Here is a 57,671-nt window from a genome sequence, read left to right as displayed (position 1 = left end):
AGAACACGTCTACGGATGCATCGCGCATGCAAACATCATTGATTGCTCAAGATGAATGGTTAAATTATGCGGGTACCTTACAACTAACCGGTAAGATTGGTCTTCGTTATTTGCAAGACGATCAAGATATTCCAAAATCAGTTAGTAATACTGAATCTTATTACGCTGCTTACAGCGGCCTGCGCTACACGTTTTTTCCATCCCTCGCACTCACCGCAAGCCTCTCTCACGAAGTCCGTCCGCCCAAACTTAGCGAATTGTTTGGTGACACCGGTTCGTTGTTAGGCAATGACGAGCTGGTCGAAGAGTATGCAACCAACGCGGAACTTGGGTTGCAGTTTTTGCAGGGGAATTCCAACCTTAACTCCTCCTTGTTTTACAGATCACTAAAAGATGCGATTGTCGTTATTTTCGATTCGCGCGGAATAGGTCGCGCTGAAAACGCTGCAAGTGCGCAGATATATGGTCTTGAAGTAGACGGGAGCATTCTATTGACTGAATTTTGGAAAGCTGGGTTAAGGGCGACTTTGCAAAGTAGTGAAGACACGTCTGATATCCCAGCTTTTAAGGGGAACTCTCTCGCTGGCGTGTATGAATCTGCCGCGACTATTTCAAATGAATTGTCGGTGTTCGACTACAAGCTAAATTTGGAGTATCAACGCCAAGATGGTGGTTATTATGATCGAAGTGCGTCTGCAGAGATGCCAACAAATGAACAGATTAACGTTAGTATCGAGCGCCGTTTGGGTCAGCACAACGCAAGGCTTTCCTTAGTAAATATTACAGACGAAAGAATCGAAGATTTTAATCGTTACCCGGGTCCGGGACGACGAGCTTTCCTAACCTATAGCTATACCTTCAATTAAAGGAACTGAAAAAATGAATGCTAGACAATTAATAAAAGCGACCGCATTAGTATCTATTTCGGCATTTCTTGGCGCATGTTCAAGTAGTGATTCAACTGACAACTCTGTCGACTGTTTTGACTGCGCGGTAATTTCCACGGTATCAGCAGACTTTACATCAAGCGCTGTTCAGTTTACTGATACAATCCCAGCTTACGAAATATCTTCGGATTATGCTGCTCAAGATTTATCTGATGTACGCTTTCTAACATTTGGCGATCATTTCTATCGCATGGGGCGTTTCGGGATTAACAACTTAGCGAAATTCTCATTTGATGATGCCGAGAACCCAATTTGGGAATACTCTGTGGCTAAGGATGATAGCGATAATCCAAACCCATATACGGTGGTGTTTGTATCTGAAACACAGGCTTATGTTTTACCTTTTGGTACTGATGAGATTATTGAGATTAATCCAAGCGTTACTGATAGTAATCAACAAAGTGATTTTATCGTAGATCGCTTAGACTATTCGAAATATAGCTTTGGAAATGGAATCGGAGCATCGGATGGTTTTGTGAAAGATGGATTGCTGTACGTTCTATTAAATGGCCAAGATTCATCTTTTGTTCCGCAGACCTCTCGAATTCTTGTGATTGATCCGTCGACAAATCTTGAAGTCGACGTGAATGGTTCAGGTGAAGCGTACGACTTAACCGTCAAGAATGCCCAAGATATGGATGTAGTGGGTGGTTATATATATGTCGCTGGGGTAGGTCGTTATGCTTCATTAGATGGATCTCGCCCTGCTGAACTTACAGGTGGTATAGAGAAAGTTGATATCCGTGGCATGACTTACTTGAGTACCTTATTAGTTGACGATAATGATGCAAGCGTAAATGCACAAATTGCGGGAGTTGAAGTGTCATCATCTGATAACAAAGCATATTTAATTCGTTATAACGCTTTCCAGGATAACGACCTTATTCAGTTTAACCCAACATCTGGAGCTGTAAGTGCTTCGCCGAACGATGGATTTTCAGGTTTAGACATTAAAACAATCGAGATTGATTCAAGTAACCAACTTTGGGTTGCACTTGGCGATACAGTTAATCCTCGTATAGAAGTGATTAGCATAGCGGATGATTCATCGGTGGCGACCATCAACACTATTCGTAATCCTGTTAGAATTGAATTCGCCGATACAACTAACTAAAACACGAATTTTATGTCCACATTAATGATACAAGGCACGACCTCGGATGCAGGTAAAAGCATTCTCGTCGCCGCCTTGTGTCGTTGCCTGTATCACCGAGGAATTTCGGTGGTACCGTTCAAACCTCAGAACATGGCGCTGAACAGCGCTGTGACCGCCGATGGTGGAGAGATAGGTCGTGCGCAAGCCCTACAAGCGCAGGCCTGTCATCTTGAACCTCATACCGATATGAATCCGATCTTGCTGAAGCCCAATACAGATATTGGTGCACAAGTCATTGTGCACGGTAAGGCTAAAGGTGATATGGATGCAGTCAGCTATCACCGTTACAAAACCCGGGCGATGGACGCGGTCCTCGAATCTCATCAGCGGCTCGAAGAGCAATATCAGTGTGTCATTGTGGAAGGTGCAGGCTCCCCGGCCGAGATAAATCTTCGCGATCGAGATATCGCTAACATGGGCTTTGCTGAAGCGGCTGATTGCCCTGTCATTATTGTCGCTGACATCGATAAAGGAGGTGTGTTCGCGCAATTAGTGGGGACTTTAGATCTTCTTAGCGAAAGTGAGCAAAATCGCGTTGTGGGTTTTGTGATTAATCGATTTCGGGGCGATATAAAACTCTTAGAGAATGGACTCGAATGGTTAGAACAGCGCACTGGCAAACCTGTATTGGGTGTTTTGCCTTATCTTCATGGTTTGAATATTGATGCAGAAGATGCGTTGCCAGATGACAACTTGAAGCAAGACGGTGAGTTTCGTGTTGTAGTGCCAGTGCTTCCGCGCATTAGTAATCACACAGATTTCGAGGCTTTGCGTTTACATCCAGAAATAAACTTTACTTATGTTCCTCCGAATGGAGACATCCCTCCTGCAGATTTAATTATCCTTCCTGGTTCTAAGTCGGTTCGCGCTGATCTAGCCTTTTTGCGTGAGCAAGGATGGGAAGATGCAATAAATAAACATCTTCGATACGGTGGGAAAGTACTCGGCATCTGCGGCGGTTATCAAATGCTGGGCCAAAGCATTGATGATCCTGATGGTATTGAAGGCGATCCAGGTTTATCTCAGGGCTTTGGGTTCTTGGAACATCATACAATGCTTACAAAAGAAAAAGCGCTTGTTCGGGTAAGAGGGCAGTTTGCCTCAGATGGTGTTGCCGTCCAAGGTTATGAGATACATGCTGGTCGTACGCATGGTGAATCATTAGATAGGCCGTTTATTCACTATGAGAATGGTAATTCAGACGGCGCTGTGAGCCTTGATTCAAATATTGCGGGGACATACTGGCATGGTCTTTTAGATACACCTGATGCGCTTACTTCTGTGCTTAATTGGGCGGGCTTTAAAGTTAAAGAACAACTTGACTATCAAGCTGTTCGTGAAGCTTCAATTGAGCGTTTGGCTGTTGCATTTGATGAAAGCATCGATATGGAGAATGTGCTCAGTTTCTTGGAGTTAGATGAATGAAGCATCTAGTCCTTGGGGGTGTTAAGTCTGGAAAAAGTCGATATGCAGAGACTCTTGCTGCAGATGTAGCTAGCAAAACTAAATTTAACGTTGCATTAGTCGCAACCGCACAAGCTCTTGACGAAGAAATGACTCAGCGTATTAGCAAGCATCAAATCCAGAGACCGGATAATTGGGTGGTGATCGAAGAGCCTGTCGATCTTGCTAAAGCTTTAAGAGATTTAGATGCAGACCCGAGCGTAGGTGTTATCGTGATTGATTGCCTAACACTATGGTTGACCAATTTGCTTGTAAAACCTGAGGTTGTTGACCATAAAGATTCGTTTATTTCTGTGTTTAAGGGGCAACTAGAGACGACAGATACACCTTGTATTTTGGTGTCTAATGAAACCAATATGGGACTCATTGGTATGGATAAACTTACCCGTGATTTTTGTGATGAAGCTGGACGCTTGCATCAATCCCTAGCGACTATCTGTGATCATGTGAGTTTAGTCGTCGCCGGTTTACCCCTTTCAGTGAAGTGAGCTGGTTATGTATCTTTTATCACCAGATCTGCTTTCGCCAACCTTGAGCGCATTCGCTGAGCTTTCGTTTTTCCCGATTTTTACTAATCCGGTTTACGCTTCAATGTGTGTCTTGTTGGCTTTTGTATTCGATTCGATACTTGGTGAGCCAAAAAAATATCATCCGATCGTTGGCCTTGGAAATCTTATCGCGGTCGTTGAACGAGCTTTTTATCCTGAGAATAACAATAGACCTCGATTGCTAATTAGGGGTGTGAGTGCGGCGTTTATTGTGCATAGCTCACTGTTTATTTGTATTTTGCTAGTGGTGTTGGCGCCGTCAGCGATCATAGAGAGTGATAACGTACATGTATGGTTTGGTATGCTGTCGGTCATTATCTTGTATATATGTATTGCTCCTCGCTCTTTGATTCAGCACATTTCTTCAGTCGAAACGACTCTCGCGAGTGGAAATGTTGAAAATGCTAGAGTTGCTCTTTCAAGGGTGGTCAGTCGCGATACGTGTTCGCTTGAAGAACCAGAGATTGCCAAAGCGGCGATTGAAACACTTACCGAGAACGAAAATGATGGAGTGATTGCGCCTTTGTTTTGGTTCCTTATTGGAGGCCCGATTGGTGCCGTATTTTTTAAAGTATCTAATACCTTAGATTCAATGTGGGGCTATCGTAACACTCGGTATAATTATTTTGGACGTTTCTCCGCGCGCGTCGACGACGTCCTTGGTTATATTCCTGCACGCCTTTGCGCTTTGATTTTTTCGATTTCAATTCGCCGTTTTGTACAAGCATTAAGAAATGGGCGAAATTGGTATAGCCCAAACGCTGGTCCAGTGATGGCCGCTGGTGCACTAGCATTGGGTGTCTCCTTAGGAGGGCGGGCTGTCTACGATGGTTCAGTTAAAATACGTCCAGTTTTGGGAGCCGGCCCCGAGCCAACACCTCTCGATTTAACGCGATCAATCACAATGATTCGCTGGATACACAGGTGCCTAATGTTAGGCTTTTCTGTGCTGTTTCTAGTGTCGCTAGTATTGGGCTGGTGAACGGTATGTCTTCGCAAATTAAAAATGCAACGATGTTGCGGGTAGAACATTTAAGTTGGACAGCACCAAGCAGAGGATTAGCATCCCCAGTAAAAATTCTTGATGATGTTTCATTTAAAATCGAGACGGGCAAGTTTGTTGGCCTTATTGGCCCAAACGGCGCAGGGAAGTCCTCTTTGATGCGATGTGTCTATCGAGTAACTAAACCCACTGAGGGCGAAGTGTTTGTGGATGAACAGAATGTTTGGGAATTGAGTGCGAAACAATCTGCCCTAAAAACCGCTGTTATTCTTCAAGAACAAAATGACTATATGGGCTTAACTGTTCATGATGTTATCGCACAAGGGCTGACGCCCCATAAGGGCTTGTTTGAATGGAATACTCGAGATGATGATGCCTTGATCGCGCAGCTCCTCAAAGAGATGGAGCTTAGTGAACTTGCAGAGAAGCCCTTTTCAGTTCTGTCAGGCGGCGAAAAGCAAAGGGCTTATTTAGCACGAGCCTTGCTCCAAAAGCCGCAGCTACTCATCATGGATGAACCGACTAACCATTTAGATATTCATTTTCAGTTAGAGGTGCTTCGTAAAGTTAAGGCCCTTCCGGTGACGGTCTTTGCTTCATTTCATGATTTGAATTTAGCGGCTGCGTTTTGTGATGAAATTATTGTCTTAAATCACGGAAAATTATGCGCCCAAGGTTCTCCGGAAGATGTACTGAACGAGGATCTTATTAGTGAAGTATATCGGACATGCTGTGTCGTCGATCGCCATCCTTTATATGACCATCCGCGCGTTAGTTTCGCCTTTCAAGACGGAGTTCACCGTCAGTGATAGGCATAACGCGAACAACTGTTTTTATAAGCCTTTGCGTGGCTGTGGCCATGTTCAGTCTGTTTGTTTCTGTCGTCTTCGGTGCGGCGAGCATTACTTTTAATGACGTGCTTTCGAGTACTTTCAGCCTTCTGACAGGCCAAGAATCTGAAATCAGTGCGATACGTGAACGTATTATATGGGAGTTACGTGCCCCAAGAGCGGTATTGGCGTTTCTTGCGGGAGCAGGTTTGTCCCTTGCTGGTGCGGTACTTCAGACCGTCACGAGAAATCCCCTGTCAGATCCATATTTGTTTGGTATTTCCTCCGGTGCATCCTTTGGGGCTGTGCTGGTGATTGCGGCGTTGTCAGGCACTAGCGTATCGGCAATTTCTGGATTTTCAGAATATAGTATTGCGGTTGGTGCGTTTGCTGGCAGCCTTTTTTCGGTAGTAATCGTCATCGCACTCGCAGGGCGAAGCGGAAACGTTGAACGTATGTTGCTTGCGGGTGTCGCGACGTCCTTCATGTTTAGTGCGGCGACAAGTTTAGTTTTGTATTTGTCTGATCCCTTGGCAGCTGCATCACTTATCTTTTGGACCTTAGGAAGCTTTGCTCGCGCGGAGTGGGCTTCAATAGGACCGGTGATTGTCGTTTTACTGATTAGCTTGCTTTGCTTCTTCGCCTTTTCTCGGCCTCTAAAAACCATGTTGGCTGGAGATGAAAATGCAAAGGCGCTTGGTGTTAATGTCGTACGCTTACGCCTTGGGATGCTGGTGATGAGTTCGCTAATGACCGCAGTGTTGGTCGCAAATTGCGGTGGCATCGGTTTTGTTGGCTTGATGATTCCTCATATTGTTCGAAGATTAGTCATTGGATTACGTGTTAACTTGTTTGTTGCTGTGGCCATGGTGGGTGGTATTTTCATGATTTGGGTGGATGTGCTTGCTCGGGTCTTGCACGAGGGAACAGAGCTGCCAATTGGCGTAATTACAGCAGCGCTGGGGAGTGCTTTTTTCTTACTAGTGCTAGTGCGAAGAGATGCACGTTCATGACTGATATTTCGAAACCTAGGCCAAAACATGGTGGAGACCTTTCGTGCTTGAGATATGAGCGGGATTTGCAAGGTAGCATTTTAGATTTATCGAGTGCGGTCAATCCTTTTGCCTATGACAAACTAGATAACGAGCCAGAACAATGGAAATCTCTCCCGAATATCTCGCCCTCTTTGAAAGAGAGGGTTGCGCAATACTATGACAATGAGAACTTCCTCCTGACACCAGGTTCTCAGTGGGCTATTGAGTATCTGCCTAAGCTATTCAAGCAACAGCTCGATAAGTCTTTGTCAGTTGCGGTGCCGAGTGAGGGTTATGCTGAACATCGCTATCATTGGCAAAAAGTGGATGCACGACTGTATGAGTATGACGTCTTGGCTTCTAATGAACTAATCGAAGCTGTTGATATTTGTGTTGTGATCAATCCAAATAATCCAAGTGGAGACTTTCTTACCGCAAAAGAAATTATTACGTTAGCCGAGCGAATGACCGCGGCTGGAAAATGGATGATCATTGATGAGGCTTTTGTCGATTTTCATCATGAGTTTTCCGTGTCGAGTTACGTTGGTAAGCCCGGGCTAGAGAACTTAATTGTTCTACGCTCGTTCGGTAAATTTTCAGGTCTTCCTGGCGCGCGTATCGGAGCGGTGGGTGTTTCTACTCAGTTACGCCATGTCGTAAAGAGTGACATCCCATTGTGGGGCATTAGCGGGCCATCTTTAACGCTGTTTGAACGTGTTGTAGCAGATCAGGCATGGTTGCGTTCTGCTTGTGAAGAAGTGACAGTTTGGTCTCGCAAATTAGATGTTGTGTTACGGCGATACTTTAGTGATGTAAACAGCGCAGTAAAGCTATTTTCAATAATCAGAACACCTGACGCACTCATTATATTCGAACGGCTACTGAGTGATGGCGTGTATGTCCGTTTGTTAGATAACGGTTTAGGCCTTCGTGTTTCTGTTCCGAAAAACGAAGCAGAATTAAATTACCTAGAAACTGCGCTCGCGCGCGCCTTTAATAGAGAAGATATTAGTGCTTAAGTTTAGTGTTTCTGTGTTTTTGCTTTTGTTCGTATCCATGGTTGCGAATGCTAAACAGGTAGAACGTATTATTGCGTTGTCGCCGCATTCGGTTGAGATACTTTTTTTGTTAGGCGTAGGTGACAAGATTGTCGGAACGGTCGATTTTGCGGACTATCCAGAAGAGGCTAAATCGATTCCGAGGATCGGCGGGCATACTGCTATCCAGATTGACCGGGTACTTGAACTTGAGCCAGATATAGTGATTGCCTGGGAGAGTGGTAATCCAACACGAGACATCGAACGAATCAAAGAGTTAGGTATCGTCGTGTATGAAAGTACAACGAAAGAACTCGAGGATATTCCGCAAGAGATATTGAGAATAGGCGATAAGGTTGGACGTTCAGCTGAAGCTCAGGTGCAGGCGCAAAACTATCGGGAGCGTCTAGATTCTTTACGTGACAATTATCAGTCTAGAAAACCTGTCAGTTTCTTCTATCAATTGTGGTCTAAGCCATTACGTACAATGGCTGCAGGGAGTTGGATTAATCAAATGTTCGCAGGTTGCGGTGCTGTAAATGTCTTCGACGACCCTTCAATGGATTACCCGCAAGTAAGTTTAGAATCCGTGATTGATTTGCGTCCAGAGGTCATCGTTGTGCCAACGCATCACGGTACAGAAATGGACTTGAATATGTGGAATGACTGGCCTGAGATTCCTGCGGTTAAAAACGATCATATCGTATTTTTTAATGGTGACTTATTGCACCGGTTTTCATATCGAACACTCTACGGCATGCAGCAAATTTGCGAAGTGTTTGATGATATTAGACAAAGCAAAAAGTAGCGCATTGATAAGCGTAGCTTTAAACAAAGTAAGAGAAGGTTTATGACAGACGAGAATGCTAAAAACGAATCGCACAAGAAAGCGATGCAAAAGCAAAAAGAAAAAGTAGACGCGCATATTGCAGCGGCTGATGAAGAACGCGGTATTTCTTTGCTACTTACCGGTAACGGCAAGGGCAAAAGCAGTTCTGGGTTTGGAATGGTATTACGTGCCTTAGGGTATGGGCATAAAGTTGGCGTTGTTCAATTTATTAAAGGTGCTCAGCTTTCAGGAGAAGAGATCTTTCTAAAAGAGAAGATGCCAGAAGTTGATTTTTACCAGATGGGTACTGGGTTTACTTGGAATACGCAAGATCGAACGGCTGATATTGAAGCTGCTCAAGCGACCTGGGTTGAAGCCGAACGTATGTTGAAAGACGAAAGTATTGATCTCGTTTTACTTGATGAATTGACCTATATGATTGCCTATAAGTATCTCGATGAGCAGATGATTTTGGATGCAATCGCGAACCGACCACCCGAGCAGAGTGTGATTGTTACGGGTCGTGGCGGTGGTAGCGCTTTAAGAGATTTGTGCGATACCGTTTCTGAGGTGAAGGAAGTGAAGCACGCGTATAAAGCAGGTGTGAAAGCACGTAAGGGTGTTGATTACTAGAATGAGCTTTGCCGATAGCGTTCAGCGAAAAATAGATACCAAGACCAAGCCTATTGGTGCGCTTGGAGATATTGAGGCGTTAGCGAAACAAGTGTGTTTAATTCAGCAATCGCTGGAACCTCAACTCACCAAACCGACCATGCTGGTTTTCGCAGGCGATCATGGTATCGCCGGAGAAGGCGTGAGCGCATATCCGCAGGAAGTGACTTGGCAAATGGTCATGAACTTTGTTGCTGGAGGTGCTGCGATCAATGTATTTACGATCCAGAATGGTATGGATCTTCAGGTCGTTGATGCAGGTGTTAACTATGAATTTCCTGATGATTTGCCGATCGTTTATCGCAAGACAGCAAAAGGAACACGTAACTTTTTAGTTGATCAGGCGATGACCGAGTGGCAACTGAATCAATCCTTACAATCAGGCGCGGATGTTCTTGGTGAGTTGCATGATAAAGGCTGCAATGTTGTTGGGTTTGGTGAAATGGGTATTGCAAATACGGCATCTGCAGCTGCTCTTATTTCCCAGTTAACTGGGATTCCGGTATCAGAAATAGCTGGTCGCGGTACGGGGCTTAATGACCGTCAACTGAGTCATAAAATTCAGGTACTTGAAAAGTCTTTTACCTATCATGGTGAGTTAGATGGTGTTCACGCAGTACTCCAAACGTTTGGTGGTTTTGAAATAGTACAAATGGTTGGTGCGATGCTCGAAGCAAGCAAACGTAATGTGCTGATATTGGTTGACGGCTTTATTGCGAGTGCCGCATATTTATGTGCATACAAGCTGGACCCTTCGATTAAGGACAATGCCGTGTTTTGTCACTGCTCTCAGGAGCAAGGGCATAGAAAGCTGTTAGATTATTTAGGCGTCAATGCGCTACTAGATTTGAATCTTCGCTTGGGTGAGGGCTCAGGATGTGCTTTGTCTTATCCGCTTGTAAAGGCGGCTGTATCGTTTATTAATGAGATGGCTAGCTTTGAAGATGCGGGCGTCTCAGACGCTTAAGCCAAACGAGCCTCGATCATGATTAAACGACAGCTTCAACTAATCCATTATGCTTTGATGTTTTATACGCGCATCCCTTTGCCATCTTTGAGCAATGTAGATCAGAGCACGCAAGACCATGCCAGCCGCTATTTTCCCCTTGTCGGCTGGCTGGTTGGTTCAACGACAGCTCTCGCATTCATCCTTTTAAGTCATATATTTTCTCAAGAGCTAAGTATTCTTCTCGTCATATTACTTGGCATATACATGACGGGCGCCTTTCATGAGGATGGTTTGGCTGATACCTGTGATGGTCTTGGTGGTGGTTGGTCACAAGAGCACATCCTGAATATTATGAAGGATAGCCGTTTAGGTACCTATGGTGCTGTTGGGCTATTCTTCGCACTGGCGTTAAAGTTCATCGCACTGATGCAATTACCTGCTGATTATGTACCGGTTGTTATATTAGTTGCTCATGTTTTTTCGCGTTGGTATAGCGTTCTGGTAATGCGAATGATGCAGTATGTTCGTTTGGATGAAACTAGCAAGGCTAAGCCGATTACAAAGCGTTTTGGTAATAAAGATTTTTCGATAGCAACGGTTTTATCATTTCCTGCATTAATCTTACTTCCTCCTAATACTATAATAGCTGTCGTACTTATGGGATTGCCGGTTTACTATCTGGCGATCAAACTTAAACGGTGGTTAGGCGGCTACACTGGAGATGCGCTGGGCGCAATCCAACAGATCTCCGAGATTGGGTTCTTGTTGGCTGTTCTAGCATTATTACGCCTAGCTTAATGTTCTCAAACCTCACGCGCATATTGCCATGAATGATTCTTCTGACCCTACGTTTTCCTATACTCGCGCAGAAAAAACAGCCATTTATAAAGTCATGGCGGAACGCCGAGATATGCGGCATTTTAATAACGAGAAGGTTTCCGAAGACCTTATTAGCAAGCTGCTATATGCGGCTCATATGGCTCCGAGTGTTGGTTTAATGCAGCCGTGGCGTTTTATCCGAATTCGCAATACTGAAAAGCGTGAAGCGATTCAAACGCTAGTAGAGAATGAGCGCGATCTTACCGCTGCTGCATTAGCCTCTCGCAAAGCTGAGTTTCTTAAACTCAAAGTAGAGGGTTTAAAAGAATGTTCAGATGTCATTGTTGCGGCACTGCCCGATAAGCGTGATGAACATGTATTTGGGCGACGAACATTACCAGAAATGGATTTGGCTTCGTTGTCTTGCGCTATTCAAAATATGTGGCTTGCCGCGCGTGCTGAGGGAATTGGTATGGGATGGGTCTCCATTTTTGACCCTGAGGCGCTAAAAACGGTTTTAAACATGCCGCCCGATAGCCATCCTGTCGCGATTCTATGCATTGGTCATGTAGATGCTTTCTATGAGAAGCCCATGCTCGTTATGGAGGAGTGGGCGACAGAGCGTAGCTTAGATGAGTTCGTGTTTGAGGACGAATGGCAATACTAAGCTTAGCCTACAATCAAAGGATAGATTTTAACGATATTGCCACGACGATTCCTAAATAATTACCGAGAACATAGCCAGTAATTGCCGCGCAAAAACCGGGCACCAATAAGGCTTGATTGCGAAGTGCTCCAACAATCACTGGGATAAAAGGTACAGACATTATTGCTGCGGAAGATGTGACCAAGAAAGTGTCTACATCAATCTTGAAAACGCGACAGAGTCCCGCATGAATTGTCATAGCGCCAATTAGCATTAAGCCAATGTAGCTAAACAGAGCCCAATTTAAATCTGCTAGAACACTTAAGTTCGTCATACTTCCCATCGTAAAGCAGAACACAAGTACTAGGTACATTCCAACGCGAAAGCTCACTGTTAAACGACGAATTTGAGGAATGAACGAAGCAAGCATTCCGAGCGTTGTAATGAGAATGATTGTTCCTGATGATTTCATTGAACTGGGCAAGAGACTCGCCAAGCCAAGTGCTAAACCAATGATTAGTAGCGAGAGCACTGCCGTAATTATACCTTCTTTTAAACCTCTGAGCGTTCCAAGTACTTGGTAACTTGCTGAGGTTTCTTCGCCCAAATGTGCAAACTTGTTTTCCGACTTGTTAAGTACGTCCTGAGCTGCTGGTAATAAGACTTTGGTGAATAGCGGTTTGGCGAAACTTAAGACAAATAGCAAATATATCGCAGATAATAGAATGTCATAGCTAGTCATCATCACGAATATATCTTTATCACCTTCTATGGCTGCGTTGATTGCGGCCATGTTTGGCCCTCCGCCCGTATAAGCACCAACAGATAAGCCTGCTACCTGCCATAAGCCTTCGATGTGTCCTTGAAAAATAAAACTGAGGATAAACGTACAAATAATGATTGAAGCAAAAGCCATCAACATAGATTTACTAGATGAACCTGCTTGGGTAAAAGCACTTTTTAAATCTATAGAAAATACGAGTAAGGGTAGCGCAAGAGCGATTGTGAGTTCTGTAATTTGGGTTTGAATATTGATAAGCGAATTGGACACAAAAGGCGAGACATCGGTAATAGAACCGGTTAGTGTGTTCAAGAGAATCCCGCTCGCAAAACAAACCAATACCAGTCCTGCTCGATCAATTAGAGCATGACGCAGTCCTAGCGTAATTGCGATTGCAGGAAAAACTATGCATAAAAGGGCGATACAAACTTCAATCATTACGACTCTCGAGATTTACCTTTTTTATTAGCATCAAGTCTGACTTGAGTCGCTTGATAAACCGGCCAGTAGTCGATTTCGTTATTTGGTTTGATTAACAGAAGTTCTCCAAACTGGAGCATGACCGCCTCGCTTTGGGTCGGACGAAATAAAACGCAGTCACCAGGCTTTAGAGTGTCGTTAGTGTGCGATATAAATTCTTGATTGCTCGATCGACCAAACAAGGAGTTAGTCTTGAAACCCTCTGGATAAAATGGACTCGCCATCCAGTTACCTCCGTAAATATATGCACCTTTATTAGGGACTTTACCGATAAAGCGAAATAGTGAATTCAATGGGGTATTGAAGGGCTGAGGTAAGGGGAGTTGTGGTTTTTCGACTGCCTTTAGTATTGGTGTTGCAATGAACAATGCTGGCTTGAACTCGTTCAAATGAGGAAGCTCAAAGTCTTCAGGTTTTACAAAGATAGATCCAATCGAAATATCATTAATGACATCGTTGCCCTGATACTCAGTGAAAGTTGTACTGCCAGCGCTATTAAATGTTAGCTCTTCTTGATTGCCAAAACGCTCTGCAATCGCTTTGAAGCGGCGATATTTCTCTGTGACCTGTTTAAGTGCTAATTTCATACCCCCGAATACATCAGGGATTTTAGACGCATGAGCTTCATAGCCCATGAGACCTGAGAAACTTAGATTCTCTGAATCTGCGATGGTAAGTAACGCGATTTTTAGTTGATCTTCGTGAGCGAAACCCCCGCGGTTCAGACCTATATTGATCTCTAAGTTAATACGAATGTTTATGTTCAGCCGCTCAGCAATTTCCAAATATGCGTCTAAGTGTTCGTGAGTATCGATTAGCCACTGAACATTATCTAGCACTAAACCTTCTTGAAGAAATTCAGTCGCAAGGTGCTCAAAACTTGCCGGGGGCATGGGCTTGCCTAACAGAATATCTGCCTTGGGAAAGATTTTTGCGGTCTGCTTGATAAAAGGTCCGTGAAAACACATGAACCGTGAGCAATTTAGTTGATCACTAATGTATTTAATTAACTCAGCACACGGTAAAGATTTGACGACTAAGCGTATGCTTTTATCGCCATCAATGCGACGACGAACGCTTGCAATATTTTCATTCAAAACTGACTGTTCAAGCACGAGTGTGGGCTGAAGAATATAAGGTGAAATTGATTCGCAGAGTTGATTAGGGCTCATTACGCTTTTTCTTTGTGACTGCAGATCAAAGTGTAAATTAAGCTAATCAACCGGAACAATATTAAAGAAGGTCAAAATCAAACGTTGTTTATTAAATGAAATAACTCAAGCGTTTTCGCGCTCATTCACGACGATGCTCGATTTATTGAATGTGCATTTGAATACCGCGCCTTTTAACGTTGAAGGCGTGTGCTCAGTGAGCTCTATGCTTCCGTTGTTTCGCTCAATAACTCGTCTAACAAGTGCAAGTCCAATCCCAGATCCTTCAGATTTATCACGTGACTGCCCGACTTCAAACGGCATAAATATCGAATTTAACTGATCTTCGTTAATTCCCTTTCCACTGTCACTAAACGTCATTTCTAAGGACGTGTTTAATTGTTTGAATTCCAACTTGATATATAAATCGCTATCTGCGCCACTATGAAGAATACTGTTTTTTATCAGGTTGCTTAACACCAATTCAAACAAGGTTCTGGATACATGTAGCTTGGCATTTGGTGCGATAATAATGTTTACATTTAGTGGTGAGTCGAAATTATTTACTAATTCCCTTGCGCACAGATTCGGATCTATTAATTTATTGTCATCAGCACTGTGCTTGTCAGCACGAAAGAAAATTAATAGGTCTGAGAGTAGGTTTGATAGTCGCGTTGATCGGCTCTTAAGAAGCGAAAGATGTTCTCTAACGTTATTATGATTATCGGTGGCTAAGTCTTCTTCGGCCCATTGAATGAGATTTTTCATTCCATTTAGAGGAGCGCGCATGTCGTGACTTGCTAATGAAACGAATGTCTCTAAATTCTGATTTGCGTCGGCTAGTGCTTCGTTTTTATCTTGAAGCTCGGTATATGCTCCCTTCAGAGCCCTGTTTAAGTCTTTGTTTTTATCTAGCTCGGAAGAGATTGTCATTCTACTTTTCACGAATGCTATCAAGCAGAGCAAGGTGAGTAATGAGAGAATAATCAGACCGATATTTTGAGTTTTGACGCGTTCTTGCTCGTGCCAAAGTTGTTCTACCATTTGGATGCTCGGCGTCATCCAATTTTTGATCGATCGGTCTATCGTTCCATCGGCATAAAGTATTGCAAGGCCCTTATTAATTTGATCCAAAATTAAGTCATTGCCTTTTTTAACAGCGATGCGTGAATAGCTTTTTGGTAATGGACTAGAAATGCTTTTTAAGTTTGCAATTCTAGAATTGAAGATCGTATTCATTCCGACGAGATGATCAACGAGGACGGCATCAATGTCTCCGTTTATGACGCCGCGCATTCCTTCTTCCCACGAGCTTACCAACGCCAATGGGATATCGTTACGTTTGAGGTAACTGTAGGGGTAACCCTTGGCCTCAACACCGATAATCATGTTATTTAGATCAATATTATTTTCGTCGAAGTTAGAATCCCGATGCACGAATAAGTGGAATTCTGAAACAACGAGTTCTGTTGAAAAATCTAATATCTTTTCTCGTTCAGGATTGGTGTTGATATGCAACAAAGCATCAACACCACCTTTTAATATTTGTTCTTGCGCTTGCGCCCAGTTCATTCCGATAACACAAGTCGGTTCACTAATATAGCTTTCGAGCTGTTTTGCTATATCAAATACGATTCCTGAAGCATTCTCATTCTCTTGAATGAAGTAGGGAGATATCGATTCATTCGCGGCAAAAATCAACGTATTCTCTGGGCATTCTTTCGCGTGAATAATGGGGCTGACAAGGTAAACTGCGAGAAAATATGCCAAGTAAGTAAAGTATCTATATTTATTGTTTTTATACATTTTGAAACTTAAGGGATCAGTGGAAACACAAGTTTATATATGCTAAGTATAGTTCATTAAATGAACGGGTACGGTGTTCATATGCGAATTTTAATTGTCGATGACGACGTAGTTGATCAGATGGCTATTTTTCGGGCGCTCCCAAAAAAGTTCGTTATCTCTCAAGCAGAATCCGTAAAAATGGCCCGACGAGCGCTTGATGCCACTTCATTCGATTGTGTTATCGTTGATTACTCAATGCCTTTGCAAAAAGGCACCGATTTAGTTTCCAAATTTAATTCCTACGAGAAGGTTACTCCTGCCATTGTTATGGTGTCACATAGCGATGAAAAAAACATTGAATATGAAGCCTTGTCTCAAGGCGCACACGAATTCTTGTGTAAATCGGAATTAAGCCAGTCCTCTTTAGTGAATACGATCGATAAAGCGGTTACACGAGCGCGTTATATCAACGACGCAAGATTGCGGCATCGCGAAGCCCATGAAGATGCGAATACAGATTCACTTTGTAATATTCGTAATCGACGAGGGCTTAATTTGGAGCTTGCTGACATCGAAGGCGTAAGAGGAAGTTACGAGCTAGTTGTTATAGATGTTGATAATTTTAAGGGGATTAACGACACCTTCGGTCATTTGGTTGGCGATCAAGTTCTACGTTTTATCGCAAACAAATTATCAGCTATGGATTCAGATAATCTGATCACCTTCCGCTTAGGCGGAGATGAATTTGGTGTGTTAAAGATAAATGATGATTCGTTTGATGGAAAGGTCGTTGATAGTCTCGAGTTGCAATTGCAACAGGAAATAAAACACGGCTCTATAAATCTAAAAGGTATAGATATCTCCTTCTCTACAAGTCTCGGAATTGCGAAGTGCATTGATCAAATATTCACTTGGGATCAGTTGTACGATGACGCAGATCAAAATCTATATCACGTGAAAAAAAGCCTAACGCACTAAGGTATATTTGATATCAATTCTGTCGCGATACTGAGTGTTTTGCCTGTCTTTTTAATTTCGGTTTCTGGCAATATATCAAGGCTAGGCCATAACCCGTTTCCAAGCGCGTTGATATATCCCTGATTCAATCCTGCACTTTGCATAAGGGCCTGTGTGTTCTTAAAGTCATAACAGAGACGATGCCAGCTGACCTCTAAACCTTCTGCATTTGGTGTTATTAGCATATACCAGACATCTGCAGTTGCGTCATTTGCGGGCATTCCAATAACGCCGGCATTCAACCATGCCTTGTCTTCAATCAACTCTCCAAAAGGCAAGCCACAATGTCCGCCAATAATTATGTCGGAGTCGGTTTGCTTAAGTTGCTGTAGTTTGTCCGTCGTAGAGCTTGACCTAAAGATAAATTGACTCTGTTGGTTCACTCCGCCATGGATGACAATGATGGTTTTACCGTGGTAGTTAATCTTTAGATTATTGGGAAGGTCTGCCATCCAGACTTTCTGATCTTCACCAATTCTTGCTTTAGAGTATTCGTACCATTGTTTTGACGCGAGGTCGCACGACGAGTTTTCCTCAAATCCGCAGCCACAATCGAATTTATCGTTTCCTAATGCGTCTTCACAATTGCCTTGTACAACGTGAATACCCCAATCATGAATTAAGTCAGTACACTCTCGCGGCGAGGCGCAATATGCAACAATATCGCCTGTGCAAATAACGTTGCTTTTGGGAATTTTTAGCTCAACGGCTTTTTCACGAATTGCCAGAGTGGCGGCCAAATTACTATATGGCCCGCCAAACACGAGTAAGGGTAAGTCTTGTCTTACTTCAATGAGCACACTAGACCCCTGACAATTGTTGGGTGCGTGGTTTATTCATAATTAGAGAAATAAAGAATGCAGTGCACCCAATCGCTAATACGCTCAATGAAATCCACAGAAGCTTCGTATATTTATGTGCGTCACCGAGTAATGCTGTATGCCCTGATGATTCAGTAAAATATAAGGCAGCACCGCCGATAGCGCTAATGAATGAGCATAAGTAAGCCCAAGGTGATATATGTTCATTACCCGCCCAAATGCAGAAAAATATTACTGGCGCAAGGTACATTGAAGCTGTGCCGCTTACTGCTACTGCACTAAAGATGTCTTTGTTACCCAAGAAGACCATTGCGATGCCTAAAATCATGAAGGCAAGCATGATGATTCGTCCATTAGTGATAGTCGCGGCCATCACTTTCATATCAATGACAACGAGTTTTGCAGAGCTAGATAATGTGCTGTCGAGCGTTGATAAGGCAGACACCACGAGTGCAATATTAAATAGCAGCATCATATTGTCGCCGAGAATTCGTTCTAAGGTGACGTTCATAGAATCGCCGTCCAAAGCATTTGCCCCAGCAATTATGCCAAGAGAACCGAAAGCAATGATGCATAAAATACTAATCCACGCAGCATGCAAAAAACTACGCTTAGTTGTATCTCTGTCGGCGATAAAACCTCTATCCATCATGACTGGATCGTGAAGTGGATAGCTCCAGACCTGCAGCAGCGCTACAGCAAGTAGGATTGGCCCAGGGTTAGTTACATCAAACTCGACAAAATTCAGCGCTTCTACGCTGTAGAGGCCATCACCTAATGCACTAACTACAAGTAAGGCTAGAACTGCGATGAAAATTAGCATTTGCATAACATCTGTTTTTAGCGACGCATGTAAGCCTCCTAACATCGAGTAAATCATAGCAATGGCAGCAAAAGCGACAACGGCGATGGTATAGCTACTCGTGCCAGCGGCTCCAAATAGAATTCCGATCACTAGAATGTTTGCGAAGACTTCGCTTATCAGACGCAATCCAACCACAAAGTTGTAACAGTGCGTGCCTAATTTGCCGAAACGATCCTCTAGGAAGGATTGGACGCTATTGAATCCGTGTTTAAAACGAATTGAATCAACGATGGCTGCTCCAGTTAGGAATGATAAGTAATAAGCCGCATAAGCAATCGTTCCCCATATGCCGTAATAAAATCCTAGTATGGCTGCGTTAAGTAGAGATCGAGCAAAAATCCAAGTCGTGACTTGGCTGAGCACTAAAGTGAACAGAGATGGAGCCTGACCTTGTGGGCTGAAACCGGAAAAGAAACCTTCGTTAGATTTTGCTTTCGGTGAGATTGCGATTGATAACAAGGCGAGTGCAGCAACAACAATTGGTAGGGTTGCGCTCATGAGAAAGACTCCGTGTGTTTATTATGTTGTAAAATGGTCTACTTCTAGACTTCTAGACTTCTAGACTTCTAGACTTCTAGACTTCTATCGAACCGATTGGTTCAAATCCTGTGTAATTAAAAACTATTTGTAGGATTTCTTATCATCGACCACATAGGTGGACTTCCTTTTCCTAGATCGATCTGGCCAATACTCTCAAAGCCAAAGCGTTGATAGAACATTAAATTTTCTTCTTTGCTGTTCTCTAGATAGATCGGCATATTTGCGCTTTCAGCGGTCTGTATACATCTATTCATGAGTAAGGTGCCGTAACCTGAGCCCCTCGCTTCTTTAACCGCGCCAATTCCAAGAATATAGTAATGCGGTATAGATGGGGTATGTCGTACAACAAGCGTTTCCGCGCGAATTCCACGTAATACGCTCTTAAAACCGCCGCTTGAGATCATTGCTGGAACTAAAGGTAATGACGATATGACAGGCACATGCTTACTGATTCCTGGTTTCAGAAATAATACTGCCGCTTTATTGTCTGGGGTTGCATAGCTGTCGCTGTATTTAAGATATATGCGTTTAGCATAAAGGCCGAAAAACAGGCCGATGTTCATGCTAGGTCCAAATATCCAACGTTGAATCGGGTCGTCATCGAAAACCTTTCCCATGATATCAACTACACGCTGATAATCATTTGGTCCAAGTTGCTCTAGTTCTGTCATCTATATCGGTACTGTCTTAATTTTGTGTGATCAAGATATGTTATTCGCTGAGAAGAATGAAGTTAACAAGTATGTATAAAATACATTAGAATTATCTAAATTAGATACTTCTAATGTTTGAGGTGTTTTATGGAAGCATATATTCCTGCTTTGTCAGGTGGATTATTGATTGGTGCTGCTGCGGCTGTTTTATTAGTTTTGCTAGGACGAGTAGCGGGCGTGTCAGGTGTTTTGTTTTCGACAATGACGGGGCTATTGAAAGGCGACGTCAGTGACAATTTATGGCGAATTTTGTTTTTGGTTGGCCTAGTGCTAGGTCCAATTATTGTTCATCAATTTGGAGGTTTACTGATACCTGATGCTCCAGAAGGCTCTATTACTCTAGCAATTGTAGCGGGCTTATTGGCGGGGTTTGGAATCAAGGTTGGTTCAGGCTGTACCAGTGGTCACGGGATATGCGGTATGGCGCGCTTATCTAAACGCTCGATTATTGCGACCTGTACGTTTATGGCTGCGGGTTTTGTTACAGTATTTATCGCACGTCACGTGATGGGAGCTTAAGCATGAAAAATTTAGTTGGTATGTTTGCCGGCATTTTATTTGGTGCTGGTTTGGCTTTATCTGGGATGACAGATACGCAAAAAGTTATTGGATTCTTAGATTTTTTCGGTGCATGGGATATTACGCTGATGTTCGTAATGGGAGGAGGATTGCTAGTGAGCTTCCCTGTTTATCAGTATATGAAGAATAAGCCTCGTCCAGTTTTTGACGAAGATTTCCACTTACCATCGAAAACGATTATCGATAAAAGACTTATTGGTGGCGCGATATTGTTTGGTATTGGTTGGGCCTTGTACGGATATTGCTCGGGACCGGCGATTTCGTCTTTGGCTTACGGGGATATGAATTCGATAATATTTGTCGTCACAATGGCAGCTGGGATGCTGTTGTCTAAGCTTTTACCGACAGCCGATAAGGCCTAATATGAAAGTTGACCAAATCCAGATCGAACAACAATCTGTGGTTGTAGAGCGCTATCTTAAAGCGCTCTCTAACAAAAATAGATTGATGATTTTATGCTCATTGGCTGATGAAGAGCTTTCAGTTTCGGAAATTAACCGCAAGGTTAACTTGTCTCAATCTGCTTTGTCGCAACATTTAGCTTTGTTGCGAGAAGATGATTTTGTCGATACCAGAAAAGTCGGTCAATCGGTTATATACAGTATTAAGGACGATAAAGTATTGGCACTCATACAGAGTTTTTATGCAATTTTTTGCAAGAATATATAGTTCATATATGGCCTTGTCATTAAAAAACTGACCAAATGGTTTATTAAAACAATGATTTAGTGATTTAAAGGTGTTATAGATGAGAACTATTTCGACTATGGCACATTTATATTTCAAAAAAGTGACTATTTGGTCAAATAAGGTAGTTTTTGATCTAGAAATTGATTCGCAAAATCTGTAGCTTCTCGTCCCGTTCAAAATACAAAGTTCGTACTTTTGTTCTACTTTAGAGCACTAGTGCATAAAATTCCGCCGAACGAGGAAACGAAAATGCTAGAAAAGCTATTTAAGCTTCAAGAGCACCAAACAACAATTAAGGTAGAAATTGTAGCCGGCCTGACTACTTTCTTGACCATGTCTTATATTCTTTTTGCTAACCCAGACATCATGTCTGCAGCGGGTATGCCAAAAGAAGCAGTATTTACAGCAACTGCGGTTGCAGCAGCAGTAGGCTGTATCTTGATGGGTTTGTGGGCTAACTTCCCTGCAGGTCTTGCTCCAGGTATGGGTCTGAATGCGTTTTTCGCATTTGCCGTTGTTGGTGGCATGGGATACACGTGGGAACAGGCTCTTGCAGCAGTTTTGATTTCTGGTGTTATTTTCTTCTTGTTATCTGCATTCAAAATTCGTGAATGGATTCTACATTCAATTCCGGGTTGTTTGCGTCACGGTATTACTGTTGGTATCGGCCTTTTCTTAACCATTATCGGTTTGAAGAACGCGGGTATTATTGCTGATCATCCTGCAACGCTTTTGACTTTAGGTGATCTTGCTTCTCCAGGTCCACTTCTAGCTGGCCTTGGTTTACTTCTTATTATTGCTTTGGATTACCGCAAAATTACTGGTTCTATTGTAGTCAGCATGCTGGCGATCTCTATCGTTTCTTCGATTCTAGGTATTACTACATTCAGTGGCATTGTCGGTGAGCCTCACTCAATGTCTGAGCTTTTCTTCGCGCTAGACTTTAGCCGTGTACTAGAAGCAACAATGATCTCTGTAATTTTGGCGTTCGTCTTCGTCGACTTGTTCGATACTTCAGGTACTTTGATGGCGACAGCTTCTAAAGCAGGTCTTACTGATAAAGATGGCAAGTTCGACGCGATGGGTAAAGCAATGCTTGCTGACTCTACGTCGACAACTGCTGGTGCTGCATTAGGTGTTTCTTCGGTAACTACGTACGTTGAGTCAGGCGCTGGTATTGCCGCTGGTGGTAAGACGGGGCTTACTGCAGTTACAGTAGGTGTGTTGTTCTTGGCGGCGATGTTCTTCACGCCTCTACTAGACTTTGTTCCTGCATTCGCTACGGCACCTGCATTGATCTATGTTGGTCTAATGATGACTGCTGATATGCGTCACATTAACTGGGACGACATGACAAGTGCTGCGCCTGCATGGATTTGTGCAATCATGATGCCGTTCGGCTTCTCTATCTCTCACGGTATTGGCCTTGGTTTTGTTGCGCACACAGTTCTCCAGTTGTTGACCGGTAAAACATCAGAGATTCGCCCAGCGGTTGCGCTAGTATCGGTTCTTTATGTTCTAGGGATCGCAACAGGCGTTCTTTAACGATTATTTCGTTAACTCCTTATTGGCCGCAATTAGGTAGACCTAATTGCGGCTTTTTTTGTTGTCTTATATTTGTCTCTGTGAAGCGTGAAGAAAGAAGACATGCTTGGCGCTGGGAATGGATGATTACATTATTAAGCTAATTGATGCTGCTATTTTGACTCAGGCATTAGTGGATTGGTCGCCGGCTTAGGCTGTTGCTCTACTCATAAGGATTAGCCTAGGCCATAGCTGAGAAATCTTCTTGGCTTTTTATTCGGTCTATCCATTTTAGAATATTTGGGTAGTGATTTAGATCGAAGCCGCCATCATGCGCTACATGCGTATATGCAAACAAGGAAATATCGCAGGTTGTTATCGAGTCTCCAGTCAAAAAAGGTGTTTGCGTAAGTTGAGTTTCCATGATTCGAAGTGCTGAATTACCGCCTTCTTGTTTTGACTTGTATTCCTCCAGCCTTTCTTCGGGCAACCCAAGGTATTTGTTAATAAACCTTGCAACAGCAATATATGGTTCGTGGCTGTATTGTTCAAAAAACTGCCACTGATGCACTTTAGCTCGATGCCAGATATCGCTGGGGTATAGCGCGCTACCTTCGCATAGATAATTCAAGATGGCGTTCGACTCGCTAAGCGTCTCTCCTTGATCTGTTATGAGTAATGGAATCTTACCTGCAGGAGAAAGAGCTAGAATTTTTCTGGTTTTGGTTTCGCCCTTCAGGATGTCTATATGAATCCAATCATGCTCAATGTTGAGAAGCTGGCATGCTAGATGTAGTTTGTAACAGTTGCCTGAGTTAACATCTCCGTAGATCTTCATCTCATTTCCTTATGCGTTTACGATCATCTTAGTTTATCAATTTTCGTTTTAGTGAGTTAGTTAATGTCTCAGTGGAAGTCAGTACCTGATTTTTCGAACATCAAGTATGCACGTTATATCGTTCCAAATTTTGCTTCAAACACAGTTTGTATTGAGCTTAATGAAGCTAAGGTTGTTGTAATTAGCCCTGGAAAGTCTCTGATCGATAGTTTTGCTGAAATGTACCCGGGTTTTGATGAGGTTTTAGGTGAGGGGTTGGAGATCGTTATGCCTAATGCCTATCATTTTTTAGGCGTCGCTTCTTGGCTTGAGCGCTTTCCAAAGGCGAAACTGTATGCGTCAGAACAAGCAAAGCCGCTTCTTGAAGGTAAGGGTGTTAGAAATATTAATGTCATTTCGGATGGTGACTCTCTATTCGACAGTGATTGTCAGTGGTTTGCGCCGCCTGGACATCGAGGTGGAGACTTGTGGTTAAGTGTTAGAGAGCAAGGCAAAGTCTGCTGGGTGACATGCGACAGCTTTTTGAACTACCCGCGGATGTCGAATCAGCCAATAGCGCGTTTTACCCAGAAGATAATGGGTGCAGCCCCTGGTTTGAAGTTGAGTCGAGTGATCAAATATTTATTGCTCACGAATCGCAAGAGTTTCAAAAAATGGTGTTTAGATATGATTCATCAGGAACGCCCAGTTGCGCTGCTTCCTTCGCATGGTGATCCGATGTTAAGTACCGAACTTGCGGATGAGCTTGAACGGCTTGTACTATCGAGGCTTTAGTCTATATGCTGAGCTAGAGCCCAAGCTACATGCTCGCGGACCATGCCGTCTTCATGATTTTTGTGAGCTTTTAGAGCTTCAATAACTTCGATTGATGTTGGTGCGTTGCCTAGTGCAACTGCAATGTTTCGTAGCCAGCCATGATAGCCAGTACGTCTTATTGCTGAACCTTCTGTTTTTGCTAAGAATTCACTTTCTGTCCAACCAAATAAGCTGACTAAAGTTGCTTTGTCTAGTTCGTGTCGTGGGGTGAAATCGTCTTGGTCGCTATGTTGAGCGAATTTATTCCATGGGCAAACAAGCTGGCAGTCATCACAGCCAAATATTCGGTTGCCCATGTCTTTGCGAAATTCGAGTGGGATTTCTGATTTGTTCTCTATCGTGAGATAAGAAATGCAACGTCGAGCATCAAGCTCATAGGGTGCGGTGAAGGCTTTTGTTGGGCATATGTCTAAGCATGCAGTGCAGCGGCCGCAATGTTCTTTCTCATAGCTGGGTGTGATGGGTAGTGCGAGGTTGGTGTATATCTCGCCGAGAAAAAACCATGAGCCTGCCTCTCTATGAATAATCATTGTGTTTTTGCCGAACCAACCCAAGCCGGAGCGCTGGGCTATCGCGCGTTCTAATACTGGAGCGCTGTCGACAAATGCTCTGAAATTTAGATCTAACTCGCTCTTCGTTCTAACAAAGTGGATAAGATGTTTCAGTCGATTTCGAATGAGTTTATGGTAGTCGCGTCCTAATGTATATCGACTGATGTAAGCGCGGCTTTTATCTTCTAGTTGTTCTAACGCGTGGCCAGCTGACTCTGGTAGATAATTCATTCTGACCGATATTACGCGAAGCGTTCCGTCTATCAATTCATCGGGTTTCCAGCGTTTACTTCCGTGACTATGCATGTAATCAAGGGCGCCGTGATGCCCTTTATCTATCCAGTCTTGATAATGCTGGATATGTTCGCCTAAGTCTGTTGACGTGACTCCTAAGGCTTGAAAGCCAAGGCGTTCTGATTCGCTGCGTATTTCGATTAGCAGCTTGTTGAGCGCATCTGAGGTGTCAACGGGATTGGTCATGAGTATCGTGACATGATGTTAAGTGAACAAACGGAAGTGCTTTGCTAAGCTTAACAGATATATAGTGTTTGAACTTAATGCGATTTCTATTTCGAAGTTGCAGTTATTAATTTTGTTAGTTTAGCACTCAGTTTTTGCTAGTTTGGGAATGACTTTTTTCATGCAAATTCCTCTCGCTGATGAACATGCTACGGATCGATTTGGAAAGGGCCTCGCAGAAGTTCTGCTTGATTCTGATTCTGCATTAGCGGTTGTTTATTTGATTGGTGATCTTGGCGCCGGGAAAACAACACTTGTTCGTAGCATATTGCGCGGTCTTGGTCATGAAGGAAGTGTGAAGTCTCCAACGTACACGCTCGTTGAAGAGTATGAGCCTAAAGGATTGAAGGTTTATCATTTTGACCTGTATCGCTTGGCAGACCCAGAAGAACTCGAGTTTATGGGGATGCGCGATTTTCTTAATCCAGATCTATGTGAACAAGATCGAATCCTTTGCTTTGTGGAGTGGCCGGCACGGGGTGAAGGGCTTTTGCCTAAAGCAGACGTAACCCTTTCGATGAATATTGAAGCTGAAAGTCGCTGCTGTGAGTTGTTAGTTGCTGAACATTCTGCTTTTTCGGGTGTTGATTTCGATGTTCTTATAGCGGGGAGCCGCTGATGCGATTCGTTTTTTCTAGAATGGCCCATTACCTATGCTTATGTTTTGTGCTCGGCTTTTGGTCGCACAGTGCATTTGCGGCCAATATAGCAATCAATGATGCGAGGTTATGGAATGCGCCTGACCATTCTCGTTTAGTGTTTGATCTTGGCGGTTCAACATCACACCAGTTGATGACATTGAATAATCCTCCACGTGTTGTTTTAGATATTAAGAATGTAAAGAAGAATACTCGTTTTGACGCTGTTTCTTTGGAAGGATCTCCTATTAAAAAAATAAGGAGCGCTGTGAGAAATAACACTGATCTCAGAATTGTGTTGGATCTGAAAGCTTCGGTAAAACCGAAAAGCTTTTTGCTTAAGCCGAATGAGAGCTATGGAGATCGTTTGGTTGTTGATCTTTATCTTTCGAAGGTAAAAGAATATAAGCCTGTTAAGCAATTAAATAGCTCAGGTGGCAAACGTGATGTGATCATTGTGATTGATCCTGGTCACGGCGGAGAGGACCCTGGTGCGATCGGGCCAGGTAAGGTTCGTGAGAAAAACGTGGTGCTTTCAATTTCTAAGGAATTGGCCAGGCAGATTAATGCCGTTAAAGGTTATCGAGCCTATTTAACGCGTGAGAGTGATTATTTTATAGGGCTACGAAACCGTACGGAGATCGCTCGAAAGCGTAACGCCGATTTATTTGTCTCTGTGCATGCCGATGCTTTCACAAGACCTCAAGCTAATGGTGCGTCTGTTTTCGCGTTGTCGAAGAAAGGGGCTTCAAGTGAGGCGGCTCGCTGGCTCGCCAAGCGTGAGAATGCATCTGACTTGATTGGCGGTAGCGGCGTGAATCTCGGTGATCACGATGACATGCTAGCGTCTGTTTTGTTGGATCTCAGCTCTACCGCAAGCCTAAAGGCAAGTTTATCAGTGGGTGATCGTGTGCTTCAGTCTTTGGGGGGAGTCGCTCGTCTTCACAAGCGGCAGGTCGAACAGGCCGGTTTTATGGTCTTAAAGTCCCCCGACATCCCATCAATTTTAGTTGAGACGGGTTTTATCTCGAATCCTACAGAATCTCGTCGTTTGAATACTCGTAGTTACCAAAGAAAGATTGCTGGCTCGATCTCTAAGGGCGTTAAATCTTATTTTTCAGATCAACCTCCAATTGGTACTTGGCTAGCTTCAAATCAATCTAAGTCAGGTAGTTCATATACGGTTAAAAAGGGCGATACTCTATCGCAGATTGCGCACAATAATGCGGTGAGTATTAAGAGTCTTCGGAAACTTAATAAACTTAATTCAGACGTTTTATGGGTTGGTCAGCGACTTAAACTTCCTAATTCTTAATAACTATCGGTTATTAAGCGAATGACAGCGTGTTAAACTCTCCGCTTTACCTCTCCGTTAGTTTCATATGTCAAAAATACAAAAGTTATCTCCTCGACTCGCTAACCAGATTGCTGCGGGAGAAGTTGTTGAAAGACCTGCATCCGTAGTGAAAGAGCTGCTCGAAAACTCTTTAGATGCAGGTTGTCATCGAATTCAGGTGACCGTTGAGGGCGGTGGAGTTAAGCGAATATGTATTCGAGATGATGGTTATGGCATTGAAAAAGAAGACCTTTCTTTAGCGCTTAGCCGCCATGCAACTAGTAAAATACTATCTTTGGATGATCTTGAGGCCGTTGCAACACTTGGGTTTCGTGGTGAGGCTTTAGCCAGTGTTAGCTCTGTGTCGCGATTGCAGCTCAGTTCAAAAACTGAGGGCGCGGACGAAGCTTGGACGGTGGAGACGGAAGGGCGCGATATGGTCGCGAATATTAGTCCTGCGGCACACAATCGCGGTACTACGGTTGATGTTCGAGATTTATTCTTCAACACGCCTGCACGCCGTAAGTTTTTGCGCACTGAAAAGACGGAATTCAATCATTTGGAGGAAGTCGTCAAACGGCAAGCTTTGGGGCGATTTGATGTTGGGTTTGATCTGTCTCACAACGGTAAGCCGGTGCATAGTTTGCGCCCTGCGATCACATTAAGAGATAAAGAGCAGCGTGTGGCGAGTTTGTGCGGTAAGCCGTTTATGGAAAACGCTGTAGAGATTGATGTCGAGGCGTCAGGGTTAAAACTATGGGGCTGGGTCGCGCTGCCAACGTTCTCTCGAAGTCAGGCGGATTTGCAGTACTTTTTCGTGAATGGGCGCGTGATTCGTGATCGCTTGGTTAGTCATGCTGTTAAGCAAGCATATAGGGATGTGCTTTATCACGGCCGACATCCAGCCTTTGTACTGTATTTAGAATTGGATCCAGCTCTTGTTGATGTGAATGTGCACCCTACGAAGCATGAAGTTCGTTTTCGTGACGGGCGCTTAGTGCACGATTTCATATTCAGAAGCTTGCATCGCGCGCTAGCGGATGTTCGTCCTGACGAGTATATGCGCGAAGAGCAAAGCGCAAGTCGAGTTGCTGAGAGTGAGGCGATTCACCAGGAGACAGGCTTAGCCGCGCAACCCGGTTATAATAGTCAAACCCGCATGCCATTGTCCGTGCCGAGTTCGAATACGGGGGCTGCGTTTCAACCGCAGTCTATTCCAAATAATCCCGCTCAAAGTGAAGTGCGCACGGCCTTAGATGGGATGAGTTCTCTGTATGGTGGTTTGAAGCCAGATTTGCCAGAGCTGTCTAATACTGTTGACGTATCTAATAATGCCGAAGATCATCCTTTAGGCTTCGCGATTGCTCAGCTTCATGGCGTTTATATTCTCGCTCAAAACAGTTCGGGCTTAATAATTGTTGATATGCACGCTGCGCATGAACGCATTACTTACGAAAAGATGAAGTCCGATTTTTACGGCGCGGGTATTCAATCTCAGCCACTGCTTGTTCCGATGTCGATTGCTGTCAGTACTAGGGAAGCAGATGCTGCTGAAGATTGTGCTGTGGAGCTCCAACGATTCGGATTGAGAGTTGAGCGGGCTGCACCCGAATCTCTAGTGATTCGTGAAGTCCCTGTGATTCTGCAAAAAACAGACATCGTTCAGCTTGTACGAGACGTCTTGAGCGACATGATTGGCTACGGGCAGTCTGATCAGCTAGAAGCAAAGGCAAACGAGTTGATGGGGACAATGGCTTGTCATGGTTCTGTTCGGGCAAACCGAGTTTTGACGATAAGTGAGATGAATGCGCTGCTGCGTGAGATGGAAGAGACCGAACGTAGTGGTCAGTGTAATCACGGTCGACCAACTTGGACGACTTTGTCGATGCCTGAATTAGATAAGCTATTCTTACGTGGTCGATAGTTTCACTGCTAGGGTTTCTATGTCTTCGCTTCGTACTATGCCGCCGGCTATTTTTCTAATGGGGCCGACAGCTTCAGGTAAAACCGATTTGGCTATAACGCTGCGCAAGATATTGCCGGTGGAGCTTGTCAGTGTTGATTCAGCGCTCGTATTTAAAGATATGAATATCGGCACCGCGAAGCCGAGTGAGAGTGAGTTGCTGAAAGCGCCTCATCGTTTGATTGATATTATCGACCCTGCCGAGTCTTATTCTGTCGCACGTTTTTATGATGATGCGCTCAGAGAGATGAATGATATCGTTGCAGCGGGAAAAGTACCGCTTCTTGTCGGCGGGACGATGATGTATTTCAAGGTGTTAAAAGAAGGTATTGCTTCTATGCCTTCGGCTGATCAATCTGTGCGTGACTCAATTAATGCCTTGGCTGCGGAGAAAGGCTGGCCTTTTGTACATCAAGAGCTGGCTAAGGTTGATCCTGACTCGGCTAAACGTATTAAGCCAAATGATTCCCAGCGTCTTCAGCGAGCAATGGAAGTATACAGGGTTAGTGGTCGAACTTTGACTGAGCATTGGAGTGACCAAAAACAAGTCGGATCGGGAGTAGTTAATGGAGCTGGCAGACCTGATGGCGCGAGTTTACCTCCTATTCCGTTCGAGATTTTGCCGTTTGCGATTGCGCCGAGTGATCGAAAGTTGCTTCATAAAAGAATTGAACTAAGGTTTCGCGGTATGCTCGAGGCAAATTTTCAGCAAGAGGTCGAAACTTTACGAGCGCGAGGTGATCTAAGTTTGGACTTGCCCTCTATGCGTTGTGTGGGTTACAGACAAATGTGGGAATATTTGGATGGTACCTATGACTACGATACGATGATAGAAAAAGGGGTCGTGGCAACACGCCAATTAGCTAAGCGACAGTTAACGTGGTTGAGGTCTTGGCGGGATATTGTCTGGCTAGAAACTGGCGCGAAAAATAATATTGAGATAGTGTTGAAAAGTTTTAACGCGGCCTCATTTAACAACTAAACGTAAGATTGACTATAATTGCGTTAAATATTTAAAAAACGGGAGATTACAATAATGTCTAAGGGACACTCACTTCAAGATCCATACTTAAATGCACTCCGCAAAGAGCGCATTCCAGTATCTATCTTCTTGGTAAATGGCATCAAGTTACAAGGTCAAATCGAGTCTTTCGATCAGTTCGTCATCTTACTCAAAAATACTGTTAGCCAAATGGTATATAAGCATGCCATTTCTACTGTTGTACCTGCGCGTAATGTGCGTATGCCGTCAATGGATGAAGAAGCGGGTTCATAGGTAATACTCCATTGGAAATTGGTATTTTCTCGTTAGTATTTAAGCTCTGCCGTGTTTGATAGACCAGATGCGGGAGAGCGAGCTGTTCTCGTCCACTTAGACTTTCCAAATGAAAATGACCGTGAAGATGCGCAGGAGTTTCGTGAACTTGTGCGTTCGGCAGGTGTTGAGCCTGTTGGGATCGTTACCGGTAGTCGATCGCAACCCAGTGCGCGTTTTTTTGTAGGTTCCGGAAAGTTAGAAGAAATAATTACGGAAAAAGCAGTAACCGACGCTGATGTGGTGTTGTTCAATCACGCTCTCTCGCCTAGTCAGCAGCGTAACCTTGAGGGCTCCCTTGAGTGCAGAGTGATCGATCGGACTGGTGTGATCCTTGATATCTTTGCGCAGCGTGCTCGTACTCACGAAGGCAAGTTGCAGGTAGAGCTTGCGCAGTTAGAGTATATATCAACGCGTTTGATTCGTGGCTGGACTCACTTAGAGCGTCAAAAGGGTGGGATCGGTTTACGTGGTCCGGGTGAAACGCAGCTTGAAACTGATCGGCGTCTCCTACGTGGACGTATTAAAGCATTAACGGGGCGTCTTGAAAAAGTACGCAAACAGCGAGACCAGGGTCGCAGATCTCGTACTCGAGCTGAAATTCCCACGATTTCTTTGGTGGGCTACACCAATGCCGGTAAATCGACATTATTTAACCGGCTGACAGACTCGGGTGTTTATGCCGCTGATCAGTTGTTCGCAACACTAGATCCAACACTTAGGCGTATTGATTTTCCCGATATTGGTCGTGCCATTTTGGTAGATACGGTCGGGTTCATACGGCATTTACCTCACAAGTTAGTTGATGCGTTCAGAGCAACGCTAGAAGAAACAATATCGGCTACGCTTTTGCTGCATGTTATAGACGGTGCTGATTCAAGAAGGTTGGACAATATAGAGGCAGTCGAACAAGTTTTAGATGAAATAGGCGCGGGCGATGTTAAGGTCCTCCGAGTCTATAATAAGATCGATTTGTTGGACGATGGCGTAAGTAGAATTGATCGCGATGAAGATGGTGCTCCTGTAAGAGTGTGGTTGTCAGCAAACTCGGGAGAGGGAACTGATTTATTGTCTGATGCAGTCGCTGAGTTGTTAAGCGATGAGGTTATGCACTGCATACTTCGACTTCGCCCAGAGCAAGGTCGGCTCAGAGCGATGTTATTTGAGTCAAATCATGTCATTCAGGAAGAGTATGATGATAAAGGGATGGCACGTGTTGAAGTTCGTTTGCAGACCAGCGATTTTGAAAGAATGCTTAAACGCTGCAATGTTCCGCGCGCGGATTTGCTGATTGATAGGCTGTAAGAGAGCTCAGAACTTTCTGACTAAGATTTCATAATAAGGAGCATTCTGTTTGCTTGCTCCTTTTGGCGCAGCGATTTACGATTGCTGTGAATGTTTTAAATTAAAACTGATGACAACAACGGGGTAATCTATGGCTTGGAATGAGCCGGGTAATTCTAATGGGAAAGACCCATGGGGTAATAATAATCGTGGTGGCAATCAAGGCCCGCCGGATTTAGATCAAGCGCTTAAACAATTGATGGACAAGCTAAACGGGCTGTTTGGCGGGTCAGGAAATGGCAATGGCGGTTCTGATAATAACGGTGGTAAGCAGGGCTTTGGCGGTATTGCTCTGGTTGGCTTAGTAGTGTTTGTTCTGTTTCTTGGCTGGAAATCGATTTATACGATCGATGAGCAACAACGGGGAGTTGTTTTATTCCTTGGTGAATACAGTCGAACACTTGATCCTGGTTTAAGAATTGTCATCCCTCTCGTCGAGCAGGTTATACCAGTTAACGTAACAAACGTTCGAAACGCTGAGCTGAAAGAAGAAATGCTCACGCAAGACGAGAACGTTGTTGCGATTGAGTTGAACGTTCAATACACGGTCCGAGATCCGGTATCGTTCGCTTTGCGTGTTGAGGATCCAGAGCGATCTCTGCAACATGCCGTTGAGTCGGCTCTTCGTCACGAAGTGGGTAGCACCAACCTAGATCCAATCTTAACTGAAGGGCGTGGTATTTTGGCAGACAGCACGAGAGAGCGTTTGCAAGATTATATGGATAACTATCAAACCGGCATTAACGTCAGTGTCGTTAACATCAAAGAAGCTAGAGCACCACAAGCTGTTCAAGCGGCGTTTGATGATGTTCAGAAAGCGAAGCTTGATAAAGAGCGTTTCGTAAACGAAGCAGAAGCTTACAAAAATACAGTTATTCCTGAAGCGCGGGGTAAGGCGCAACGTATGTTGCAAGAAGCAAGTGCATATCGTGATCAGGTTGTAGCAAAAGCTCAGGGTGAAGCCGATCGTTTTGAGGCCTTGCTTGTTGAATACAACAAGGCGCCTGAAGTAACCCGAGAACGTCTCTATATCGATGCGATCTCAGACGTATACGGCAATAGCAGTAAGGTTTTGATTGATGTTGAGGGCGGTAATAATATGATGTATCTGCCTCTGGATAAGATTATTTCTGAGCGATCAAACTCTGCACCATCTAGCGTGAGGTCTGACGCTAGCTCTTCTGATATTTCAGCAATCGCAGATCAAGTAATTGAAGAGATTAGATCTCGCAACTCGCGTTCATCAGCTAGGGAGGTGCGCTAATGTCTAAGTCAGTATTATCGTTAGTGGCGGTTCTTATCGCGATCGTCGTATTGTCGTCATCTCTGTATATCGTTGATGAGAGACAGGTTGCGATTAAACTTCAATTTGGTGAAATTGTTGAGTCAGATATTGGACCAGGTATTCACTTTAAGATGCCGTTTGTTCAGAATATTCGCAAATTCGACGCGCGTATTCTAACTCTCGATTCACGTCCTGAACGCTTCTTGACTGTTGGTAAAAAGTTCTTGATCGTTGATTCGTTTGTTAAGTGGCAGATCGAAGATGTCAGTGCTTATTACAAGGCGACAGCCGGCAACAGATGGCAAGCGACGACGCTTTTGTCTAACTCTACCAACAAAGGGCTTCGTGATGAGTTTGCTTCTCGTAGCTTGACTGAAGTTGTATCGGGTGAGCGTGATGAGCTCATGTCTGACATTACTACTAAGTTGAATGAGCAGACTTTGGCTGAATTTGGTATCCGAGTTTTAGATGTTCGCGTTAAGGGTATTGATCTACCGGAAGACTTATCTAAAGACGTATATCGCCGTATGTCGACAGAGCGTGAGCGTGAAGCACGTGAAACGCGGTCTCAGGGTCGCGAGTTGGCAGAAGGTATTCGCGCTGATGCGGATCGTGAGAAGGTTGTTATTGAGTCTGACGCTTACCGAGAGTCAGAAATCACACGTGGTGAGGGGGATGCAATTGCGGCATCCACTTACGCTGAAGCGTTCAATAAGAACCCAGAGTTCTATGCGTTTACGCGTAGCTTGCAAGCATATAAGGATACCTTTGCTAATAAAGAAGATGTCCTTTTATTAAAGCCTGATAGTGAGTTCTTCAAATACCTAAATCAGGCTAAATAGGCAAGTTCCTTACTCGTAAATCAATGAAAGAAGCACCTTAGGGTGCTTTTTTCATTTTTTGGCCTTTTTAATACCAACAACACCTTTTGTTGTTTTCAATTAAGCGTTAAAATCGCGCCCCTTTGCCTTTAACGAAATTAGACTTAGCTTAGATGGACTGGAATGATCTGTTCACAGCACTTTGTTTAGTGCTTGTAATTGAGGGCATTATGCCATTCTTGAATCCAAAAGCTTGGAAGCAAACCTTAGCATCGATTCTCAAAGCGAACGATAGAACCATGAGGAGCATTGCGTTAGTTTGCATGCTCGCAGGTCTACTGGGCGTGGTTTTGTTAAGGCAGTAATTTAATGTGTGTATCGACACGAGAAATACTATGAGTTTGACCGAACGTTGGATGTTGCCTGAGGGCGTTGACGAGCTGTTACCACCGGATGCATGGGCTCTTGAGAAAATGCGCCGTGAAATGCTAGATACATACTCAAGCTATGGATATGAATTAGTGTCTCCACCGCTTGTAGAGTTTCTTGAAAGTTTACTTACCGGTACTGGCAGTAAATTGGATTTGCAAACATTCAAAGTTACCGATCAACTGTCAGGGAGAACGCTCGGCATTCGCTCAGACATTACTACGCAAGCCGCTCGTATCGATGCGCACGTATTGAAAAACCATGACATTTCTCGTTTATGTTATGTCGATAGCGTGTTGCATACGCGTCCAGAACATACGATGACCAATCGAAGCCCAATGCAAATTGGATGCGAGCTTTTTGGGTCTGACAATGAAGCAGCAGACTTAGAAGTGATGTCTTTGATGCTAGAGACATTGACTATTGCAGAAGTCTCAAAGGTTCATGTGGACTTGGCGCACGTTGGTATATATCGTGGCTTGATGACTTCAGCTGAGCTCCCGAGAGAACTAGAAGATCGAATTTTCAGCGCATTGAATCGCAAGTCAATTCCCGAGCTTGATACGCTAGCCGCTGAACATAAGTTGCCGGTTATCGATATTATTCGCGAAATCGCTCTGCTTAGCGGCAGTATTGATGCCTTGTCGGAAGTGCGAAAAAGCATATCCCAGTACTCTGAATTAGCTAGTAACGAAACTTTAGATGCCGTTGATGCTTTGATGCGTTTTGCTGAGTTGGTTGGCGAGCGTTTCCCAGAAATTGAACTAGGCTATGATTTCTGCGAGTTACGAGGCTATGACTATCATACTGGCGTGATGTTCAGCGCATATACACCAAGCTTTGGATATGCATTGGCTAAAGGTGGACGATATGACTCCATCGGCGCTGAATTTGGTGAATCTCGCCCAGCAACCGGTTTTAGTGCAGACTTAAAAACGCTCGTGCGTTTGCAGTCTCGTATTAGCACAATGAATTCAGGGGCGATTTTAGCTCCATACGGCACAGATAAAGCGTTGCTAGAGCGGATCGCTGATTTGCGACAGACGCAGCGTGTCGTGCAAAGCCTTTCAGAATCAGATGAGCAGACCTACGGTTGCTCTAAAAAACTTGCTCAAAGCCAAGACGGCCAGTGGGTAGTTGTTGAAATTTAATCGGTTACTTTAATGGTAACTTTCAGCTTTATTGCTAGAGAAATTGAAATATGGGTAAGAATGTTGTCATTTTAGGCACCCAATGGGGTGATGAGGGCAAAGGAAAAATCGTTGATCTTTTGACTGATCAGGTTACTGCGGTGGCGCGTTTTCAGGGTGGCCACAATGCGGGGCATACCTTGGTTATCGACGGCCAGAAGACGGTGCTTCACCTTATTCCATCTGGTATTTTGCGAGATGGTGTGACCTGCTTAATTGGCAACGGTGTTGTGCTAGCTCCCGATGCATTATTGAAAGAAATGCGCGGTCTTGAGGAAAACGGTGTTCCTGTTCGTGAACGTCTTAAATTGAGCTTAGCTTGTCCTTTGATTCTTCCTTATCACGTGGCACTTGATCAGGCGCGCGAAATTGCAAAAGGCGCCAATAAGATCGGCACGACAGGTCGCGGTATTGGCCCGGCCTATGAAGACAAAGTATCTCGTCGTGGTCTTCGCTTAGGTGATTTAGCAAACCCAGAAGCATTTGCTGAAAAACTAAAAGAGATCATGACTTATCACAACTTTGTATTAGAGAATTTCTATAAAGTTGAGCCTATCTCTTATGAGAAAACACTCGAAGAAACCCTTAAGATGGGCGAAGAGTTGCTGCCGCTAGCTGTTGATGTTACTGACGAGCTACATGCATATCGTGAACGTGGTGAGAATATTATGTTTGAAGGCGCGCAAGGTTCGCTTTTAGATATTGATCACGGAACATATCCTTTTGTTACGTCGTCTAATACAACCGCCGGTGGTACAGCAACTGGTAGCGGTTTTGGTCCAATGTATTTGGATTACGTTTTAGGGATTACTAAGGCGTACACGACTCGCGTAGGTTCGGGTCCATTCCCAACAGAGTTATTTGACGATAATGGTCGTCATCTAGCAGAGAAAGGTCATGAGTTCGGTGCAACCACGGGTCGTCCTCGTCGTTGCGGTTGGTTTGATGCAGTAGGCTTACGTCACGCGATTCAAATTAACTCAGTTTCGGGTATTTGTCTGACCAAGTTGGACGTGCTCGACGGTCTTGAGACTATTAAAGTTTGCGTCGCATACAAAACAAAAGCTGGTGAAAATATATCTCGTCCGCCACTTGATGGAGAAGGCTACGATGATCTAGAACCGGTGTATGAAGAGCTTCCGGGGTGGTCTGAAAGCACGCTTGGGGCGAAGACCTTAGAAGAGCTCCCAGCTAACGCTCAGTCATATATCAAGTACCTAGAAGGTAAGATTCAGGCGCCGATTGACATTGTGTCAACAGGCCCAGATCGCGTAGAAACGATTGTTCTTCGCCATCCTTTTGACTAAGCCCTCGGCTGTCTTGTATAAAAAACCGCTCAATGAGCGGTTTTTTATTGTCTGCAAATTTTCAGAATGAATTATTTTGGCTTGCTTGCGACCAGTGTTGCACGCAAAGGTGCAGGGTAGCCTTCTACGGTTAGATTTGGATTGGCTGGGTCAAGGAAGTCGGCTAGAGACTGAAAGTCCATCCACTCGGTTGCGCGCTGTTCGTCTAGGCTGGTTTGATCTAGATCTACACACTTAATGTCGGTAAAGCCGGCGCGTCGAAGCCATAGTTCTAAGGTTGGAACGCTTGGAAGATACCAAACATTTCGCATCATAGCGTATCGGTCCTCTGGCATTAATGAATAGCCAAGTTCGCCTTCGACTACTAATGTCTCTAATACGAGCTCGCCACCAGGTTTCAACGCCCCTTTAAGTTCATAAAGGTGGTCGATAGGTGACTTACGATGGTAAAGCACCCCCATCGAAAATACGGTATCAAAGTGTTCTAGTTGAGGGTGGACGTCCTCCATCTTTATCGGTAGTAAATGTATCGGTGCATCTCGGCCACAATACTTCTTAATTGCGTTGAATTGCATTAGGAATAGATAGCTGGGGTCAATGCCAATAACGCGGTTTGCTCCCTCACCAAGCATTCTCCAACAGTGATATCCTGAGCCACATCCCACGTCCAATACATTTTTATTCGCGAGCGGACTAATATGAGGACTAACTCGGTCCCATTTCCAATCAGAGCGCCATTCGGTATCAATGTGAGTATTGAATAATTCAAATGGGCCTTTTCGCCATGGCCGAAGCTTTACTAATGCATCATAGAGTTGCTCTTGGGTGGTTGCATCGATTGATGCATTGGCACCCACGCGTGACGAGTTGATGTGAGTGGTTTCGGGATTAATAGCCGGAAGGTTGTCGAGCGAGTCTATCCAGCGCTGCATGTCGCCATGAGGCTTCTCGTATAGCTTTTGCTTCAGCAATAGTTCTAGAGAGGGAACCCAGTTCTTGAGGCGTTTATGGCCTTGCATGTACGTGATGAGATCACCAAATACCTGGTCATAATTCATTTTATTTAGCCTTTATAGCGAGCATCGAGAAGAAATTAAAGCACTGATACCAAGTGAAGGTGTTTTCGAAGCCCGCGTTTCGTAGTCGAGAGTAATGTGTACTTTCCGAGTCTGTGAGAAGAACTTTTTCGATAGCATTACGTTTTTGACTGATTTCGAGGTCGCTATAGCCATTTGCCTTTTTAAATAGCCAGTGCAACTCTTGCTGTTCTAGTTGTTCCTGCTCCTCATTGAAATGTAGTTTTTCGGACAAGATCAATACACCACCTGGAACTAGCGCCGCATAAATTTTATCCAGGAGGGCTTGGCGGTCCTCTGGGACAAGAAATTGAAGAGTGAAGTTCATTGTTACTACCGAGCATGGTTTGAAAGAGATATTTTGAATGTCATCTCCAACAAGGCTGACCGGCGTCGGATGGTTGTCTAGTTCGATATAATGCCCGCAGCGCTCAATCATTGAAGGTGAGTTGTCGATGCCAACAATCTCGGATAGAACGCCTCCACCGTGGCGCATTGCTAATGTTGCCGCACCAAGGGAGCAGCCCAGGTCGTAACCAAGTGTATCAGGTTGTGCGTAGCGCTCAGTAATTAAACTAATCATCGGGATGATAGTTTTATAACCCGGTACTGAACGCTGGATCATATCGGGAAAAACGCGAGCCACTGCTTCATCAAACTTAAAATCGTTCACACGATTAAGTGGTGATGAGTATATGTCATCAGGTCTTGTTTTTTGATTGCTCATGCTTGTTTGACCGTATTAATCGGCGCATTTAATCCCACGATTTTTGTAATCTACAAGCAGGCCTTGCATTTGATCGTCATGGTCGTTTTCTATGAATAAATATCCATTATGACAAGCAGAGCTTTGATGCGAAGGCTTCTGGGAAAGTCGGTAGTTAACATCTTCTTCCGCGATGTAGATGACTTTATAGTCGGCTAATGAATACTGCTCTGGCTCATTGCTTACGTGGACGATCTTTCCTTGCCAGTCTAGTACGCCTACTGTGCCTGCAATGCTGATAAAAATAGCAAACACTAAAGTGCGCATGCTGACCGTATCGTTGTTCGAAGTTTGTGTGTCGCTCATTGTTACTCAATTGAAAAACTATTTCGGAGGATTGTAGAACTTAGGGAGCAAGTTGCAATGGGTTTTCGTGTAATAGTGATAGTTGTTCACGAAGCTCTAGGATGTGCTCGGACCAATACCGTTCAGCGTTAAACCAAGGAAAGTGCATTGGGAATGCGGGATCTTGCCAACGACGAGCTAACCAAGCTGCGTAGTTCATTAGACGCAAGGTTCTTAGTACTTCAATGAGTCTAAGTTCTTTGAGTTCGAAGTTAGCGAATTGTTCGTAACCCTCAAGAAACTCTGATAGGAGTGAAGTTTGCTGAGTGCGATCTCCCGATAATAAGAGCCAGATATCTTGAATGGCTGGCCCCATAAGGCAGTCGTCAAAATCGACGAAGTGCGCAAGGTCATCTCGCCAAAGAATGTTACCCATATGGCAATCGCCGTGTATGCGCAAGAAACTAGGGTCGGCTTCATCCCAAATTGATTCCATTAGGCTAATTAAGTCATTGCTGAGCGAAGAGTATGCTGACTCCAAACTCATCGGAATGAACTCATTGGTAAGGAGAAAGTCGCGACTTTGTTTGGCCATCCTATCGATACTAATTGATGTGCGATGTTTGAATTGCTTGGTCGCACCGCATGCATGTAATCGTCCAATATTTAGACCGATTCTGTACATTGTATCTGGGAGTTCAAGCTCAGGAGCATAGCCGCCTTGCATTGGAAATAGTGCGAACTGAAATCCGTTAAATTCGTGAATTGAACTGTTATTAACGAGTGACGGAGCAACAAGATTAATTTCTTGTTGCTGCAGCTCAAAGCAAAAGTCATGTTCTTCTCGGATCGCTTCCGTTGACCAGCGGTTGGGTCGATAAAATTTAGCGATGCAAGGTGAGCCATCTTCAATACCAACGCGATATACACGGTTTTCGTAGCTATTTAGCGGGAATATGCGCTGATCGCTAATTAATCCGAGCGACTCTACAGCATCTATGACGGTATCTGGTACAAGGTTTTCGTATGGGTGTTGCATAGTGGCTATCAAAAATGGCTAATCGAACAAGTCTAACTGATGTTTGTCGTTTTTATTGTTACCAATCCGTACACCCAACCCTAGTAAGCGAATAGGCAGGGCTTTACGCTCCCATGCTTTTTCAACCATATTTATAAATGAGTCTGCAGATTTCCAATCTTCGATGCCTGCATGGATTGCTTCATCCATCGTGGTTTGTGTGAAATCATTAAACTTAAGCTTAATATAGCGCCCTAGTATGAAGTTTGGGTTTGCCTTGCTAACCCGTTCGGAAAGTTGTTCAAATTGCTTATAGAAAGCCGGAGAAAGCTCCTTCAATGAGCTAATGTCCGAACTGAAAGTGGTTTCGACAGACAAAGATTTTCGTTGGCGTTCTGTTACGACGGGGCGGTCATCAAACCCATTTGCGAGCTCGAGTAAGCGTTTTCCGTATTTTCCAAACCTCTCGATTATTTTATTTGAGTCGTAATTCCGAATATCTGTGCAGGTTTCGATATTCATCTCTTTTAATTTTTGAGCAGTGACCTTTCCTACGCCATTAATTTTAGTAACGGGTAGCGCGGCGACAAAGCTGTCAACTTGGTCAGGGGTAATGACAAATAACCCCGCCGGTTTGTTCCAGTCACTTGCAATTTTGGCGAGAAATTTATTAGGCGCTACGCCTGCAGAAACACTTAGATCAACCGTAGACTTGATGTCGTTTTGAATCGCTTGGGCGATTAGGGTTGCGCTTGAGTGAAATTCTGTACATTGAGAAACGTCTAGGTAGGCCTCGTCGAGGGATAAGGGTTCAATTAAGTCCGTGTATTGACGAAATACTTTATGCATTGCTAGAGATGCTTCACGATAGGCTTCGAAACGTGGCCTAATAAATACGAGCTGAGGGCAGAGTCTCAGCGCGACACTCGAAGGCATTGCTGAATGCACGCCATACTGTCTCGCTATATAATTACAGGTTGCGACCACTCCTCGCCCGTTGGGGTTTCCTCCAACAGCAATAGCTTGAGTTTTTAATGCCGGGTTGTCTCGTTCTTCGACGGAAGCGTAAAAAGCATCTGCATCAATGTGTATGATTTTTCTCATTTGCGATAGTGTAATCTATAAGGCGAAATCATTATCGCCTATGGACTGTTTTTAATTTAGGGAATTGTGGTCTTATGGATCGTTACAAGGTTGATACGGTCGTTATTGGCGCAGGTGTTGTGGGCTTGGCCGTCGCGTGGGCGCTTGCAAAACTTGGGCGTGAAGTTTGGATTTTAGAAAAAGAGTCTAGCTTCGGGCAGGGCACATCATCGAGAAACAGTGAGGTTATACATGCTGGAATCTATTATACAAAAGATAGTTTAAAGGCTCGATTGTGCGTCCAAGGTAAGCATTCGCTTTATCGTTATTTAGATGATAGAGATCTGCCTTATAAGCGCTGCGGCAAATTAATTGTTGCTACTAATGATGCTCAGGTTGATGAAATAAATAACATTATCCAGCGAGCAAATGGAAATGGCGTTGAAGACCTTGAGATGCTTTCAGTATCTGCACTTCAAAAGCTTGAGCCGGCGTTGTCGGCAAAGGCAGCGATTTTATCCCCATCAACTGGCATAGTAGATAGCCATTCATTTATGCACAGTATGTTGGGAGATGCAGAGCGCGACGGGGCGCAGTTAGTTACTAATTGCCAGGTTGAGATTTGTGAAGCTTCTGACAATAAATATCTGCTGAATCTAGTAGGTCACGATTGCTTGCTAGAGGCCGTCAACATCGTTAATGCCGCTGGTTTGTATGCTCCTCATTTAGCTGAAGACATTTTTCACGCCTATGCTCAATGTGGGTATGATTTTCAAGGCGAGTATGCCAAAGGCAGTTATTTTACATACGATGGCCGAACTCCTTTCAATCGTCTCATTTATCCCGTGCCTGAAGATGGTGGGCTTGGTGTTCATCTAACGCTGGATTTAGCTGGCAGTGCGCGATTTGGACCGGATGTCGAATGGAAAGGTGGACTAGGTGAGCGAGAGTTAATTGATTTTGACTACGCGGTTGATCCGTCGAGACGTAGTTTCTTTGCCTCGAGCATTCGGTCGTATTGGCCTGAGGTTGACGAAAGTCGTCTGCAGGCGGGCTATGCCGGTTTGAGGCCGAAACTAAAAATTAATGGCAGACTGTGTAACGATTTTCTGATTCACTCTGAGCGAGATCACGGATTAAAAGGTTTCGTAAATTTACTCGGAATAGAGTCGCCAGGACTGACATCTTCGATGGCTATTGCGGATTTAGTCTCCGAGTACTTTGCATGACAGTGCCGATTCCAATCAATTGACGTAAGGGGTAATTATTGTTTTGGAGTGCGCGCAAATGCCCAAATCTCAATTCTCTTCGCTCCAGCCTGTTTTAGCATTCTAGACGCTTCGTCTACCGTTGCTCCCGTGGTCACGACATCGTCAACAATAGCGATACTGTTTCCTTTGACGAATTCTATATTTCGAACGGAAAAACTGTTTTTAATGTTTTTCAGTCGAGCAGCTTTATTAGAGCGTTTTTGCTGCTTTGTTTCCTTAGTTTTAACAAGCAAATTGTTGCGATATCGAATGCCAGTTTTATGACTTAGCCGTGTAGCAAGTTCGTTAGCTTGGTCGAACTGATGTTCCTCATGTTTTTTGGGGTGCATAGGGATAGCGCACAAGAGGTCAGGGTAATCTGCGTTACTTAGTTTTCTGTTTTCAATAATAGCAATCGACATCGATTCGGCTATGTATTTTTTTGCGAGAAATTTAAAGTCGTGGCATAGCTTTGAGATTGGGAATTCGTATGAGCATGGAGCGAAAATTTGATCAAAGTAAGGCTGAGTATTTTTGCAGTCGTTACATATGGATTCATGAGCTCTGACTGTGATTGAACATGTAGCGCACTTAGGTTGGCTTGCCTGAATGTCCTCCAAGCAGTTTTTGCACAAAGCGTTGTGCGAGTCAGAATGCTTGTTACATAAATGACAGCGATTTAAGAGTAGGTGCTTGTATGGCGTATTGAAAAGGTATTTTGACTTGTTAACCAGTCTTCTGATTTTGGTTGACAAGTCTTGATCTGACTTTATCATTCACACTATCCTTGTGTTGATGCCAAGCAATGTAACATATCAACATTAATTTCCTCATTAAATAGATAGCAAGAGAGGCGTTTGGCCAAGATGAATATGAATGAACTAGGTGTGGTAAGGCATGACTGGGATAAAAAGGAAGTAGAGGAACTTTTTAATCTCCCATTTAATGATTTACTGTTCAAAGCTCAAGTGGTTCACCGCCAACATTTTGATCCAAATGAAGTGCAAGTGAGCACTTTGCTATCTATCAAAACTGGTGCATGCCCTGAAGATTGCAAGTACTGTCCGCAAAGTGGACATTACAATACTGGCCTTGAAAAAGAGAAGCTGATGCAAGTGGAAGCGGTATTAACAAAAGCTAAGCAAGCTAAGGAAAAAGGAAGTAGTCGTTTCTGTATGGGAGCCGCTTGGAAGCATCCGAGTGATAAAGACCTCCCTTACGTATTAGAAATGGTCAAGGGTGTTAAAGAATTGGGCTTAGAAACGTGTATGACTCTCGGTATGTTGAGAGATGATCAGGCTCAAGAGTTGGCAGATGCAGGTTTGGATTACTACAACCACAACCTAGATACGTCGCCTGACTTTTACGACAAGATCATTACCACACGAAGCTACCAAGATCGTCTTGATACCTTGCAGCATGTGCGTGATGCAGGTATGAAAATATGTAGTGGTGGCATTATTGGTATGGGTGAACGCGCATCAGATCGTATTGGCTTGCTAGTGCAGCTTGCTAATTTGCCGCAGCAACCTGAGAGTGTTCCTATTAATATGCTCGTTAAGGTAAAAGGAACACCCTTAGAAGATGTGGAGGATGTTGATCCGTTCGATTTCATTCGATGCATTGCTGTAGCGCGCATTATGATGCCGAAAAGTCATGTCCGCTTGTCTGCTGGACGTGAATCGATGAGCGATGAAATGCAAGCGCTTACCTTTATGGCGGGTGCTAACTCGATCTTTTATGGAGAGTGCTTGCTAACTACTCCTAACCCCGAAGCGCACAAAGATATGCAGCTATTTAAGCGCTTAGGCTTGCGTCCAGAGCAGCGTATTGAAGAGTCTGATGAAACACAAGAAGCTGTGCTGAACCAAGCAATTGTGAAGGATCAAGAAGCGAAAAATCCAATGTTCTATGAAGCAAGTGCAACTAGTGCTGGCGATTCAGTCCAACACTAGGTTTGTCTGTGGCGTACGACGCACCTTATTGGCGTGATCAACTATCTCTGATTGAGCAGAAAGCGCTTCTCAGAAAGCGCTTTGATGTTCACTCTCGAAGTGGAGTTGAGCTCGTCACTAATGGCGAGAAATTAACTAATTTTGCAAGTAATGATTATCTTGGCCTCGCGAGCCATCCTGAGATTGTTGAGGCCTTGTGCACGTCGGCACGCACCTATGGTGTCGGTAGTGGCGCTTCCGATGTTGTGTCTGGCCACTTTCAGGCGCATTCAGATCTGGAGCAAAAGCTAGCTCGCTTCACTAAGCGTGATAAAGCTTTGTTGTTTTCGACGGGGTATATGGCAAACCTAGCTGTTGCATCTGCGTTTGCGAATTCTCGTGCTCTATTACTACAAGATAAGCTGAATCACGCGTCATTGATTGACGGCGCCAAGTTGTCTGGTGCGAGAGCGCAAAGGTATCTGCATAATAACCCTGCTAGCCTCGGTAATTATCTAGCTAAACTGTATGACGCAGATAAATACGACCACTGCTTAGTTTTGAGTGATGGTGTGTTTAGTATGGATGGTAATGTCGCTGATATTTCTCAATTAAGCGAAGTATGCTCGTCTTATCCATCTTTGCTCGCCATTGATGACGCGCATGGACTTGGGGTTTTAGGTGAGGGCGGTTGTGGTAGCGTGCTTTCACAAGGTGTTTCTCAAGAACAGTGCCCGCTGTTAATTGGTACATTCGGTAAAGCGTTTGGTACTTTTGGAGCCTTCGTCGCAGGACCTGAGGATCTTATTTCATATTTAGAGCAAGTCGCACGCCCCCATATTTATACCACCGCGTTGCCGCCAAGTTTAGTCGATGCAACAAGTAAAAGCCTTTCGTTAATTGAAGCGGGTGATGATCTGAGGACTTTGCTCAATCAGCGAATTACTCAATTCAAAGAGGAATTGAGTGACAGTGGTTTTACTCTGTTAGATTCTCAGACTGCGATACAAGGCGTTGTATTAGGTGATAATCAGTTAGCTCTTGATGCAGGAGCATTTTTACGTGCTCGAGGTTTTTTAGTGGGCGTCATACGACCGCCCACTGTTCCCCAAGGTAGTGCCCGCTTGCGTATTACTATGAGTGCCGCGCATAACGCTTCAGATTTATCAAATTTGACTCAAGCTCTCAAAGAATTCCGCCGTGAGAGGATGGAGGCATGAGCAAGTACGTAGACCTTTTGTTTATTCAAGGTTGGTCGGTTTCTGAAGAATTCTACGCCGATTGGCTTCATGGTTTGTCAAAAGAACTTATGAGCAATCGATCAATCAAGATAGTAGCGTGCCCTGAGCGTGGCGATATTCGTTGGCTGGAGCATTTAGCCAAGGAATATGTATCGCCTAATACGGTGATTATTGGTTGGTCGCTAGGTGGAATGTTGGCCATTAAGCTCGCAGCTTACCTTGAAGGGGCTAATAAACCGTACGACCGTTTAGTGACACTAATGAGCTCGCCCAAGTTCGTAGAGTCGACGGATTATCAATGTGGTATGAAGCGACAGGACTTTGCTGATTTTGTGAGCTCTATTAGCGATGATCGAGCGATCGTTAAAACGTTTCCGTTTTTGTGTATCAAAGGTGCTCCTAAGCAATCCTCTTTATTGAAGCGAGTTCGCGAACAGTACGACCTTTGTTTATTAGAGGAATCAAATCGGTGCCAAAGCCTTAAGTTGCTAGGCGAATTGGATGTGCAGCAAGAGCTTGCCAACTTAACTCAGTCAGCACTCATGATATTCGGCGATCAAGATGTTTTGGTTAAGCAAAGCTGCGCTTTAGAGATTAAGAGCCAGTTTACTCATCATAAGAGCGTAATCATTGATGGTGTAGCGCACTTCCCGTTCGTTGATTCGGTGGGGCAGGTGCTTGTATCAGAGCTAAGTGACTTAAAGGCTGCGGTTTAAGATGTCCAATCAAAATGTAGCGAGTAAATCAGAGTTAGCAAATTCGTTCGGTAAAGCCGCTCAAAATTACGACGCTTCAGCATATCTACAGAAAATGGTTGGTAATCAGTTAATTGAGCATACTCTTGCGTGCGATGTTTCCTTCCCTCAAGGACTTGGGGGAGATCTTGGTTGCGGCACTGGGTATTTTTCCTCAGATGTAAAAACGAAATTCCAGCTCGCCGAAATGCTGTTGCTCGACATTTCTGAATCGATGGCGCGATACGCCTTTAGCCGGTGGTCTGAGGAAGCGTTGGTTGACGAAACGACTTCAACACGTGCGTTTTATCCTCTAGTGCTAGATGCCGAAAATATAGCTTTGCAATCCGAGGTTCTCGATTTTTGCTTCTCCAGTTTGGCGCTTCAATGGGTGAATGACTTGAAAACAGCCTTAAAGCAAGCTCACGCTGCGCTAAAACCTGGTGGTGTCATAAGCTATTCAACCTTAGTCGATGGCACTTTGGATGAGTTGAAAACGTCATGGTCTAGGGTCGATGACGCAACGCATGTAAACGAGTTTATGACTTATAGGGCTTGCCTCAACGCTGCGTTGGAGCTTGGTTATGAAGTGTTAGTTGATAAGCAGTCTCCAATAGTTGTTGAGTATCAGCGTCCTATGGATTTAATGAAGGATTTAAAAGCGATCGGTGCGCATAATATCTCGAGAGGTCGCTCAAAGGGGCTTGCAGGTAAGGGTAAGCTAAAACGAGTACTTCAAGCATATGAAGACTTTCGGCATCCAAAGGGGCATTACCCAGCAACCTATCAAGTTGCGTATTTTGTGCTTAAGAAAAAACGATGAGTGATTAATGAAAAAATATTTTGTAACCGGTACAGATACTGAAGTAGGTAAAACTTTTTCTAGTTGTCGCTTGCTAGAAGAAGCGTATCGGCAAGGAATGAGCACCCTAGGGCTAAAGCCGGTGGCAGCGGGTTGTGAAATGCTCGATAGCCAGATGAAAAACGAAGACGCATTAGCTTTGATTGAGGCATCATCAGTCAAATTGCCTTATGCCCAGGTAAATCCAGTCGCACTGGAGACTGCGTGTTCGCCGCATATCGCGGCAAGTATATCTAAGAAGGCAGTTAGCGCTTCGCGATTGACCGGATACGTGCGCGGCGCGTTAATGAGCAAGGTAGACTTCGCGCTTGTTGAGGGTGCTGGAGGTTGGAGAGTACCAATTAGTCCTCGCGAAACCATGGCAGACCTCGCCAAAGAATTAGGTTATCCAGTTATTGTTGTGGTTGGAATGAAGCTTGGTTGTTTGAATCATGCATTACTGACCGCAGAAGCGATCCGTAATGACGGGCTTGTATTAGCAGGTTGGATTGCGAATCAACAATCTTCAGACCAAATGAGCTATTTTGATGAAAATGTTCATACTTTGCGCCAAGCTATAAATGCACCTTGCTTAGGTGTTTTGCCGCATCAATCAGGTAGCGTTTCTGCAGAATTTGGTAAATATATACATTTAGATTGTTTAACTGTGTAAAAGATAGGCTCAATGCTTGCACAGCCAACCAAGCTTTGCTTCAATTAAATTGATCAGAAATTAATCAATGGTTTGGCAAATGAATATCAATGCAGTATCAGAAATCGGATTGAGCGGTGTACGCACAGGGTTAGAAGGTGCCGAAAAGGCAGCTGCTGACATCGTACGTGCTGGAACCGTAGATGGTGCTGATGGTACAAATGATGTTGTCGAACCAATCATTGAACTTCGCTTATATCAACGTTCTATTGAAGCGTCATCACAAGTAGTTCGCACCGCGGATGAAGTACTTGGTACTCTTCTCGATACCCTAGCATAACCCTCGTTTAATTCTCCCTTGTTTAAAGGTTCGCGTTTTTGTGCGAGACGCACTCCTGTTTGTTCTCTTTTAGTTTCTCGTAATGCTTGACAAAGCATACAAGCGAACGTATGTTTCAAACACTCGTTTGATTTAGAGTCGAAACCGGCACGTGTACTGTTAACACGGGCTTTGAAATTTAATTAGTTTTCAAACGAAACCGAATAAAATTGAGGTAACGTTATGCCAGAATATAAAGCTCCCCTAAGAGACATTAAGTTCTTAATGGACGAAGTGCTTGATAGCGAACAGCACTACCAAAACATCGGTGCGACTGATGCAACTCCTGACATGATCGATGCGATCGTTGCTGAAGGCGCTAAGTTCTGTGAAGAAGTTCTTGCACCTATTAATCAATCAGGTGACCAAGAAGGTTGTACTTGGAGCGAAGACGGTGTTAAAACGCCGACTGGTTTTAAAGAAGCATATCAGCAGTACGTAGAAGGCGGATGGCCTTCAATGAACGCTCCTGTTGAGCACGGTGGTCAAGGTCTTCCAGAATCGATCAACATCATTCTCAGTGAAATGGTTGGTACTGCTAATTGGGCATGGGGTATGTACCCTGGTTTATCTCACGGTGCACGTGCAACACTTGAAGAGCACGGAACACCTGAGCAGCAAGAGACTTACCTGACTAAACTTATCTCTGGTGAGTGGACAGGTACTATGTGTTTGACTGAGCCGCAATGTGGTTCTGACCTAGGTATCCTTACTACTAAAGCTGAGCCAAACGCTGACGGTTCTTATGCTATCACTGGTACTAAGATCTTTATCTCTGCTGGTGAGCACGACATGGTCGATAACATCGTTCATATCGTACTGGCACGTCTTCCAGGTGCTCCGGAAGGTACAAAAGGTATTTCTTTGTTCGTCGTTCCTAAGTGTCTTCCTGATGCAAACGGTGAAGCAGGTGAGCGTAATGCTGTTTCTTGTGGTTCTATTGAGCACAAGATGGGTATTCACGGTAACTCAACTTGTGTGATGAACTTCGATGGCGCGAAAGGTTGGTTGATTGGTCCAGAAAACAAGGGCCTAAACTGCATGTTTACGTTCATGAACGTTGCGCGTATCGGTACTTCTATTCAAGGTCTTGCGGCTGCGGAAGGTTCTTTCCAAGGTGCACTTACATACGCTAAAGATCGTTTGGCGATGCGTTCATTGACTGGTCCTAAGAACCCAGAAGGTAAAGCTGACCAAATCATCGTGCACCCTGACGTTCGTCGTATGCTTCTTACTCAGAAAGCTATCGCGGAAGGCTCTCGTGCGATGATCTACTATGCAGCTCAACAGGCTGACCTAGTTGCTCACGGTGAAGGTGAAGATCAGAAAGCTGCTGATGAGATGCTTGGCTTCTTGACGCCAATCTTGAAAGCATTCTGTACTGAAGCTGGTTTTGAAGCTGCTAACCACGGTTTACAAGTATTCGGTGGCCACGGTTTCATTGCTGAATGGGGCATGGAGCAAATTGTTCGTGATACGCGTATCGCACTTCTTTATGAAGGAACTACTGGTATTCAGGCGCTTGACTTACTTGGTCGTAAGATCCTTATGAGCCAGGGTGCATCACTTCGCAACTTCACTAAGCAGGTACATAAGTTCTGCCAGGCTAACGAAGGTAACGAAGCCTTGAAACCATTCATCGAGAAACTAACTACTCTTAACAAAGAGTGGGGCGACATCACAATGAAAGTTGGCATGAATGCTATGAAGAACCGTGATGAAGTTGGTGCGGCTTCTGTAGACTTCCTAATGTACTCTGGTTACGTATGCTTGGCATATTTCTGGGCGCAAATGGTTAAAGTTGCTCAAGAAAAGCTAGACGCTGGTACTACTGAAACTGGTTTCTATACAGCTAAAGTACAAACTGCACAGTTCTACTTCGATCGTATCCTTCCACGCACAGCTGCACACGCGCAGATGATTGCTGCAGGTAGCGACTCGATGATGGCAATCGACGAAGAAAACTTCGCATTCTAATTGTCATTATTCATGAAAAAGCCCGCTTTGCGGGCTTTTTTGCGTTATAATGCGCGCGATTTTTTTGGCTGACGGCGTTCTTTGAGCGCTTTAGCTCATAGATAAACACAAAGAATTAATTGAGGATTAGGAAATGGCAGAGTACAAAGCGCCCCTTCAAGATATTCGCTTCGTAATGAATGAAGTGTTTGAAGCAGAAAAACTTTGGGGTTCATTGGCAGGCACACAAGATGTCATTGACATGGAAACTGCTGATGCAATTTTAGAAGAGGCTGGAAAAATTACAGCTTCGTTGATTGCACCATTGAGTCGTGAAGCTGATGAAGAAGGTTGTCACTTTGATAACGGTAAAGTCACTGTACCTGCAGGCTTTGTAAATGCATATAAAACGTTTGCTGAAGGTGGTTGGTCAGGTTTGACTGGTAACCCAGTTTACGAAGGTATGGGCATGCCTAAAATGTTGGGCGCTCAGTATGAAGAGATGCTTTACTCTGCTGACATCTCATTCGGTCTATATGTGTGTTTGACTTCTGGTGCGGCATTGGCAATTGATGCGCACGCTTCAGAAGAGCTTAAGCAAAAATACCTGCCAAAAATGTATTCAGGTGAATGGACAGGTGCTATGGATTTGACTGAGCCTCACTCAGGTACAGATCTTGGTATGATTCGCACCAAGGCTGAGCCAAATGCCGACGGTTCATACAGCATTACTGGTACGAAGATCTTTATCACAGGTGGTGAAAATGACCTGACTGATAACATCATTCATCTAGTGCTTGCGAAACTTCCGGATGCGCCAGCTGGATCAAAAGGTATTTCTCTTTTCCTAGTGCCGCGTAACAGTGTTGATAACAACGGCGTTGTAGGTGAAAACAATAATGTTACTTGTGGTTCAATCGAACACAAGATGGGTATTAAAGCTTCCGGTACCTGTGTTATGAACTTTGATGGTGCGCAAGGTTGGTTGGTCGGCGAAGTAAACAAAGGTCTTTTGGCTATGTTTACAATGATGAACTACGAACGCTTGAGTGTTGGTATTCAAGGTTTCGCCGCAGCAGAGCGCTCTTACCAAAACGCACGTGAATACGCACTTGATCGTATTCAAGGTCGTGCAGCAACAGGTCCTGTTAATACTGAAAAGCAAGCTGACCCGATTATCGTTCACGCTGACGTTCGTCGTATGCTTCTTACTATGAAGGCTTACACAGAAGGCTCGCGTGCTTTCTCTACCTACGTTGCAAGTTACCTCGACATTGCTAAGTTCTCTGATGATGCCGATCAGATTAAGCATGCAAATGCAATGATTGCACTTCTCACGCCAATCGCTAAAGCATACATGACAGACCGCGCATTAGATTCTTGTGTTGCTGGTCAGCAAGTATTTGGTGGTCATGGCTTTATTCGTGAGTGGGGTCAAGAGCAACTAGTTCGTGACACGCGTATCACGCAAATATATGAAGGTACTAATGGCGTTCAAGCAATGGACTTGATGGGGCGTAAAGTTGTTGCTAATGGTGGCAAACTATATGAGCTATTTGCTAGCGAAGTAAAAGAGTTCATTGCTGCTGAATCAGGCAATCCTGCGTTGGCTGGCAAGCTTGATCAACTTTCTGCAGCTTTAGATCGCTTAACTGAAGCGACTGAATATGTAATTGGTGCAACACAGGGCGACGCAGATGCGATCGGCGCAGCAGCGGTTGAGTACTTGGATTTATTTGGTCTAACTGCATACGGCTACATGTGGGCACGCATGGTTGCAAAAGCAGCACCTAAAGTTGAAGAAGATGTGTTCTATGCGAATAAGCTTAAGACTGCTAACTTCTTCTTTAGTCGTCTTCTTCCAAGGACTCTTTCTCTTCTTGAGACGATTAAGTCTGGTAGTGAAGATACGATGGCGCTTGAAGCTGAAAACTTCTAAGTCTTATTTAGCGTCAATAAAAAACCGGTACTTGTTACCGGTTTTTTTATGTCTGACATTCGGCCAAAAAAAAGCGGCGTGGTCGCCGAACAAGACCATCGCCGCTGAGGTTAAACAAACTAATAACTAAGGAGGGAAATGAAAACCCTGAAACATCTCTGTTTCGTTAAGATAGATATTAGTTTTGGATGGGGCGTATTTTGATCGGCCGAAAGGCTTATTTGCTGAAAGTTAATAAAAACGAAAGGCGAGTTACTTAATTAAATAGCTTAAGAAGGCTGTCTTTAATCTTGTCTACGGCTTCGTTATCTTTCCCAATGATGCCGTCCAAGCGTTCACGATGCTTATTGATGACGCGATCAAGCTCTTTTTCTGTTTTGCGCTTTGCTTCATCAATAGCTGCATTTTGAACTTGCTGCTTCAGTGCGCTGTAGTTGATGTCGCAACGATGTTGATTGGCAATTAGCTTGCCTTGGCATGTTAAAGGAATGCTAATGTTCTGAAGTTTTGGATTGATGCGACAGGCATGTGTTGCGCCGTTCGCTTCAGGTTTTATGTAAAAGTTAGCTTCATATGATTGATTTAGAATATCAGCAGTACCATTTACGATTGTGTTCGTGCTATTCGAATTAAGCTTTGTATGTTGGGTTTGTATGACGGAGTTGTTTAACTCGATTGTACTTGTTAGCTTTTTGATGCTCGTTGAAGAGCCCGCTTTCTCAATGTCATATTTGTCATTATTAATATATGAAATGCCTTTACAGAGCCAAGCATCAATATTTATTCCGTCCACACGACCCTGTTGAAGTTCAGCTTGAACACTTCCTGAGTTAGTAGCTTTAAGATCTGGGATGGTGTTACCCGTCAGGGATATGGCGCCATTTAGATCAAGTGTACCTGCAAAGGAAATATCGTTTGTTTGCAGAGTAGGCGGCATAAGTTCTCCAACAATAAGACTATTCGCATCAATGCTAAGATCCCAAACTGGATTGGGCAGTTGTACATTCACGACTGCGGCGGCTGTGATACTTCCGTTCGCGACTGAGGCTTCATTAGTGCTTCTTATACGGCCGTTGTTTATCAAAATCGATGTTTTTATCCCTGAAGCCTCAATGTGCTGATATCTCAGTTTGTCTTGCACGAGATTAAAGGAGATGTCCGCCTTTTGGATGAAGTCCAATGGCAAGATCTGTTTGACTGCTTCGTTATTTGATTCAATTGCAGCGATATGTGGCGCGGTAACCTGCTTTTGCGAAGGAATTATGGCAGCGAGGTAGTTGTCTATAACCGCCTGATCGCCAGCCAATGAGATGTCATAAAAGTTGGCAGCTGGGCGCGCTTTAATTGAACCCAAGAACTTTGATTCGTCGAACGCTAAGTCGAAATTAGTGCTCTGTAAAGTTCCTGAACGAAATGTAAATGGAGCATCAACTCCTATGTTTTTAAAGGCTTTGTCGTTAATCGGTAAATTTAAACCTAAGTATTGGTTTACATTTGCAAGAGCAAAGGGTGCAACGTGAATCATGCCCGTTATATCAGGACTGGTGCGAAGCTTCTTGGCGACAAATTGAGTATCTAAAGCAATGCTGGCGCCACTGACCTGCATGCTCGAAGCGTTTAGTGTGTCACCTTTCAGGTCATACTCAAAGTTTCCAGTTAGCGAGAGCTGTATGGTTTTCTTATTAGGCAGTATCCCAGAAAGGTCGAGATTATTTTCAAGTCCAATGAGTGATAGCATTTGACGTTCAGCGCTGATATTTGCTTTTGTTCTGAGGCTGTTGAAGTAGCGTGTCCCTTGTAGCTTGTCTTCATAAGTGAAGCTGAATTGAATAGGAAAATCCTCATCTAGTCTTGCATTATTCACTTCTAAGTCAAAGCTGTGAAGTGAGATATTCAGAGAGCTTTGCGCGTTTATGTAGTCCACTCGATAGTTTTGAATATGAATATGCTTTGCCAAAAATGGTATCGTCGCCAACTCTGTGCTTGTAGGTTTCAGATTTGTATTGTCGGTGGTGACAACTGAACTATCTGTTTTTTGTGACTCTTCATCGACCGGTTTACCGCCTTCAGTCAAAAGATCCCAATTACGATTTCCAGATTCGTCGACATACAGATGAATATGAGCGCCGTTTGAATAAATTCCGTTAATTTCAGGGGCGAGCTTGAGCAAGCTGAGCGTGTCTATCGATAGGTCGATCTGTGATACCTGAGTAAATACTTGCCCCTCTTGATCTAGAATACTGAGAGAGTCAAGGGTTACACCGAGAGGCCACCAAGAAAGCTTCAATTCCCCATCAATTTTTATAGTTAAACCGAAACGGTCCTTCGTACTGTTTTCGATGTCTCTTTTATAGTCATTAACATCAATACTGCTTAGAACAGTAATGATTGTAAGTACCAAGATAACGAAAATCGTAACTAATATTTTTAGTGCAAGCTTAAGCATGGCCAATGACTGTTGATAATTCGAGTCTAAATCTTAGTGAGTCGAATATATCCATTGGACTAACAGGAGTTTACGGTTTAGACATTTGCGCTTTATCTTCAAAGTGTTTGTCCACATTGATCAGTTAAAAAGCAAGTTTTGATCAGTCCTATGTATTTAAACTAGAGTAGAGTTACTAAGTTGAATAAAAATAAAACCTGTTAGGAATATCTATGCCAGTTCAAGTCCCTTTGTTGATAAACGGCGAGTTCGTTGAAAGCACAAGCCAAAACAAATTACCTGTATTAAATCCAGCAACCCAAGAAGTCCTTGCTGAAGTGCCATGCGCGTCTGAAGCTGAAATGGAGCTAGCTATTGAAGGCGCTAAACAAGCCTATAAAGCTTGGAAAAATACTGCAGTGACGGATCGTTCTCGTTTAATGTTTCGCTATCAACACCTATTAAAAGAGAAGCAGCGCGAGATAGCAGAAATCTTAGCGGTCGACACAGGTAAGAACATCGAAGATGCTATGGGCGATGTTTGGCGTGGAATAGAGGTCGTCGAGCAGGCGTGCAATATTCCTAGCTTAGTTATGGGGGAAACGGTTGAGAATGTTGCGCGAGAGGTTGATACGTACAGTATCACGCAGTCACTCGGCGTTACGCTTGGCATTACGCCATTTAACTTCCCCGCCATGATTCCTTTGTGGATGTTTCCGATGGCGACGGCATGCGGCAACGCTATGATTCTCAAACCGTCTGAACAGGTCCCGTTGGCAACCATGCGTTTAATAGAGTTGTTTGTAGAAGCGGGCGCACCTGCAGGTTTGGTTCAAGTGATCCATGGCGACAAGGATCAGGTTAATTATCTCTTAAATCATGAAGACGTTGTCGCGACATCTTTTGTTGGCTCTGTGCCGGTCGCTGCGCACGTGTATCGCACGGCAACCAATCAGTTAAAGCGCGCTCAATGCTTCGCGGGTGCCAAGAATCATATGGTTGTTATGCCTGATGCCGATAAGGCAACTGTAATGAATGCACTAGTGGGCGCTACGGTAGGCGCTGCAGGACAGCGTTGTATGGCGATTAGTGTCATTGTATTTGTCGGCGAAACAATTAAGTGGGCTGACGACTTAGCAGAGCGCTTGAGAAATGTGAATCCAGGTGCGTGGGATGACCCTAATGCTGCGTTTGGTCCGGTGATTACACCGGCAAGCAAACAAAGAATTGAGTCATTGATCGAGTCTGGAATTACGCAAGGAGCGACATGTTTAGTTGATGGGCGAGGCGTCGTTGTTGACGGATATCCAGATGGAAACTGGGTCGGGCCGACGCTCTTTAAAGATGTTTCTACTGATATGGATATATATCAACAAGAAATATTCGGCCCAGTAGTATGTTGTATTAATGTTGATTCTCTGGATGCAGCCTTGGATTTGGTTAACAGCAGTCCTTATGGCAACGGTACGTCTATATTTACTCAGTCTGGGATCAGTGCTCGCCGTTATCAGCACGAGGTTGAAGTTGGTCAAGTGGGTATTAATTTGCCTATACCTGTTCCTTTGCCGTTTTTCTCGTTCACTGGCTGGAAAGGTTCTTTTATGGGTGACTTGCATGCTTATGGAAAACAAGCCGTCAGGTTTTATACCGAAACTAAAACCGTGACCTCAAACTGGAAAGCTACGGAAAATCAGTCATCCGGCCCGAACATGAGTATCTCGTTAAAGTAAGAAGCATTTCATTTTTAATTTGCTGATAAAAACAAGGATAAATTATGGCAACGATTACGTTTGTTGGTCTCGGTAATATGGGCGGCCCAATGGCTTTGAATTTGATCAAGGCCGGTCATTCGGTTTATGCGATTGATTTGATGCCTGAGCTCGTTGAAAGCTTAGTTAGAGAAGGCGCGCATAAAGCGCAGTCTTTGGAGGATGCGGTAAAAGCATCAGACGTCATTATTACAATGCTCCCTGCTGGAAAGCATGTGGCTTCTCTATTTTTAGGCGAGCCAAATGCCAAACAGGGTTTGCTCGAACAGCTCAGCAACAAGCCTCTGATTATTGATTCCTCAACGATTGATGCCGCAACAGCCAGAAGCGTGCACGACGCTTGTCGTGAAAACGGTATCGATATGGTTGATGCGCCAGTCTCCGGAGGCGTTGCCGCAGCAGCTGCGGGTAGTTTAACGTTTATGTGTGGTGGGGATGCTGTTGCCTTTGAAAAGGCGCAACCTATCTTAGGCGCAATGGGGGCTAATATATTCCATGCAGGTCCTGAAGGTGCGGGGCAGGTTGCCAAAATGTGTAACAACATGCTGCTAGCAATACACATGATCGGAACATCTGAGGCATTAAATCTAGGCGCAAACAATGGGCTAGATCCATCTGTATTGTCTGAAATCATGCTGGCTAGTTCTGGAAAAAATTGGAGCCTAGAAAAATATAATCCTTATCCCAATGTTATGCCGACAAGCCCTGCCTCGAATGATTATCGACCGGGTTTTATGGTAGATCTAATGGCCAAAGACTTAGGCTTGGCGATGGAGAATGCTGTCGAAACTTCAAGTAAAACGCCTCTAGGTCGTGCTGCACATGACATGTATGTCGATAAGCAAGATTCAGGAGAAGGAAAGAAGGATTTTTCTAGTATTCTTGAAGATATCGCTAAATAAAAACGCCGTCATTTCTATTACAAGGAGCCGAAGAGCTCCTTTTTTATTGTCTACAGTTTTTGTGCGAGGAACTTTGCAGTCATAATTTGTCTATAGTGTCCTCTAAACAATTGTAGGGTATGAAAATGCGTGGAGTAAAAGCAGCTCGTTTAGTCATGAGCTTTTTATTAGCGGTATTGCTTGGTG

At 44.1% G+C, this 57,671-nt stretch carries 56 protein-coding genes and 1 pseudogene (1 of these 57 running past the window's edge); 41 read left to right on the top strand and 16 right to left on the bottom strand.

All coding sequences use genetic code 11. The features are described from left to right. The 13 genes in view from A3739_RS21135 to bluB are tightly spaced (at most 50 nt apart) and all read left to right on the top strand, a layout consistent with a single transcriptional unit that may run on beyond the window. A protein-coding gene (locus A3739_RS21135) for a TonB-dependent siderophore receptor (protein WP_068502673.1) crosses the window boundary here: on the top strand, positions 1 to 866 show its 3' portion. Its footprint begins 1,075 nt before the window's first position; 866 of the gene's 1,941 nt are visible here — the last part of the coding sequence; its start codon lies off the left edge, out of view; it ends in the stop codon at positions 864 to 866. 13 nt (positions 867 to 879) lie between these two features. Continuing rightward, complete coding sequence (locus A3739_RS21130) at positions 880 to 2,061, top strand: hypothetical protein (RefSeq protein WP_068481552.1); 1,182 nt, start codon at positions 880 to 882, stop codon at positions 2,059 to 2,061. A 12-nt stretch (positions 2,062 to 2,073) separates the two neighbouring features. After that, the gene (locus A3739_RS21125; RefSeq protein WP_068481555.1) at positions 2,074 to 3,528 is read left to right on the top strand and encodes a cobyric acid synthase; all 1,455 of its coding nucleotides are present in this window, start codon (positions 2,074 to 2,076) and stop codon (positions 3,526 to 3,528) included. Beyond that, the gene (gene cobU, locus A3739_RS21120) at positions 3,525 to 4,055 is read left to right on the top strand and encodes a bifunctional adenosylcobinamide kinase/adenosylcobinamide-phosphate guanylyltransferase (RefSeq protein WP_068481558.1); all 531 of its coding nucleotides are present in this window, start codon (positions 3,525 to 3,527) and stop codon (positions 4,053 to 4,055) included. The genes A3739_RS21125 and cobU overlap by 4 nt, the downstream gene beginning before the upstream one ends. A gap of 7 nt (positions 4,056 to 4,062) precedes the next feature. Then, positions 4,063 to 5,097 (top strand): adenosylcobinamide-phosphate synthase CbiB, encoded by a 1,035-nt coding sequence (gene cbiB / locus A3739_RS21115; RefSeq protein WP_082878530.1) that lies wholly within the window; start codon positions 4,063 to 4,065, stop codon positions 5,095 to 5,097. A 5-nt stretch (positions 5,098 to 5,102) separates the two neighbouring features. Next, positions 5,103 to 5,927 (top strand): ABC transporter ATP-binding protein, encoded by an 825-nt coding sequence (locus A3739_RS21110; protein WP_068481561.1) that lies wholly within the window; start codon positions 5,103 to 5,105, stop codon positions 5,925 to 5,927. Positions 5,928 to 5,977: 50 nt separating this feature from the next. Next, positions 5,978 to 6,961, top strand: coding sequence for an iron ABC transporter permease (locus A3739_RS21105; RefSeq protein ID WP_082878533.1), 984 nt, complete (start codon positions 5,978 to 5,980; stop codon positions 6,959 to 6,961). Continuing rightward, a complete protein-coding gene (locus tag A3739_RS21100) occupies positions 6,958 to 8,001 on the top strand; it encodes an aminotransferase class I/II-fold pyridoxal phosphate-dependent enzyme (RefSeq protein ID WP_068481567.1) in 1,044 nt (347 codons plus the stop codon). Before A3739_RS21105 ends, A3739_RS21100 begins: the two co-directional genes overlap by 4 nt. Then, positions 7,994 to 8,827, top strand: coding sequence for a cobalamin-binding protein (locus A3739_RS21095; RefSeq protein ID WP_082878529.1), 834 nt, complete (start codon positions 7,994 to 7,996; stop codon positions 8,825 to 8,827). Before A3739_RS21100 ends, A3739_RS21095 begins: the two co-directional genes overlap by 8 nt. A gap of 42 nt (positions 8,828 to 8,869) precedes the next feature. Beyond that, the gene (gene cobO, locus A3739_RS21090) at positions 8,870 to 9,481 is read left to right on the top strand and encodes a cob(I)yrinic acid a,c-diamide adenosyltransferase (protein ID WP_068476065.1); all 612 of its coding nucleotides are present in this window, start codon (positions 8,870 to 8,872) and stop codon (positions 9,479 to 9,481) included. Position 9,482: 1 nt separating this feature from the next. Then, the gene (gene cobT, locus A3739_RS21085; protein ID WP_068481573.1) at positions 9,483 to 10,487 is read left to right on the top strand and encodes a nicotinate-nucleotide--dimethylbenzimidazole phosphoribosyltransferase; all 1,005 of its coding nucleotides are present in this window, start codon (positions 9,483 to 9,485) and stop codon (positions 10,485 to 10,487) included. 18 nt (positions 10,488 to 10,505) lie between these two features. After that, on the top strand, positions 10,506 to 11,267 hold the full coding sequence (gene cobS / locus A3739_RS21080; protein ID WP_068481576.1) for an adenosylcobinamide-GDP ribazoletransferase: 762 nt from the start codon (positions 10,506 to 10,508) through the stop codon (positions 11,265 to 11,267). Positions 11,268 to 11,295: 28 nt separating this feature from the next. Then, the gene (gene bluB, locus A3739_RS21075; protein WP_068481579.1) at positions 11,296 to 11,955 is read left to right on the top strand and encodes a 5,6-dimethylbenzimidazole synthase; all 660 of its coding nucleotides are present in this window, start codon (positions 11,296 to 11,298) and stop codon (positions 11,953 to 11,955) included. A gap of 13 nt (positions 11,956 to 11,968) precedes the next feature. On the opposite strand, the gene A3739_RS21070 is transcribed toward bluB, so the two are convergent. The 3 genes from A3739_RS21070 to A3739_RS21060 form a co-directional block, all read right to left on the bottom strand. Next, on the bottom strand, positions 11,969 to 13,153 hold the full coding sequence (locus A3739_RS21070) for a DUF819 family protein (RefSeq protein ID WP_068481581.1): 1,185 nt from the start codon (positions 13,151 to 13,153) through the stop codon (positions 11,969 to 11,971). Beyond that, entirely contained in the window at positions 13,153 to 14,367 is a 1,215-nt protein-coding gene (locus A3739_RS21065) for an alanine racemase (protein WP_068481584.1), read from the bottom strand. Before A3739_RS21065 ends, A3739_RS21070 begins: the two co-directional genes overlap by 1 nt. Positions 14,368 to 14,472: 105 nt before the next feature. Next, a complete protein-coding gene (locus tag A3739_RS21060) occupies positions 14,473 to 16,152 on the bottom strand; it encodes a transporter substrate-binding domain-containing protein (RefSeq protein WP_068502670.1) in 1,680 nt (559 codons plus the stop codon). Positions 16,153 to 16,233: 81 nt separating this feature from the next. Between A3739_RS21060 and A3739_RS21055 the strand changes: the two genes are divergently transcribed. Further along, a complete protein-coding gene (locus A3739_RS21055; RefSeq protein ID WP_068502668.1) occupies positions 16,234 to 17,112 on the top strand; it encodes a diguanylate cyclase domain-containing protein in 879 nt (292 codons plus the stop codon). Here A3739_RS21055 and A3739_RS21050 read toward each other — a convergent pair. The 3 genes from A3739_RS21050 to A3739_RS21040 form a co-directional block, all read right to left on the bottom strand. Further along, positions 17,109 to 17,951, bottom strand: coding sequence for a metallophosphoesterase (locus A3739_RS21050; protein ID WP_156502731.1), 843 nt, complete (start codon positions 17,949 to 17,951; stop codon positions 17,109 to 17,111). The two genes, A3739_RS21055 and A3739_RS21050, sit on opposite strands and share 4 nt — an antisense overlap. 1 nt (position 17,952) lies before the next feature. Continuing rightward, on the bottom strand, positions 17,953 to 19,335 hold the full coding sequence (locus A3739_RS21045; protein WP_068502665.1) for a sodium:proline symporter: 1,383 nt from the start codon (positions 19,333 to 19,335) through the stop codon (positions 17,953 to 17,955). Positions 19,336 to 19,451: 116 nt separating this feature from the next. Next, complete coding sequence (locus tag A3739_RS21040) at positions 19,452 to 20,048, bottom strand: N-acetyltransferase (RefSeq protein WP_068481603.1); 597 nt, start codon at positions 20,046 to 20,048, stop codon at positions 19,452 to 19,454. Between the two features lie 129 nt (positions 20,049 to 20,177). On the opposite strand from A3739_RS21040, the gene A3739_RS21035 reads away from it, so the two are divergent. From A3739_RS21035 to A3739_RS21020, 4 genes are all read left to right on the top strand, one after another. Next, entirely contained in the window at positions 20,178 to 20,609 is a 432-nt protein-coding gene (locus A3739_RS21035; protein WP_068481606.1) for a YeeE/YedE family protein, read from the top strand. Positions 20,610 to 20,611: 2 nt separating this feature from the next. Then, entirely contained in the window at positions 20,612 to 21,031 is a 420-nt protein-coding gene (locus A3739_RS21030) for a DUF6691 family protein (RefSeq protein WP_068481609.1), read from the top strand. A gap of 1 nt (position 21,032) precedes the next feature. Further along, the gene (locus tag A3739_RS21025; RefSeq protein WP_068481612.1) at positions 21,033 to 21,338 is read left to right on the top strand and encodes a helix-turn-helix transcriptional regulator; all 306 of its coding nucleotides are present in this window, start codon (positions 21,033 to 21,035) and stop codon (positions 21,336 to 21,338) included. Positions 21,339 to 21,608: 270 nt separating this feature from the next. Continuing rightward, positions 21,609 to 22,904 carry an NCS2 family permease gene (locus tag A3739_RS21020; protein ID WP_068481614.1) on the top strand — a complete coding sequence of 432 codons (1,296 nt, stop codon included), beginning with the start codon at positions 21,609 to 21,611 and terminating at the stop codon, positions 22,902 to 22,904. A gap of 220 nt (positions 22,905 to 23,124) precedes the next feature. Here the strand turns inward: A3739_RS21020 and A3739_RS21015 are convergent, their stop codons facing one another. Then, the gene (locus A3739_RS21015; RefSeq protein ID WP_068481617.1) at positions 23,125 to 23,721 is read right to left on the bottom strand and encodes a glutathione S-transferase family protein; all 597 of its coding nucleotides are present in this window, start codon (positions 23,719 to 23,721) and stop codon (positions 23,125 to 23,127) included. Between the two features lie 63 nt (positions 23,722 to 23,784). Here A3739_RS21015 and A3739_RS21010 point away from each other — a divergent pair, with 63 nt between their 5' ends. Next, complete coding sequence (locus tag A3739_RS21010) at positions 23,785 to 24,495, top strand: hypothetical protein (RefSeq protein WP_068481620.1); 711 nt, start codon at positions 23,785 to 23,787, stop codon at positions 24,493 to 24,495. On the opposite strand, the gene queG is transcribed toward A3739_RS21010, so the two are convergent. Next, complete coding sequence (queG, locus tag A3739_RS21005; RefSeq protein WP_068481623.1) at positions 24,492 to 25,568, bottom strand: tRNA epoxyqueuosine(34) reductase QueG; 1,077 nt, start codon at positions 25,566 to 25,568, stop codon at positions 24,492 to 24,494. The genes A3739_RS21010 and queG overlap by 4 nt on opposite strands. A gap of 160 nt (positions 25,569 to 25,728) precedes the next feature. Between queG and tsaE the strand changes: the two genes are divergently transcribed. The 11 genes from tsaE (at position 25,729) to A3739_RS20950 (ending at position 37,235) form a co-directional block, all read left to right on the top strand. Next, the gene (tsaE, locus tag A3739_RS21000) at positions 25,729 to 26,226 is read left to right on the top strand and encodes a tRNA (adenosine(37)-N6)-threonylcarbamoyltransferase complex ATPase subunit type 1 TsaE (RefSeq protein WP_068481626.1); all 498 of its coding nucleotides are present in this window, start codon (positions 25,729 to 25,731) and stop codon (positions 26,224 to 26,226) included. Then, the gene (locus A3739_RS20995; RefSeq protein ID WP_156502730.1) at positions 26,226 to 27,560 is read left to right on the top strand and encodes an N-acetylmuramoyl-L-alanine amidase; all 1,335 of its coding nucleotides are present in this window, start codon (positions 26,226 to 26,228) and stop codon (positions 27,558 to 27,560) included. Before tsaE ends, A3739_RS20995 begins: the two co-directional genes overlap by 1 nt. 67 nt (positions 27,561 to 27,627) lie before the next feature. Then, a complete protein-coding gene (gene mutL / locus A3739_RS20990) occupies positions 27,628 to 29,505 on the top strand; it encodes a DNA mismatch repair endonuclease MutL (protein WP_068481629.1) in 1,878 nt (625 codons plus the stop codon). Positions 29,506 to 29,524: 19 nt separating this feature from the next. Next, the gene (gene miaA / locus A3739_RS20985) at positions 29,525 to 30,526 is read left to right on the top strand and encodes a tRNA (adenosine(37)-N6)-dimethylallyltransferase MiaA (protein WP_068481632.1); all 1,002 of its coding nucleotides are present in this window, start codon (positions 29,525 to 29,527) and stop codon (positions 30,524 to 30,526) included. A gap of 54 nt (positions 30,527 to 30,580) precedes the next feature. Then, on the top strand, positions 30,581 to 30,820 hold the full coding sequence (hfq, locus tag A3739_RS20980) for an RNA chaperone Hfq (protein WP_068481635.1): 240 nt from the start codon (positions 30,581 to 30,583) through the stop codon (positions 30,818 to 30,820). Between the two features lie 51 nt (positions 30,821 to 30,871). Continuing rightward, complete coding sequence (gene hflX, locus A3739_RS20975; protein ID WP_068481638.1) at positions 30,872 to 32,164, top strand: ribosome rescue GTPase HflX; 1,293 nt, start codon at positions 30,872 to 30,874, stop codon at positions 32,162 to 32,164. 130 nt (positions 32,165 to 32,294) lie between these two features. Further along, positions 32,295 to 33,467, top strand: a complete 1,173-nt coding sequence (gene hflK, locus A3739_RS20970; protein WP_068481641.1) for an FtsH protease activity modulator HflK — start codon at positions 32,295 to 32,297, stop codon at positions 33,465 to 33,467. Further along, positions 33,467 to 34,330, top strand: coding sequence for a protease modulator HflC (hflC, locus tag A3739_RS20965; protein WP_068481644.1), 864 nt, complete (start codon positions 33,467 to 33,469; stop codon positions 34,328 to 34,330). The genes hflK and hflC overlap by 1 nt, the downstream gene beginning before the upstream one ends. Positions 34,331 to 34,482: 152 nt before the next feature. Further along, entirely contained in the window at positions 34,483 to 34,674 is a 192-nt protein-coding gene (locus tag A3739_RS20960; protein ID WP_068476842.1) for a DUF2065 domain-containing protein, read from the top strand. A gap of 30 nt (positions 34,675 to 34,704) precedes the next feature. After that, a complete protein-coding gene (locus A3739_RS20955) occupies positions 34,705 to 35,889 on the top strand; it encodes an ATP phosphoribosyltransferase regulatory subunit (protein ID WP_068481647.1) in 1,185 nt (394 codons plus the stop codon). Positions 35,890 to 35,939: 50 nt separating this feature from the next. Next, entirely contained in the window at positions 35,940 to 37,235 is a 1,296-nt protein-coding gene (locus tag A3739_RS20950) for an adenylosuccinate synthase (RefSeq protein WP_068479875.1), read from the top strand. 71 nt (positions 37,236 to 37,306) lie between these two features. Here the strand turns inward: A3739_RS20950 and cmoB are convergent, their stop codons facing one another. Genes cmoB through dinB form a run of 5 tightly spaced genes read right to left on the bottom strand, consistent with a single transcriptional unit; the run spans position 37,307 to position 41,484 of the window. Then, positions 37,307 to 38,293 (bottom strand): tRNA 5-methoxyuridine(34)/uridine 5-oxyacetic acid(34) synthase CmoB, encoded by a 987-nt coding sequence (gene cmoB / locus A3739_RS20945; protein WP_068481650.1) that lies wholly within the window; start codon positions 38,291 to 38,293, stop codon positions 37,307 to 37,309. Position 38,294: 1 nt separating this feature from the next. Beyond that, entirely contained in the window at positions 38,295 to 39,038 is a 744-nt protein-coding gene (gene cmoA, locus A3739_RS20940) for a carboxy-S-adenosyl-L-methionine synthase CmoA (protein ID WP_068481653.1), read from the bottom strand. A 15-nt stretch (positions 39,039 to 39,053) separates the two neighbouring features. Continuing rightward, complete coding sequence (locus A3739_RS20935; RefSeq protein ID WP_068502662.1) at positions 39,054 to 39,383, bottom strand: hypothetical protein; 330 nt, start codon at positions 39,381 to 39,383, stop codon at positions 39,054 to 39,056. A gap of 40 nt (positions 39,384 to 39,423) precedes the next feature. Beyond that, positions 39,424 to 40,401: a serine/threonine protein kinase gene (locus A3739_RS20930; RefSeq protein ID WP_068481657.1), complete on the bottom strand. Its 978-nt coding sequence runs from the start codon at positions 40,399 to 40,401 to the stop codon at positions 39,424 to 39,426. 18 nt (positions 40,402 to 40,419) lie between these two features. Then, on the bottom strand, positions 40,420 to 41,484 hold the full coding sequence (gene dinB, locus A3739_RS20925) for a DNA polymerase IV (protein WP_068502659.1): 1,065 nt from the start codon (positions 41,482 to 41,484) through the stop codon (positions 40,420 to 40,422). A 74-nt stretch (positions 41,485 to 41,558) separates the two neighbouring features. Between dinB and A3739_RS20920 the strand changes: the two genes are divergently transcribed. Next, positions 41,559 to 42,692 carry an NAD(P)/FAD-dependent oxidoreductase gene (locus tag A3739_RS20920; RefSeq protein ID WP_068481663.1) on the top strand — a complete coding sequence of 378 codons (1,134 nt, stop codon included), beginning with the start codon at positions 41,559 to 41,561 and terminating at the stop codon, positions 42,690 to 42,692. A gap of 35 nt (positions 42,693 to 42,727) precedes the next feature. On the opposite strand, the gene A3739_RS30185 is transcribed toward A3739_RS20920, so the two are convergent. Both A3739_RS30185 and A3739_RS31490 read right to left on the bottom strand, forming a co-directional pair. Next, positions 42,728 to 43,135 (bottom strand): ComF family protein, encoded by a 408-nt coding sequence (locus A3739_RS30185; protein ID WP_068481666.1) that lies wholly within the window; start codon positions 43,133 to 43,135, stop codon positions 42,728 to 42,730. Positions 43,136 to 43,258: 123 nt separating this feature from the next. After that, positions 43,259 to 43,489: pseudogene (locus A3739_RS31490) on the bottom strand (double zinc ribbon domain-containing protein); the annotation flags it as partial. A 96-nt stretch (positions 43,490 to 43,585) separates the two neighbouring features. Here A3739_RS31490 and bioB point away from each other — a divergent pair. The 8 genes from bioB to A3739_RS20875 all read left to right on the top strand — a co-directional run bounded on the left by bioB (position 43,586) and on the right by A3739_RS20875 (position 52,389). After that, entirely contained in the window at positions 43,586 to 44,668 is a 1,083-nt protein-coding gene (gene bioB / locus A3739_RS20910; RefSeq protein WP_156493424.1) for a biotin synthase BioB, read from the top strand. An 8-nt stretch (positions 44,669 to 44,676) separates the two neighbouring features. Then, positions 44,677 to 45,867, top strand: a complete 1,191-nt coding sequence (gene bioF / locus A3739_RS20905) for an 8-amino-7-oxononanoate synthase (RefSeq protein WP_068481671.1) — start codon at positions 44,677 to 44,679, stop codon at positions 45,865 to 45,867. After that, the gene (locus A3739_RS20900; RefSeq protein ID WP_068481673.1) at positions 45,864 to 46,604 is read left to right on the top strand and encodes a hypothetical protein; all 741 of its coding nucleotides are present in this window, start codon (positions 45,864 to 45,866) and stop codon (positions 46,602 to 46,604) included. Before bioF ends, A3739_RS20900 begins: the two co-directional genes overlap by 4 nt. 1 nt (position 46,605) lies before the next feature. Beyond that, positions 46,606 to 47,445: a malonyl-ACP O-methyltransferase BioC gene (gene bioC, locus A3739_RS20895; RefSeq protein WP_068502656.1), complete on the top strand. Its 840-nt coding sequence runs from the start codon at positions 46,606 to 46,608 to the stop codon at positions 47,443 to 47,445. A 7-nt stretch (positions 47,446 to 47,452) separates the two neighbouring features. Next, positions 47,453 to 48,136, top strand: coding sequence for a dethiobiotin synthase (gene bioD / locus A3739_RS20890; protein ID WP_068474759.1), 684 nt, complete (start codon positions 47,453 to 47,455; stop codon positions 48,134 to 48,136). Between the two features lie 79 nt (positions 48,137 to 48,215). Continuing rightward, positions 48,216 to 48,455, top strand: coding sequence for a flagellar biosynthesis protein FlgE (locus A3739_RS20885; protein WP_068481689.1), 240 nt, complete (start codon positions 48,216 to 48,218; stop codon positions 48,453 to 48,455). A gap of 222 nt (positions 48,456 to 48,677) precedes the next feature. After that, a complete protein-coding gene (locus A3739_RS20880; protein WP_068481677.1) occupies positions 48,678 to 50,471 on the top strand; it encodes an acyl-CoA dehydrogenase C-terminal domain-containing protein in 1,794 nt (597 codons plus the stop codon). A 133-nt stretch (positions 50,472 to 50,604) separates the two neighbouring features. Next, positions 50,605 to 52,389, top strand: coding sequence for an acyl-CoA dehydrogenase C-terminal domain-containing protein (locus A3739_RS20875; protein ID WP_068481304.1), 1,785 nt, complete (start codon positions 50,605 to 50,607; stop codon positions 52,387 to 52,389). Positions 52,390 to 52,645: 256 nt separating this feature from the next. On the opposite strand, the gene A3739_RS20870 is transcribed toward A3739_RS20875, so the two are convergent. After that, positions 52,646 to 54,835 (bottom strand): AsmA family protein, encoded by a 2,190-nt coding sequence (locus tag A3739_RS20870; protein ID WP_068502653.1) that lies wholly within the window; start codon positions 54,833 to 54,835, stop codon positions 52,646 to 52,648. Between the two features lie 212 nt (positions 54,836 to 55,047). On the opposite strand from A3739_RS20870, the gene A3739_RS20865 reads away from it, so the two are divergent. Together A3739_RS20865 and mmsB are read left to right on the top strand one after the other, a co-directional pair. Next, positions 55,048 to 56,544, top strand: coding sequence for a CoA-acylating methylmalonate-semialdehyde dehydrogenase (locus tag A3739_RS20865; protein ID WP_068479606.1), 1,497 nt, complete (start codon positions 55,048 to 55,050; stop codon positions 56,542 to 56,544). A gap of 44 nt (positions 56,545 to 56,588) precedes the next feature. Continuing rightward, positions 56,589 to 57,485 (top strand): 3-hydroxyisobutyrate dehydrogenase, encoded by an 897-nt coding sequence (gene mmsB / locus A3739_RS20860; protein WP_068475015.1) that lies wholly within the window; start codon positions 56,589 to 56,591, stop codon positions 57,483 to 57,485. Positions 57,486 to 57,671 lie beyond the last annotated feature (186 nt).

The sequence above is a fragment of the Oleiphilus sp. HI0067 genome (assembly GCF_001635735.1).
Note: the sequence above shows the minus strand (reverse complement) of the source record. Positions and strands in the feature narration are given on the sequence as shown.

Coding starts and splice junctions, on each gene's coding strand:
- queG (WP_068481623.1), bottom strand. CDS start 25,568: ATGACCAATCCCGTTGACACCTCAGATGCGCTCAACAAGCTGCTAATC.
- cbiB (WP_082878530.1), top strand. CDS start 4,063: ATGTATCTTTTATCACCAGATCTGCTTTCGCCAACCTTGAGCGCATTC.
- tsaE (WP_068481626.1), top strand. CDS start 25,729: ATGCAAATTCCTCTCGCTGATGAACATGCTACGGATCGATTTGGAAAG.
- A3739_RS21015 (WP_068481617.1), bottom strand. CDS start 23,721: ATGAAGATCTACGGAGATGTTAACTCAGGCAACTGTTACAAACTACAT.
- A3739_RS20875 (WP_068481304.1), top strand. CDS start 50,605: ATGGCAGAGTACAAAGCGCCCCTTCAAGATATTCGCTTCGTAATGAAT.
- A3739_RS21060 (WP_068502670.1), bottom strand. CDS start 16,152: ATGTATAAAAACAATAAATATAGATACTTTACTTACTTGGCATATTTT.
- A3739_RS20995 (WP_156502730.1), top strand. CDS start 26,226: ATGCGATTCGTTTTTTCTAGAATGGCCCATTACCTATGCTTATGTTTT.
- A3739_RS21065 (WP_068481584.1), bottom strand. CDS start 14,367: ATGAGCCCTAATCAACTCTGCGAATCAATTTCACCTTATATTCTTCAG.
- A3739_RS20885 (WP_068481689.1), top strand. CDS start 48,216: ATGAATATCAATGCAGTATCAGAAATCGGATTGAGCGGTGTACGCACA.
- hflC (WP_068481644.1), top strand. CDS start 33,467: ATGTCTAAGTCAGTATTATCGTTAGTGGCGGTTCTTATCGCGATCGTC.
- A3739_RS21105 (WP_082878533.1), top strand. CDS start 5,978: ATGTTCAGTCTGTTTGTTTCTGTCGTCTTCGGTGCGGCGAGCATTACT.
- cobT (WP_068481573.1), top strand. CDS start 9,483: ATGAGCTTTGCCGATAGCGTTCAGCGAAAAATAGATACCAAGACCAAG.
- cobS (WP_068481576.1), top strand. CDS start 10,506: ATGATTAAACGACAGCTTCAACTAATCCATTATGCTTTGATGTTTTAT.
- A3739_RS21100 (WP_068481567.1), top strand. CDS start 6,958: ATGACTGATATTTCGAAACCTAGGCCAAAACATGGTGGAGACCTTTCG.
- A3739_RS20870 (WP_068502653.1), bottom strand. CDS start 54,835: ATGCTTAAGCTTGCACTAAAAATATTAGTTACGATTTTCGTTATCTTG.
- A3739_RS21020 (WP_068481614.1), top strand. CDS start 21,609: ATGCTAGAAAAGCTATTTAAGCTTCAAGAGCACCAAACAACAATTAAG.
- A3739_RS30185 (WP_068481666.1), bottom strand. CDS start 43,135: ATGTCGATTGCTATTATTGAAAACAGAAAACTAAGTAACGCAGATTAC.
- miaA (WP_068481632.1), top strand. CDS start 29,525: ATGTCTTCGCTTCGTACTATGCCGCCGGCTATTTTTCTAATGGGGCCG.
- cobU (WP_068481558.1), top strand. CDS start 3,525: ATGAAGCATCTAGTCCTTGGGGGTGTTAAGTCTGGAAAAAGTCGATAT.
- mmsB (WP_068475015.1), top strand. CDS start 56,589: ATGGCAACGATTACGTTTGTTGGTCTCGGTAATATGGGCGGCCCAATG.
- cmoB (WP_068481650.1), bottom strand. CDS start 38,293: ATGAATTATGACCAGGTATTTGGTGATCTCATCACGTACATGCAAGGC.
- A3739_RS21040 (WP_068481603.1), bottom strand. CDS start 20,048: ATGACAGAACTAGAGCAACTTGGACCAAATGATTATCAGCGTGTAGTT.
- A3739_RS21010 (WP_068481620.1), top strand. CDS start 23,785: ATGTCTCAGTGGAAGTCAGTACCTGATTTTTCGAACATCAAGTATGCA.
- A3739_RS21025 (WP_068481612.1), top strand. CDS start 21,033: ATGAAAGTTGACCAAATCCAGATCGAACAACAATCTGTGGTTGTAGAG.
- cobO (WP_068476065.1), top strand. CDS start 8,870: ATGACAGACGAGAATGCTAAAAACGAATCGCACAAGAAAGCGATGCAA.
- A3739_RS20920 (WP_068481663.1), top strand. CDS start 41,559: ATGGATCGTTACAAGGTTGATACGGTCGTTATTGGCGCAGGTGTTGTG.
- bioD (WP_068474759.1), top strand. CDS start 47,453: ATGAAAAAATATTTTGTAACCGGTACAGATACTGAAGTAGGTAAAACT.
- bioC (WP_068502656.1), top strand. CDS start 46,606: ATGTCCAATCAAAATGTAGCGAGTAAATCAGAGTTAGCAAATTCGTTC.
- bluB (WP_068481579.1), top strand. CDS start 11,296: ATGAATGATTCTTCTGACCCTACGTTTTCCTATACTCGCGCAGAAAAA.
- cmoA (WP_068481653.1), bottom strand. CDS start 39,038: ATGAGCAATCAAAAAACAAGACCTGATGACATATACTCATCACCACTT.
- A3739_RS20950 (WP_068479875.1), top strand. CDS start 35,940: ATGGGTAAGAATGTTGTCATTTTAGGCACCCAATGGGGTGATGAGGGC.
- A3739_RS20865 (WP_068479606.1), top strand. CDS start 55,048: ATGCCAGTTCAAGTCCCTTTGTTGATAAACGGCGAGTTCGTTGAAAGC.
- bioB (WP_156493424.1), top strand. CDS start 43,586: ATGAATGAACTAGGTGTGGTAAGGCATGACTGGGATAAAAAGGAAGTA.
- A3739_RS21030 (WP_068481609.1), top strand. CDS start 20,612: ATGAAAAATTTAGTTGGTATGTTTGCCGGCATTTTATTTGGTGCTGGT.
- A3739_RS20880 (WP_068481677.1), top strand. CDS start 48,678: ATGCCAGAATATAAAGCTCCCCTAAGAGACATTAAGTTCTTAATGGAC.
- A3739_RS21035 (WP_068481606.1), top strand. CDS start 20,178: ATGGAAGCATATATTCCTGCTTTGTCAGGTGGATTATTGATTGGTGCT.
- A3739_RS20955 (WP_068481647.1), top strand. CDS start 34,705: ATGAGTTTGACCGAACGTTGGATGTTGCCTGAGGGCGTTGACGAGCTG.
- A3739_RS21070 (WP_068481581.1), bottom strand. CDS start 13,153: ATGATTGAAGTTTGTATCGCCCTTTTATGCATAGTTTTTCCTGCAATC.
- A3739_RS20900 (WP_068481673.1), top strand. CDS start 45,864: ATGAGCAAGTACGTAGACCTTTTGTTTATTCAAGGTTGGTCGGTTTCT.
- hflK (WP_068481641.1), top strand. CDS start 32,295: ATGGCTTGGAATGAGCCGGGTAATTCTAATGGGAAAGACCCATGGGGT.
- A3739_RS21130 (WP_068481552.1), top strand. CDS start 880: ATGAATGCTAGACAATTAATAAAAGCGACCGCATTAGTATCTATTTCG.
- A3739_RS20930 (WP_068481657.1), bottom strand. CDS start 40,401: ATGCAACACCCATACGAAAACCTTGTACCAGATACCGTCATAGATGCT.
- mutL (WP_068481629.1), top strand. CDS start 27,628: ATGTCAAAAATACAAAAGTTATCTCCTCGACTCGCTAACCAGATTGCT.
- A3739_RS21045 (WP_068502665.1), bottom strand. CDS start 19,335: ATGAGCGCAACCCTACCAATTGTTGTTGCTGCACTCGCCTTGTTATCA.
- hfq (WP_068481635.1), top strand. CDS start 30,581: ATGTCTAAGGGACACTCACTTCAAGATCCATACTTAAATGCACTCCGC.
- A3739_RS20935 (WP_068502662.1), bottom strand. CDS start 39,383: ATGAGCGACACACAAACTTCGAACAACGATACGGTCAGCATGCGCACT.
- A3739_RS21110 (WP_068481561.1), top strand. CDS start 5,103: ATGTCTTCGCAAATTAAAAATGCAACGATGTTGCGGGTAGAACATTTA.
- A3739_RS20960 (WP_068476842.1), top strand. CDS start 34,483: ATGGACTGGAATGATCTGTTCACAGCACTTTGTTTAGTGCTTGTAATT.
- dinB (WP_068502659.1), bottom strand. CDS start 41,484: ATGAGAAAAATCATACACATTGATGCAGATGCTTTTTACGCTTCCGTC.
- A3739_RS21125 (WP_068481555.1), top strand. CDS start 2,074: ATGTCCACATTAATGATACAAGGCACGACCTCGGATGCAGGTAAAAGC.
- A3739_RS21055 (WP_068502668.1), top strand. CDS start 16,234: ATGCGAATTTTAATTGTCGATGACGACGTAGTTGATCAGATGGCTATT.